Below are 57,549 nucleotides of genomic sequence, written 5' to 3'. Positions count from 1 at the left end.
CCAGCGAAAAGCACGGGTCAACGCCGTTGACCGGTGCTTTTCGCTGGTGACAACGGGAGACCTCGGGGACGCGGCGGGCCGTCAGAGGCCGGCGGTGCTCCGCACCAGGTCGAGGTCGTAGGTGCCGGCGTCGGTGCCCAAGCCCCGGGCCACCTGGGCGGCGGTGGCGCACCCGAGGCGGGCGGCGTCGACGGGGCCGAGGCCCAGGCCGATCCCGCGCAGGAAACCGGCGGAGAACGCGTCGCCACAGCCGGTCGTGTCGACCAGCTCCTCGGCCGGGATCGGCAGGGCCGGCACCGCCACGCAGCCGTCGGGATCGGCGGGGTCGGCGCTGGTGACGACCAACGCACCTCGCGCGCCGGCCGTGACGGCCACGCAGCCCGCACCCGCGGCCACCAGCGCCCGGGCGCCGGCGGCGAGGTCGTCCTCGCCGGTGAACCCGCGCACCTGCTCGTCGTTGGGCAGCAGGTAGTCGCAGTGGGGCAAGGCGTCGGCGATCCAGGCGAGCAGGTCGGGGTCGCCGGGGGCCAGCACGTCGATCGAGGTCACGGCGCCGGCCGCGCGAGCCGCGGCGAGCAGCTCACCGGCCGCCGGACCGCCGAGGAACTCGGGGCCGCCGAGGTGCACGGCGTCGAACCCGGTCCAGTCGACGTCGGCCACGTGGTCGAGGGTGAAGGCGCCGTTGGCCCCCACGCAGTGCCAGGCCGGCCGGTCGCCATTGGGGCGCACCGGCAGCACCGAGGCCGAGGTGGGCTGCTCGGGCAGCCGCACGATCCCGGCGACGTCGACGCCCTCGCGGACCAGCAGCGCGAGCAGGGTGTCGCCGGCGGCGTCGGTGCCGACCGCGCCCAGGCTGCGGACCTGCGCCCCGAGCCGGGCCGCGATCATCGCGGTGCCACCCGCCGTGCCGGCGGGCGAGAGCCGGATGGTGTCCACCAGGGCGCCGTCGGAGCCCTCGGGGATGCCGGTGACGCCGATGACGTGGGTGTCGAGCACGTGGACCCCCACGGCGGCCAGGCGCCAGGGCGTGGGAGCGGGAACGGTCATGAGGTGCTCTTCTCTCCGTAGCGGCGCGCGAGGGCGGCCAGGACGACGTCGGTCTGCTCGGCCTCGCTCAGCACCCGGGGGGTGCCGAGGACGCTGGCGCGGTGGTGCAGGGCGGCGAGCCACTCCAGCAGCACGGCGTGCTCGGTGGCGGCGGCGCGGTCGGGCCCGACCGCGACCGAGCCGTGGTTGGCCAGCAGCGCGGCCTGCCGGCCGGTGAGCGCCTCAGCCACCCCCTCGGCCAGCGCGGGGCTGCCGAACGTGGCGTAGGGCGCCACCCGCACGGCCCCGCCCAGCAGCAGCTGCTGGTAGTGGATCACCGGCAGCTCGGGCAGCACGCAGGCCACCGCGGTGCTGTAGGGCGCGTGGGTGTGCACGACCGCGCCCACCTCGGGTCGGGCGGCGTAGACGAGCCGGTGCAGCTCGAGCTCGGAGCTGGCCCGCACCCCCTCCCCGCCCGCGAGCGGCACGGCGACGACGTCGTCGGGCGTGGTCTCGGCGAGCACGGCACCGCTGACGGTGATCCAACAGCGTTCGCCGTCGCGCACGCTGACGTTGCCGGCGGTGCCGACGAGCAGCCCCTGCGCAGCGAGTCGGCGCGCGGCGTCGGCGACCGCCGCGGCGGGGTCCGACGCCCCGACCGGGGTCATCGGGCGAACCGCTCGAGGTAGGAGGTGAGCATCAGCCGGCCCTGGGCGATGATCGCGGGGTCGCCGGCGAGGTCGTGCTCGTAGGCGAGCTGGAACATCCGGTCGCCGATCTCGACCGCCAGCACCGCCGCCTGCTCGGGCAGGTCGGGGCCGGTGAGCCCCTCGGCGACCGCCAGCGCCCGCAGCGTGGCGGCGACCTCGCGGTTGTGGGCGCGACCCGAGGCGTGCACGGCCAGGTTGGTGCGCCCGCGCAGGTAGATCTCGACGAACGCGGGCCGGCGGCGGTACACGGCGGTGAAGGCGTCGAGCACGGCGTCGACCAGGCTCGCGATCGTGAGGCGGCCGGCCTCGGTGACGGCGCCGACGTCGTGGGCCACCTGCTCGTCCATCTCGGCGGTGTGGCGCTCGACGAGGGCCAGCAGCAGGTCCTCCTTGTCGGCGAAGTACTGGTAGAGCGTGGCGACCGGCACCCCGGCGCGCTGCGCGATCTCGCGGGTGGTGAGGGCCTCCACCCCGTGGTCGAGGACCGCCGACTCGGCGGCGTCGAGCAGGGCCTCGACCTTGCGCCGGCTGCGCGCCTGCACGGGGGCGCGGCGCGGAGCCCGCTCGGGGGTCCGGTCGACGGGGCGCTCGGCGGGGCGCTCGGGGCTGGGATCCGCGGGGGCCGCGACCCGTGACGTGCTCACGCCGGGAGTGTAGGGTACGAAACCGAAACTGACACAGATTCAGATTAAGCCCCTCAGGTCCCCCGTCACGCCGTCGTGACACCGACCGCCCCGCACCTCCCGGAGGCCTCCGTGACTGCTCCCCTGATCCCGGCCGTCGACCTGCCACGCCGTCACCTGCTCGCGGCGGGTGCCGCGGGACTCGGCGCGGCCACCCTCGCCCTCGGCACCACCTGCCCCGCGTCCGCCAGCCCCCAGCCGGACCCGCTCCCCGACGGGCCGCAGGGCCTGCAGGGGCGGCTGCCGCGCGAGGTCGACGTCGTCGTGGTGGGTGCGGGGATCGCCGGCCTGGTCGCCGCGCGCGAGGTGGCGCGGTCGGGCCGCTCGGTGCTGGTCGTCGAGGCGCGCGACCGGGTGGGCGGGCGGGTGCTCAACCACGAGCTGCGCACCGGCGGGGTCACCATCGAGGCCGGGGGCGCGTTCATCGGCCCCACCCAGGACCACATCGCCCGGCTCGCGCGCGAGATGGGGGTGCCGACGTTCAAGGAGTACAACTCCGGGCGCAGCGTCTACCTCTCCCAGACCCTGGGCCGGCTGGAGTTCACCGGCACCGTGCCGCCGGACCCCACGATCCTCGCCGACGCCGGCCTGCTGCTGCAGCTCATCGACACCTACGCCGCCGAGATCGCCGTCGACGCCCCCTGGTCGCACCCCCGGGCCCGGGAGTGGGACGCCATGACGCTGGCCGACTTCATCGCCGCCAACTCCCTGCTCAACCCCCGCGGCGTCGCCAACCTCATCGAGTGCTGGACCCAGCCCGGCTTCGGGGCCGACCCGCGCGAGCTGAACTTCCTCTTCGTGCTCTGGTACGTCGCGGCCTCCGGCAACGAGCGCACCACCGGGACCTTCGCCCGCAACTCCGACACCGCCGGCGGCGCGCAGGAGCGGCGGTTCATCGGCGGCTCGCAGCTGGTGCCGATCCGGCTCGCGCGCCGCCTGGGCGACGTCGTCGCCCTCGACGCCGCGGTGCGCCGCATCGAGCAGCGCGACGACCGGGTGGTCGTGCACACCGCGCGCGGCGTGGTCCGGGCGCGGCGGGCGATCGTGGCCGCCCCGCCGCCGATGGTCCTGGACCTCGCCTGGTTCCCACGGCTGCCGTCGTCGCGGCGTCGCCTGCTGGCCAACGTCGAGATGGGCCGGCTGATGAAGTGCGACGCCGTCTACGACACCCCGTTCTGGCGCCGCGACGGCCTCAACGGCTTCGGCATCAGCGACAGCGGCGCCACCCGCGCGGTCTTCGACAACTCCCCCGCCGACGGCTCGATCGGCGTGCTGCTGGCCTTCGTGGGCGGCGACACCTGGCGCCGCTACGGCACCGCGCCCCGCGCCGTGCGCAAGCGGGCGGTGCTGGAGGGCTTCGCGCAGATGTTCGGCCCGCAGGCGCTGCGCCCGGTGGAGTACACCGAGCACGACTGGACCAAGGAGCGCTGGAGCGGCGGCGGGCCGACGGCGTTCCACAGCCCCGGCACGTTCACCACCCTCGGCCCCGCGATCCGGCGTCCGTTCGGCCGCGTGCACTGGGCCGGCACCGAGACCTCCACGTTCTGGAGCGGCTACATGGACGGCGCGGTGCGCTCCGGCGAGCGGGCCGCCCTCGAGGTGCGCGAGGCGCTGCGATGAGGATGCTGTTGGCCGGCGTCGTGGCGGCCGCACTCGGGGTCGGGGTGTCCGGACCGGCGCCCACCGCCGTCGACATCGCCCGCCAGACCGGCAGCACCCGCGTCGTGGCGGCGGTGCCGTCGCCGGGTCACCCGGCCTACGTGCACGCCCACACCAACGGCCGGATCTACGTCGGCACCTACAAGTCCGGCGACGGCCAGGCCTCGCGGGTGATCGAGTACTCCGGGCGCGGCACCCTGCTGCGGTCCTGGACCGTGCCGGGCCAGCGACTGGCCGCCGACCCGGGCGTGCAGGCGGCCAACCAGACCGCGGACGGCGACCTCGTGCTGCTCGAGACCTCGCGTCGCGCCGTCATGACCCTGGACCTGCGCACCGGCCGGTTCCGCACCGTGGCCACCCTGCCCCCGGGCGCGGTGCCGAACTACGCCACCTGGACGCCGTTCGGGCTGCTGGTCAGCGACTACGCCCAAGGCGTGCTGTGGCGGGTCGGCCGGGGCGGGGCCGTGAGCGCCTGGTACCGCTCCCCCGCCCTGGAGGGCGTGGCCGGCTTCGGCACCACCGGGCTGGTCTACCGCGCCCGCGAGCGCGATCTGCTGATCACCCAGCAGACCGTGTCCGACGGCTCCGACCTGCCCACCAACGGCGCGCTCTACCGCCTCACGCTGGACGGCGACCGGCCGGGCCGGCTCCGCACGCTGTGGCGCTCGGCCCCCACGGACCTGCCCGACGGGTTCGGGGTGGGACGCTCGGGCCGGATCTACATCGCCAACGCCGGCCTCACCAACCAGATCGTCGTGCTGTCCCCCACCGGGCAGGAGTTGCGGCGGCTGCCCGAGCTCCCCGGCACCGGCGAGAACGGCTCCCCGATCCCGTTCGACACCCCGTGCAGCGCGACCTTCCGCGGCACCGAGATCCTGGTGGCCAACCAGTCGGCGATCCTGGGCGACGCCTCCCACATGGCCGTCCTGGCCGTCGAGGTCGGCGAGCGCGGCCGCACCCCCTACCTGCCTCGCACCGCCCGCTTCCGCTGAGGTCGTCGTCCCTACCGTCTACGCTGAGAATCGGGGGCGGGAACAGCCGGAACGGTTGGTACGACGCGACACCCCCGGGCGCCGGGGCCGGGCTCAGCCGGCGAGGGGGTCGGTGGCGTGGGCGGCGCGGGCCGTGGCGAGGAACTCCGACGCCGCCGCGGCCGGGTCGGCGGCGGCTGCGATCTCGCCGTAGGTGCGGATCGCCCCGAAGGGGGCGTTCCAGAACGCGCCGGAGCGCTGCTCCCAGGGCCCGGCGTAGACGTAGGGCTCCTCGCTGAACTCGTCGCCCGGGGAGAAGCCGAGGTTCAACCCGCCGTGCGGGGTCTGCACGGTGGTGGCGAGGTCGGCGTGCTCGGGCCAGAGCACGGTCTCCTCCCGGGTGTCGGGGGCGGTCACCGGCAGCGCCGCCAGCACCTCGGCGCCCAGCAGGTACCAGGCCAGGAGGGCGGCGGCCGCGTCGTCGTCGACGTCGGGAAGGGCCGTCACCGTGGCACCGTCGGCGGTCTCGCGCACCAGCGAGGCGCCGTGCAGGCGCAGCCGCTGTTCGCCGTCGGGTCCGGGGAACCAGCGGGTGTGGACGCCGTCGACGTCGGCACCGAGGCGGATCGTGCCGAGCGCGGCCGACTGCTCGGCCTCCAGCACCTCCCGCATCACGCGGTGCCAGGCGGTGCGGGTGGGCGTGACGACGGCGAGGGGCGGCAGCGCGGGGAGACCCATGCCGGCCACGCTACGCCCCGATCGGGTTGAATCACCAGGGTGAGCGCGCTGGCGGGGCTGGTGGAGAAGGGCCTGATGAGTCCGGACTGGGCGCAGGCCCTGGCGCCGGTGGACGACACCGTGGCGGCCCTCGGCCGGTTCCTGCGGGCCGAGATCGCCGCCGGGCGCGGGTATCTGCCGGCGGGCGACGCGGTCTTCCGGGCCTTCCGTGCCCCGCTCGCGCAGGTGCGGGTGCTCGTGGTCGGCCAGGACCCCTACCCCACCCCAGGACATCCGATCGGGCTCAGCTTCGCCGTCGAGCGCGACGTGTGGCCGCTGCCGCGCAGCCTGGTGAACATCTACACCGAGCTGCGCGCCGACCTCGACGTCGTGCCGCCCCGGCACGGCGACCTCTCGGCGTGGGCCGACCAGGGCGTGATGCTGCTCAACCGGGTGCTGACCGTGCGCCCCGGCACCCCGGCGTCGCACCAGAAGCAGGGCTGGGAGGAGGTCACCGAGTGCGCCATCGCGGCGCTCGCCGCGCGCGCCGGGGCCGGGCAGCCCGTGGCGGCGATCCTGTGGGGCCGCCCGGCGCAGCAGCTGCAGCCGCTGCTCGGCCCGATCCCCGCTGTCACCTCCCCCCACCCCTCGCCGCTCTCGGCCTCGCGCGGCTTCTTCGGCTCCCGGCCCTTCAGCCGGGTGAACGCCCTGCTCGCCGAGCAGGGCGCCGCGCCGGTGGACTGGGCCGCCCTCGCCCGCGACACCGACGTCCCACCCGGCCGCTGACGCACCCGCCGGCCTTCGGCATCGGCTCCGGCCCGTGGGCGCCGGCCCGTTGAAGGAACGTCAGGTACCTGACGAATTGCACCTCGGGCGGCCGCGGCTTGTCGGGCGGCCGCGGCCGGGGTGTCAGCGCACGCGCAGCTTGCGCATCAGCTTGAGCGAGCTGAGCATCTGCTTGACGTAGTCGTCGTAGGACTGGCCCTCGCGGGCGCCCATGACCTGCTTCTTGAGCACCGCCATGTTCTTCACGTCGGTGTACTTCGACAGGCCCTGGTCGCCGTGACGGGCGCCGACGCCGGACTGCTTGACCCCGCCCGAGGGCGTGCCCTTGGAGGCGTAGGCGGTGGCGAGGGCGTCGTTGATGTTGACGTTGCCGGAGTGGATCCGGTGCGCCACCCGCTCGGCCTGCTCCAGGTCGGTGCCCCACACCGAGGCGTTGAGGCCGTACTCGGTGTCGTTGGCCAGGGCGACGGCCTCGTCGATGGTGGCGTAGCGGTGCAGCGCGACCACGGGACCGAAGGTCTCCAGCGAGCCGGCGAGCATGTCGTTCGTGACGCCCTCCAGGATCGTGGGCTCGAAGAACGCCGGGCCGATGTCGGGCCGCTTGTTGCCGCCGGTGAGCACCGTCGCCCCCTTCGCGACGGCGTCCTCGACGTGGCTGGCGACGCGGTCGCGGTGGTCCACCGAGACCAGCGAGCCGAGGTCGGGACCGAAGTCGTAGGACGCCCCGATCTGCAAGGACTCGGCGGCGGCGACGAAGCGGCGCTTGAAGTCGTCGTAGATCGAGTCGTGGATGTACATGCGCTCGATGTGCATGCAGATCTGGCCGGTGTTGGCGAAGGCCGCCCAGACGGCACCCTTGACGGTCTCGTCGAGGTCGGCGTCGGGCAGCACGATCATCGGGTTCTTGCCGCCGAGCTCGAGGCAGCAGCTGATCAGGTTGCGGCCGGCGCGCTCGCCGATCACGCGGCCCGTCGCGGTGGAGCCGGTGAACATGATGTAGTCGGCGTTGTCGATCAGCGTCGGCCCGACGTCGGGGCCCTCGCCGCACACCACCTGGAACAGCCCCTTCGGCAGTCCGGCCCGCTCGAGCATCTCGATGCCCCACAGCGGGCTCAGCGCCGTCTTGTTGTCGGGCTTGACCACCACCGCGTTGCCCGCGATGAGGGCGGGGATGGCATCGGAGATGCCGGTGGCGAAGGGGAAGTTCCAGGGCGCGATGATCCCGACGACGCCCTTGGGCACGCGGATCTCGGTGCTGGTGGACAGGAACGGCACCGGGCCGCCGCGCTTGACGGGCGCGAGCACCTGCTTGGCCCGCTTGAGGTAGTAGCTCATCACCATCGGCGGATCGCAGGTCTCCTCGATCGCCATCCGCCGGTTCTTGCCGCTCTCGGCCTGGATCAGGTCGGCGGTGAGATGGGCGTTGTCCACGAACATCGTGTGGGCGCGCTTGAACACCTCCAGGCGCTCGGCCACCGACCGGGCCGCCCACGCGACCTGGGCCTCCCGCGCTGCGGCGAAGGCGGCCTCGATGTCGGCCGGCGTCGACTGCGGCAGCTCGACCAGGGTCTCCCCGGTGTAGACCTCGGTGAGCGACCAGGTGGCGCCGCCCGAGCCGGGCACCCGCGCCACGAGGCGCTGGAGGAAGTCGGAGGTCAGGGTGGCGGGTCGCACCGGGGCGGCCGGCGCGAGCGGGGTGGGGTCGGTGGCGGTCATCGGCTCAGGCCTTTCCGAGCACGAGCGCGGCACCGCGCTCGCCGATCATGTACGACGGGGCGTTGGTGTTGCCGCCGGTGATCGACGGCATGATCGAGGCGTCGCAGACGCGCAGGCCCTCGACGCCGCGCACCTTCAGCTCCGGGGTCACGACCGCGAGCTCGTCCACGCCCATCCGGCACGTGCCGACGCCGTGGTACACCGACGTCGCCCGGTTCTGGATCGTGTGGCGCAGCTCCTCGCCGGTGACGGCCGGACCGGGGTGCGCCTCCTTCTTGACCGAGCCGTTGAAGGCGGAGCTGGCGAAGATGTCGCGCACCAGCCCGGTGCCCTCCACCAGCAGGTCGAGGTCGGCCGAGTCGGCCAGGTACTGGGGGTCGATGAGCGGGGCGGCGGTCGGGTCGGCCGAGGCCAGGCGCAGCGTGCCGCGGCTCTTGGGGTAGATCAGGGTGGTGAGCACGGTGAGCGAGGGCACCTTGTCCACCTCGTGCATCACCGGCTCGTCCTGGTTGCCGGCGGGGTAGGCCCACGGCAGCAGGTGCAGCTGGAGGTCGGGCACGCCGTGCTGGGCCTGCGAGGTCTGCAGGAAGGCGAGCACCTCGAACACCGAGTTGGCCAGGAACGTCGAGCCGGGCCGCACGATCTCCTTCGCGATCCCGCGGCCGAAGAAGGGCGCGGTGCCCTTCAGCTTCGAGGCCGTGGTGTGGAAGGTCAGGGCGTGGAAGAGGTGGTCGTGCAGGTTGTCGCCCACCGGGAGGTCGGCCACCACCTCGATGCCGTGGTCCTTGAGGTGCTGGGCGTGCCCGATGCCGGAGAGCATGAGCAGCTGGGCCGAGCCCACGAAACCGGCGGAGAGGATGACCTCCTTGCCGGCCCGCACGACGCGGGTGCCGCCCTTCTTGTCGCGCACCTCCACCCCCACCGCACGGCCGTGCTCGATGACGACGCGGGTGGCGAGCACCTCGGTCTGCACCTCGAGGGTGGCGGGGGCCAGGTGGTGCACGTAGCCGCGGGTGGAGGAGTAGCGCAGGCCCTCGGCGGCGTTCTGCTGCATCCGGCCCACGCCCTCCTGGGAGGCGCCGTTGTAGTCCTCGAGCTTCGGGCATCCGGTGACGTCGGCGACGGCGTCGAGGAACTGCAGCGAGCCCTCCTGCGGCGTCTTGTTGATCGTGACGCGGATCGGGCCGCCGACGCCGCGGTAGGCGTCCTCGCCGCCCTCGTAGTCCTCGAGGCGCTTGTAGGAGGCGTTGACGCTGTCGGCGTCCCAGCCGGTGTTGCCCTCGGCGGCCCAGGAGTCGAAGTTGGCGCGGTTGCCGCGCACGTAGACCATGCCGTTGATGGAGCTGGAGCCGCCCATCACCTTGCCGCGCGGCACGGGCATCTTGCGGTCGAGGATGTGCTTCTGCGGCACCGAGTAGTAGCCCCAGTCGACGGTGCGCTTGATCTGCGGCACCGCGTGCATCGGCCCGATCATGCCGGGCTTCTTCACCAGGAACTGCTCGTCGCTCTTGCCGGCCTCGAGCACGATCACGCTCGCCCCGCTCTGTGCGAGCCGGCCGGCGATCACACCGCCGGAGCTGCCGGAGCCCACCACTACGTAGTCGGCCTCGTTGGAGTGCGCCTTCTTCGCCATGACCACCTTCGTTCCTCGGCTGTGGCCTCGCCCACAGTCCCCCGGAACTGTAACGCGTTCTACTTTTCCCGTGAACCCTTCGCTCAGGAGAGAATGGGTTTCGTGAAGATCCTGTCGATCCAGTCCTCGGTCGCCTACGGCCACGTCGGCAACTCCGCCGCCGTCTTCCCGCTGCAGCGCCTGGGCCACGAGGTCTGGCCGGTCCTCACCGTGCACTTCTCCAACCACACCGGCTACGGCGCCTGGCGCGGCCCGCTGCTCGCGGCCTCCGATGTCGCCGAGGTCATCACCGGCATCGCCGAGCGCGGCGTGCTGGGCGAGGCCGACGCCGTGCTCTCGGGCTACCAGGGCGACCCGGCGGTGGGCGCGGTCATCCTCGACGCCGTCGCGCAGGTGAAGGCGGCCAACCCCGCGGCCGTCTACTGCTGCGACCCGGTGATCGGCGACGTCGGCCGCGGGGTGTTCGTGCGCCCCGGCATCCCGGAGTACCTGCGCGAGGAGGTCGTGCCGCGCGCCGACATCGTGACCCCCAACCACTTCGAGCTCGACTTCCTCACCGACCGCACCACCACGACCCTGCCCGAGGTGCTCGACGCCGCCGCCGCGCTGCAGGCGCGGGGGCCGCAGCACGTGCTGGTCACCTCGGTGCGCCACGACGCCTCCGCGCCCGACACCCTCGACGTCGTCGCGGTCGGCCCCGACGAGGCCTGGGCGATCACGACCCCGCTGCTGCCGATCACCCCCAACGGCTGCGGCGACGTGACGGCCGCGCTGTTCCTGGCCCACCTGCGCACCAGCGGCAGCGTGCGCACCGCCCTGGAGCTCACCGGCTCGGCGGTCTTCGCGGTGCTGGAGCGCACTCTGGCCGCCGGAACCCGCGAGATCCAGCTGGTCGCCGCCCAGGACGACCTCGCCTCCAGCACGCCCCGGTTCAGCGCCCGACGGCTCTGATCGCGGGCGTCGATCCGGGATAGCCTGCGGCGCACCCGGCCCGCATCCGGTGGGTCGACTCCCCCGGAGGCGCACCATGCCCCAGTCGCCCCAGTCGCCCCAGTCGAGCCAGTCGCCCGAGTCGCCCTGCTGCCGCCACCACCACCGCCCGTCCCGCCCCTCGCGCCTGCGGGGCGCGCTCGCCGTCGTCGGCGCCGCGGTCGCGCTCGTGGCCGGCGTGGACGCGGTGTCCTACGCCGCCACCGGGAAGCCGTTGCTGCTCGGGCGCGCCAACAAGGCCCCCGCCACGACGACGCTCACGGCTCCGGGTACGCCGCTCTCGCTGAAGGGGGCGGCGGCCAGGCCGCCACTGAAGGTGAACTCCTCGACCAAGGTGCGCAGGCTCAACGCCGACCTGCTCGACGGCCTGGACGCCGCCGCGCTGCGGACCACGGCCCGGGTGTTCACGCGCAGCCTCACCGACGTCACCGCCACGACGACCACGGTCCCGATCGCACCTGGCAGCTACCTGGTGTCGTACTCCCACTACTTCCCGGTCACGACGCTGGGCACGACGCGCGGCCGGTGCTTCCTCGTCGCCGACACCCCCTCCGGCACCCGCTACCTCGCCGAGCAGATCGGCACGGACCCCCAGGGCGGTCCGATCGGGGTGAGCGGCTCGGCGCTGGTGACCCTCGAGCCGGAGGGGGAGCTCGATCTGCGGTGCAGCACGCCGCTGTCCTACAGCACGACGGCGTCCCAGCCTCAGCAGGTCGTGGCCGTGCCGGTGGACTCGGTGAGCACGACCGTCCTGCCCTGACGCCGTCCCCTGCCCCACCGGCCGGCGTTCAGGGCGCGGGCCAGCCGCTGGTGAGGTAGGCCTCGATCGCACGGTGCCGGAACCGGTAGGGGCTCCCACGCTCGATGATGCCCCGCACCGTGTCGAGGCGCTGGGCGAAGGGCCCGATCTGCGATGCGCTCCTCAGCCCCATGGCAGTCGCGATCCCGACCGCGGTCCGACCCTCGGGCGGCAGCCCCGCCATGGTCTCGAGGACCTGGCGTTCACGGGGAGGCAGGCGATCGAGGATCCGCTCGACATGGGCCAGGGCCTCGGCGCGCACCGCCCGCCATCCGTCCTCCACCTCGGCCCGGGTGATGACATCGCCCGATCCGGCGTACCAGGCCCGCTCCCCCGCCAGCTGGAACAGGAAGGGCTCCCCACAGCACAGCCGCACCACCGCCTCCGCAGCCTCCGGCTCCATGCGGACGCGGACGGTACTCCCTGCCGCATCAGGGATCTCCCAGCCCGGGGTGACGAACTGATGCAGGGCGAGGCGCAGGTCGGCCGCCTCGATCGGCGCGAGGGTCGAGGTCGCGAATCGACGCGCGAACGTGGCTCCTTTCGACGCCGCGGTCATCTCGGCGAACTCGGGGAGGCCCGTCAGGTACACCGCGATCGGGAGCACCCGCTGCAACCTCACCCCGCCCGGGGCCACCACCTCGACCTCGTGGGCGAGCGCGTCACCCAGGCAGATCAGCACCTGGGACAGCTCGGCAGCGTCGGTGATGTTCTGGACCTCGTCGAGATGGATCAGCACGCACACGTCCGCCTCGAGCGCCCGTTCCCCGATGGCCACGAGCAGCTCGGTGAGCACCGCGTAGGGCTCGGGTGCCTCACGCGGGTCCATGGTCACCGAGACACCGGCCGCGGAGATCGCCCGCACTCGCGCCACCACGTCGCCGATCCGGTGCTCCCGCGCCGTCGCGAGTCCCGCCTGGTCGGCGAGGCCCACGAGCGCTCCCGCCAGTCGCCGCAGCGGATCACCGCCGATCGGCAGGCGCAGCTGCGGGGTCACCCAGTCCCCCTGCGCCCGAGCGTGCGCCGCGATACGACGCACGAGTGTCGACTTGCCCAGGCCCGCCTCACCCAGGATCGTGCGGCCGCGCTCGGGGAGCCCCGCGAGCCGACGCGGGCGGACGACGTCCTGCCAGTCCCTCACCTGGGAGAGACGACCGGCCCACACCCGAGGCACCGTGTCGGCTCCCGGCATGAAGGGGTTGTCGACCGCCGATCGCATGGCGTTAACATTAACGCTGACGCCAATCTGCCGATAACGTTATCAACAGAGCCGGTGACAGGAGTCGAACCCGCGACATCCTCTTTACAAGAGAGGCGCTCTACCAACTGAGCTACACCGGCGAACCGGGCCCAGCCTAGTGGAGCCGCCCGCTCAGCTCATGCCGCCGTCGAAGGCGAGCACCGCCCCGGTGATCATCCGGGCCTGCGGGGAGGCGAGGTAGACCACGGCGGAGCCGATCTCGGCGGGGGCGATGGCCGCGCCGGGCAGCATCATCATCAGCCGGTCGGCCACGCGGGGGTCGAGGTCGTCGGGGAAGATCGTGGCCACGTGGGACACGATCGGGGTGTCGACGGTGCCGGGGCAGATGGCGTTGACCCGCACCCCGGTGGGGCTCAGCTCGAGCGCCAGCGCCTTGGTCAGCTGGGTGAGCCCGCCCTTGGCCGCGGCGTAGGCGGTGGCGTACGGCTGCGGCTTGTTGCCGGCCACCGACGACACGTTCACGACGTTGCCGCGACTGGCCTTCAGGTAGGGCAGGGCCGCCTGGATGAGCATGAAGGGACCCTTGAGGTCGATGGCGTGCACGCGGTCCCACTCGGCGTCGGTGATCTGCTCGAAGTGCCCGAACTGGACCACCCCGGCGATGTTGGCGAGCACGTCGATGCGGTCGTGCGCGGCCGCGCAGGTGGCGATGGCGGCGTCCACGCTGGCGCGGTCGGCGACGTCGCAGTGCACGTAGGTGACGCCCGCGGGCACGGTGTCGGCGATGTCGAGACCGAAGACCACGTCCCCGAGGTCGCGGAACATCTCGGCGGTGGCGTAGCCGATGCCGGAGGCGGCACCGGTGAGGACGACGACGCGGGGAGCTTCACTCATGGCGCGGAACCTACCACCTGAAACGAGAACGTGTTCTAGTTCTGCGCGGTCTCGACGCCGCGACCGGTGGGCGACAGACTGACCCGTCGTGACGACGTCGTCCCCGCCGCCCCGCCCGGTGCCGCGTCCCGGCCTGCGCGTGCTGGCCGGACGCCCCTCCCCGGCCCTGCTGACCCTGCCCTGGGCCGTCCCGCTGGCCGACTGGCAGGACCACGTCGTGCCGCTCCCGCGGGGGCTCTCGCGCCATGTCGTGCGCATCGTGCGCCTGGACGGCGCCACCTACGCCGTGAAGGAGACCCAGGAGCCGATCGCCTTCCGCGAGTACCACCTGCTGCGCGACCTGCAGCGCCTCGACCTGCCCACCGTCGTGCCGGTGGGGGTCGTGAGCGGCCGCGTCGACGACGCCGGCGCCCCGCTGCCGGCGGTGCTCGTGACCCGCCACCTGGCGTTCTCGCTGCCCTACCGCCACCTGGTCGCCCAGGGGATGGCGGCCGACTCCGTGCCGGCGCTGGTGGACGCGATCGTGGTGCTGCTCGTGCGGCTGCACCTGGCCGGCTTCTACTGGGGCGACGTGTCGCTGTCCAACGTGCTGTTCCGCCGCGACGCCGGCGGCTTCGCGGCCTACCTCGTCGACGCCGAGACCGGCGAGCTGCGCGACTCGGTGTCCGACGCCCTGCGCGCCCACGAGCTGAGCGTGGCGGCGGAGAACATCTACGCCGAGCTGCTCGACGTCGCCGCCTCGGTGCCGCACCAGGAGGCCCCCGACCCCGACGTCGTCGTCACGATGCTCGGCGAGCGCTACGACGCCCTGTGGACCGAGCTCACCGGGGCCCAGACGGTCGACACCGACGAGCTGTGGCGCATCGAGCAGCGCATCGAGCGCCTCAACGACCTCGGCTTCGACGTCGAGGAGCTGGACCTGGTGACCGACCTCGACGGCGACCACCTCGAGATCCGTCCGCGGGTGGTCGAGGCCGGACACCACCGCCGGGAGCTGCGCGGGCTCACCGGCCTGGACGTGCAGGACGCCCAGGCGCGGCGGCTGCTCAACGACATCGCCGCCTTCACCACGGCCCTGGACCTGGGCCGCGAGGACCGCCACGTGGTGGCCAGCCGCTGGTTGGACCAGGTGTGGGAGCCCTTGCAGGCGCTGGTGCCGCCCGAGGCGCGCGGCAAACTGGAGCCCGCCGAGGTGTTCCACGAGGTGCTGGTGCACCGCTGGTACCTCTCCGAGCGCGCCGGGCACGAGGTCGACCTGTTCGAGACCGCCCGCGACTACGTCGCCCGCTTCCTGCCCGCGCGCCCCGACGAGGCGATCACCGCCCTCGGCGGCCTCCCGGACGACGACGACCCCCCGGGCTGAGCCCGGGAGGTCGTGGTCGGTGCGTCCGGTGCGCGCGGCGCGCACGGGGGGTGTCAGTACGTCGGGCGGCAGACCCGGCACGGCACCAGGTCGCCCCCGGACCGCGCGCCCAGCGGCTGCAGGTCCTCGCGGTGCGCGATCAGGGCGCAGTCGCGACGGTGCACGGTGCTGCCCTCGCCGGCGGTGACCGGCAGCGCCCCGGTGTCGACGGCGTCGGCCGGGCCGGCGGCACGGGAGGTGACGTCGGCCAGCACCAGCAGGGTGTCGGCCAGCCGCTGGGAGGCGGCGTTGTTGTCGGCCGCGATCTTGGCCAGCCACGCGCCGAAGTACAGGAACCCGCCGAGGAAGGTCAGCCCGAGGCCCAGGAACCCGCCGGAGAGCTGGTAGGCCTCGCGCTCGTAGTCGTAGACCGAGTTCGCGACGCCGTAGTAGCCCAGCAGGATCACCACGATGCCCAGCGGCATCAGGATCGCCCCGGCCCAGAACAGGATGACCTGGAGCAGGGTGGTGTTGACGCCGCGCACGGGTGCGACGCCGTTGCCGGGACCGGCCGGCGCACCGGCGCGGGGCAGCGGGGCGCCGGAGCCCATCCGTGCGCCGGAGGCGCGCTCGGGGGTGGCAGTGGTCATGTCAGTTCACCTTTCGCAGGTCGGGAAGGCCCGAGGCGAGGCCGTGGGAGCAGGCGGCGCCGGCACCCAGCGCGGCCGCGCCGAGACGACGCAGGTAGACACCGAGCAGCACCGCGCCCGCGATGCCGCCGAGCAGCATCATCCCGGGCAGCGAGTACAGCTCGGGCAGACCGGCCGCGACCGGGGCGATCTGGTCGGTCGTGGGCGGCACCGCACCGGGGGCGTCGGTGGGCGGCAGGTCGGAGGGCGGCGGGGTGGTGGACGGCGGGACCGCGCCGGTGTCGGTGCCGCCGTTGTCCTCGGTGGTCTCCTCGGTCGGCTCGTCGGTGGGCTCCGGCGTCGGGATCGGCGGCACGGGGACGGCCTTGGAGGTCGTGACCTGGGTGGTCGAGGAGCCCAGGGTCAGCACCAGGCGCGGGGAGAGGTTCACCAGCGCCCCGAGCAGGCTCTTGAGCTGGCCGGTCTCGGCCGGGAGGGCGTTGACGACCTGGTTGAGCACGTCGGTGAGCGGCTGCAGCTGGCTCTTGAGCACCGTGAGGTCGAGGTCGATGATCAGCCCGGGCACCGTGGCGGAGGCCTCGGCGGCGTCGTCGGCGAACTCGCCCTTCGGCACGCTGATCGTGATGCCGAGCTGCTTCAGCGCCGCACCGGCGTCGTCGGGCAGGCCGGGGATGGCCCCGGACTGGCCGGCCGCCTCGTAGCCGTTCGGCCCGAAGTTGAACTTCTGGCCCGCGACAGTGAGTTGGCCGTACACCGCGGTGCCGGTGGCCTCGGCCTTGTCGCCGGTGCTCGTGACCGTGGCGACCGTGCGCACGCCGTCGAGGGTCACCAGACCGCCGAGCAGCGAGACGTCGCCGAGGCTGGTGCGCGAGCGGGCGGTGGCGGTGTCGCCGTCGGAGGTGGAGTCGCTGACGGTGCTGAAGCCGGACACGTCGATGAGCGCCGAGAGCGGGGCCGGCACCAGCGGGGCGGCCGCGCGCACGTCGCCCGTGCCGCCGCCGAGCAGACCGGAACCGAGGCCGTCGATGACGTCGCCGACGACACCGAGCAGGCCGCCCTGACCCCCCTGGCCCGAGGTCGGCAGGCCCGGGAGCCCCGGCAGCCCGGGGAGGCCGCCGGAGCCGCCCTCATCCGAACCGTCGCCGTCACCGGCGCCGGCGGGGTTGTCGGCGATGTCGCCGTCCAGGGAGTACCCGGACTTCGCACGGGCGTCGTCGTCGGCAGCGGAGGCGCGCTGGACCATGGAGGGGAACTGCTCGTCGACGTCCTCCTCCGGCCCGGCCGGGAAGTTGGCGTTGACCTGCACGGGGTAGCCGTTCTCGGCCAGCGGCCCGGCGATCTCGGGCGGGAAGCCCAGGCCCTCGATGATCGTCTTGAACCCCTGGCCGACCGGGTCGCCCGGCCACAGCGCGGAGGCGGTGGACTTGGAGGTGTCGTTCTCGCTGTAGGAGAAGGCGTAGCCCAGCGAGAGCTCCAGCTGCGGCGTCGCCGGCAGCGGGATCGTGGGCTCGTAGACCTCGATCTTCACCGGCGTGCCCTTGGCCTGGGCGGTGTAGCCGACGAAGCCCGACGGGGGTGCGTCGTCGTCCGCGGCCGCGGCGGTGCCCCACGGGAGCATCGCGGCGATGACGGTCGTGGCCACCGCGGCCAGGCCCAGCCGGCCCAGGTGCTGGCGGCGGGTGCGCGGGGCGCGGGGGGCGTGCTCGCAGGCGGCGGGGCGCCCCGCGCGCGGCATCACCCGCGGCGGCCGCGGGGTGGGCTGGGGGGCGTGCGGCGCGCTCATGCGGCTCCTCCGAGGATGACGTCGTCCATGGTCGCCAGGACTTCGGCGGGCTCACCGGTGGCGACGACCCGGCCTCCCGACATGACGGCGGCGTAGTCGGAGACCCGCAGCGCGGTGCGTGCGAACTGCTCGATGCACAGGATCGAGACACCCGACTCCGCGATCTGCTGCACGGTGTCGTAGAGCTCCTCCACGATCAGGGGCGCCAGGCCCATCGACAGCTCGTCGAGGATCAGCAGGGCGGGGTCGGAGGCCAGGGCCCGCGACATGGCGAGCATCTGCTGCTCCCCGCCCGACATCGTGCCGGCCAGCTGACGACGTCGCTCAGCCAGGCGGGGGAAGTAGGCGTAGGCGGTCTCGAGCACGGCCTGCGCGGGCACGCCGGCGTAGGACATGAGCGTCAGGTTCTCCTCCACCGTGAGGTTCGGGAAGACCGAGCGGCCTTCGGGCACGGTGGTGAGGCCGACCCGGGCGAGCTCCTCGGTGCTGGCGCCGCGCACGTGCACGCCCCCGAGGTGGATCTCCCCCGAGGTCGCCTTCTTCTGGCCGCTGATGACCTTGACCAGCGTGGACTTCCCGGCCCCGTTGGGGCCGAGCAGGGCCATCACCGCGCCCTTGGGCACCGTCAGGTCCACCCCGCGCAGCACCTCGATCCGACCGTAGGCCGCGTGGAGGTCGCAGACCTCCAGGATCGGCACGCTCATGAGGGCTTCCCTTCTCCCACGCCGCCGGAGACGACCGGCATCACCGCAGTGTCCTCGCCGGAGACGCCGTGCGCCCCGGAAACGCCCGGATCGGCCACCCGACGACCGACGTACCCGGCCTCACCGGCGTCCCCGGCGGACTCGACGGTGGGGGCCGGCTCGGCGGAGTAGCCGAGGTAGGCCTGCTGCACCCGCGGGTCGCGGCGGATCTCGGCGGGGTCGCCGACGGCGATGACCTCGCCGAAGTCGAGCACCCGGATGGTGTCGCACACGCTCATCACGAGGTCCATGTCGTGCTCGACCATGAGGATGCCGCGGCCCTCGGCGGCGAGGTCCTTGAGCAGGTCGCCGAACGCGTCGGTCTCGGTCTCGTCCAGGCCCGAGGAGGGCTCGTCGAGGAGCAGCAGCTTCGGGGCACCGGCCAGGCAGCGGGCCAGCTCGAGGAGCCGCGCGGTGCCGGTCGGGATCGAGTCGGCCCGCTCCGCGGCGTAGGAGAGGATGCCGACCCGGTCGAGCAGGGCGTCGATGTCGGCCGCGCCCGGTCGGAACACGCCCTTCACGCCGCGGTGGATGTCGAGCGCGACCCGCACGTTGTCGCGCACCGTGAGCGAGCCGAACGCCTCGAGCCGCTGGAAGGTGCGCCCCATGCCGCGCTTGGCGCGCTTGTTCACCGGCGCCCGCGTGACGTTGCGGCCGTCGAACAGGACCCGGCCCTGGGTCGGCCGCTGGAGCCCCGAGATGACGTTGAAGCACGTCGTCTTGCCGGCGCCGTTGGGTCCGATGAGGCCCGTGATGGTGCCCGCCTCGGCGGTGAACGTGGCGTGGTTGACCGCCGTCACGCCGCCGAACTGCACGACGACGTCCTCGACCTCAAGGAGTGACATGGGCGCCGGCCGCCTTCCGCAGGTCGGTGGGGGCGTCGGCGGGCACCCCGCCGAGGCCGCCGATCATGGTGTCGACCAGGTCGTCGGCCTGCTCGTCGGCCAGCCCGTCGGCCCCGTCGGCACCCTCGTCCCAGGCCGCGGCCCGGCCGGGCCCGAGGTCGGGCAGGTTGGCCCGCACCTGACCCAGGACGCGCCGCTCGAGGAACCGCCCCAGCTTGAAGGCCTGGTTGGCCAGACCGTTGGGGTCGCGGGCCGCGAGCACCGCACCCACACCGACGATGATGAACATGATGCCGCCCAGCGGCACCCCGAAGGCCTCCTTGGCCTGCAGCACCGGCAGCAGCATCAGCCCGAGGCCGCCCAGCGCAGCGCCGGTCACCGAGGTCATGCCGGCCACGACGGCGAGCAGCAGGAGCAGCAGGCCCTGGAAGTAACTGAAGTCGGAAGCGCCGATCGTCTGGCGGAGCCCGGCGAACAGCGCACCGGCGAGGCCGGCGACACCGGCCGAGGCGGCGAACAGCCCGACGCGGAACCACCGCAGGTCCAGTCCCAGGGTGCCGCAGGCGGCGGGGCTGTCGCGCATGGCGATGAGCAGCCGGCCGATCGCGCCGCGCCGCATCATCAGCACCGCGGCCCCGACGAGCACGAAGAAGACCACCATCAGCATCACGTAGCTGCGGGTGGAGGCGATGTCGACGCCCGCGATCGAGAGCCGCCGGGCCTCCAGCGCGCCACCGAAGCCGAAGGCCCGCTCGTCCTGGAACACGACCTTGTCCATGATGACGCCGAACGCGAGCGTCGAGAGCGCCAGGTAGAGGCCGGTCAGGCGCAGCACCGGCAGTGCCACGAGCGCGCCGACGGCGGCCGCGATCAGCGCCGAGACCGCCAGCCCCAGCAACGAGGGGTCGTCGAGCTTGGCGTAGGCCAGCGCGCCGATGCCGGCGAAGCTGAGCTGGGACAGCGACACGTGCCCGCCGTAACCGGTGAGCAGCACCAGCGAGAGCATCACGATCGCGAAGGTGGCGGCGGTGCCGGCGAGCAGCAGGTTCGGCTCGCTGAGCGTGCCGGTGAGCACGAAGACGGCGACGACGAGGACGATCCCGGACACCGCGATCCGCGAGGGCGTCGGCACCGGGGCGGCGACGATGCCCTTGACCTGACCGATGCGCAGCGGTGCCTGCGGCAGCAGCACGAGCGCAGCGAAGAGGAACAGCGGCGGCACGATGGGCCGCAGGTCGGAGAAGGCGCTCTCGGGCGGGATGTACCCCAGTGCGTAGGCGTCGGCGAGTCCGAGCGCCATCGCACCCGCGAACGTGAGCGGCAGGCTCTTGAGCCGTCCCACGAGAGCGGCGGCGAAGGCGTTGATGACCAGCAGCGTCAGCTGGTAGTAGTCCAGGCCGACCACGGAGACCAGCAGGATGCCGGCGAGCGCGGCCAGCGAGGTGCCCACGGCCCAGGCGAGGGCGGCGACGGTCTCGGGCTTGCCGCCGAAGAGCTGGAGCAGCTCGGGGTTGTCGACGCTGGCGCGCATGGCCGTGCCGATGCGGGTGCGGTTGAGCAGGACGTACAGGCCGCCGGCGACGGCGACCGAGGCGAGCACCGTCGTGATCTGGTGGCCGGTCACGATCGTGTCGCCCACGGTGAGCGAGACCCCGGTGAAGAACGGCTGCACCGAGCGGGGTTCGGAGGGCCAGATGGCGGTGGCGGTGCCGATCAGTCCCACGAACATCGCCACCGTGACGACCAGCGAGACCGACACCGGCGCGTCGCCGAGGTTGCGGCACACGACCCGCTGGACGAAGACGCCGATCAGGGGCGCCACGACGAACAGCACCAGGATCAGGGACAGCCACACCGGCAGGCCCTGCCGCACGGAGAAGTCCCAGAACAGGAAGGACATCACCATGCCCATGGCCCCGTGGGCGATGTTGAACACCCGGGTGGTGGTGTAGGTCAGCACCAGCCCGCTGGCCGCGATCGCGTAGGCCGCGCCGGTGAACAGGCCCGGCAGCGTGTAGGCGATGAACTTGTCCACGGCTGCCTACCTCACCGAGCTGACGCCGGTGCAGGAGTACTTCGTGCCGTCGATCGGCACCCACTTGCCGCCCTGCAGCTGCACGAAGCGCCAGCACTCGCCGGTCTGCTTGCTGCCCACCGGCTGGGGGGAGTGCAGGTCGTTGGCGGTCCAGTCCTTGACCTTGCGCAGCTCGGCGATCAGCGTCTCGCGGCTCAACTTGCCGCCGAGCTTGTTGGCGAGGTCGACGAACAGGCGGCCGGCCGACCAGGCGAAGACGCCGAAGAACAGCGGGTCGGCGCCGGGCTTGGCCTGCTGCAGCCAGGAGGTGTAGAGCCCGGTCTCGGCGTTCTTGTTCGCCTCCTCGAAGGGCACGAAGTTCATGTAGACGACCGTGCCCTCCACGGCGCTGCCGCCGGTGGCCACGAAGTCGGGGTTGTAGTCCGTGGGGTCGCGGATGTAGAGCTTCGGGGTGAAGTTCTGCTGCTGCATCGCCTGACGCATCTTCACCGAGTACTGGTAGCTGGTGGTGAAGAAGACCGTCTGCACGCCCCGGTCCTTCATCGCCTGCACGTAGGGGGCGTAGTTGAACTCGCTGACGTCGATGCCCTGGACGTAGGTGAACTTCAGTCCGCGCTTCTCCATGGCCGCCTTCTGGGCCAGCGCGTTCTGCGCGGCCGCACCGGCGTTGGTGTAGAGGTAAGCGACGTTGGCGGCGGCGTCGGAGCCGTACTTGCGCTTGATGAAGTCGGGCACCGCGTTCTCGAAGGTGTTGGTGTTGTTGGCCACCGTGGAGAAGCAGGTCGTGCAGGCGTTGCGCTCGAAGGTCACCGCACCGGCCCGGATGTCGGGCAGTCCGCAGTCCTGCGCGGTCTTGGCGCCGCCGAGGTCGAAGGCCGACTGCGAGCCGATCATCGCGAAGACCTCGTTGCAGGCCGCGGCGTAGTTGCGCTGGTCGGCGCTGGCGTCGGTGGCGGAGTCGTAGGTCTTCAGGCTCAGCTTGCGGCCGCAGATGCCGTCGGGCACCGAGGCGTTGAAGTAGGCCACGAACGCCTTGATGCCGTCCTGGGCGGTCTCGAACAGACCCGGCACCGGGCCGGAGATGTCGGAGGAGTTGCCGATGGTGATGGTGTCGTCGGTGATGCCGGGGCCGTTCTTGAACCCGTCGCACGAGCCGGCCTCGTCGGGGTCGACCGGCGGCGCGGTGGGCCCGCCGTCGTCGCCACCGGTGTCGGTGCCGGTCGTCTCACCCGGGTCCGCCGGAGCACCCGGATCCGTCGGCGCGCCCGGGTCCGCCGGCGTGCCGGGGTCGACCGGCGCGGCCGGGTCGGTGCCACCGTCGGTGACCGGACCGGTGGTCACCGGGTTGCCCGAGGAGTCGACCGCGGTGACCTGCGTGCTTCCGTTCGCGGCCCGCACGGCCTCCGGGTCGAGCCGGGAGCCGCAGGCGGCGAGCGCCAGGGCCAGGGTGGCCACAGCGATCACGCTGGCGGTGCGACGGGGTCGGATCTGGGATGCCACGGTGCCTCCGGAGGACGACGGCGCAAAACTAGAACACGTACTAGTTCTTAACGAGTCACGACTCTAAAGGTGACGCCGGTCACCGGCAAGCGGGCGAAGTCAACGCCGTTGACCGCCGTTTCGACCCCTCCGGGGGTGGACATCACGACAAGAGATGTCTTAGTGACGACAAGAGCCGTCTTGGGGTTCCAGGTGGTCTGGACCACCCGACGTTCCGGGGTCACCGTTGGCCGTTGTCACCAGCGGAATGCACCGGTGTCGTCTCGAAAACGGTGCATTCCGCTGGTGACGACGGACGACGGCGCCCCCAGGATCAGGTGCGGGCCTGCGAGACGGCGTAGAGGAACACCGACGCCGCCACTCCGGCGTTGAGCGACTCCAGGTGGTTGGCCATGGGGATCGAGACCAGGTGGTCGCAGGCCTCCCCCACCAGGCGCGAGAGACCGTCGCCCTCCGAGCCCACCACGACCACCAGCGGACCCGTCACGAGGTCGCGGTCCTCCACCAGCTGCGGGAGGGTGAGGTCGCCCTCGGCGGCCAGACCCACGACCATGCAGCCGGCGTCCTGGTAGGCCCGGATGGCCCGGGTCAGATTGACGGTCTGGGCGACGGGCAGGCGGGCGGCCGCACCCGCGCTGGTCTTCCAGGCCGAGGCCGTGATGCCGGCCGCGCGCCGCTCGGGGATCACGACGCCGTGGGCGCCGAAGCCCGCGGCGCTGCGCACCACCGCCCCCAGGTTGCGGGGGTCGGTGATGGAGTCGAGCACCACGATGAGCGGCTTCTCGCGCTGCTCGTGGGCGGCGTCGACGAGGTCGTCGGGGTGGGCGTACTCGTAGGGGGGGATGCGGGCCGCGAGGCCCTGGTGCACCGCCCCGGAGGTGAGCCGGTCCAACTCGCCGCGGGTGACCTCCATCAGGCTCACGCCGCGCTCGCTGGCCAGGCGGAACGCCTCGCGGAGCCGGCCGTCGCGCTCGGCGCCCTCGGCGACGTAGAGCCCGGTGATCGGGATGTGGGCGCGCAGGGCCTCCACGACGCTGTTGCGCCCGGCCACCCACTCGGCCTCGGTGCCCTTGGGACGCCGTCGCGGGGCGCGGCGCGCGGCCGCGTCGGCCTTCTGGGCGGCCTTGTACGCCTTGTGGTTGGGCCGCTCGTGCGCCTTGGGCGTGGGGCCCTTGCCCTCGAGGCCGCGGCGCACGCGCCCGCCCGACCCGGCGGCGGGCTTCTTGTTGGTCTTGCGCACCGAACCTCGGCGCTGGGAGTTACCGGGCATCAGACGAGGCTCCACTTCGGTCCGTCGGGGGTGTCCTCGACCTCGATGCCGGCCGCCTTGAGGCGATCGCGGACGGCGTCGGCGCGGGCGAAGTCGCGGTCGGCGCGGGCCTGGGCCCGCTCCTGCAGCAGGGCGCCGGCGAGCGCCTCGACCGCCGCCCTCGCGCGGTCGTCGACCGCGCCGGCGTCGGGGAAGTCGCCGGGGGTCAGCCCCAGCACGTCGAGCGAGGCCGCCACACGGGCGGCCAGATCCGTGGCCGCGGCGAGCGAGGTCGGGTCGCCGGCGGCGAGGAGCCGGTTGCCCTCGCGCACGGCGTCGTAGAGGGCGGCGACGGCGGCGGGCGTGCCGAGGTCGTCGTCGAGGGCCTCGGCGAGGCCGTCGACGTAGGCGCCGTCGGCCGCGGGGCGGCCCGCGCGGTCGAGGAAGCCCTCGATGCGGCGGAACCCGGCCGCCGCCTCGTCGAGGGCCTCGAAGGAGAACTCGACGTGGCTGCGGTAGTGGGCCGCCACGAGGTAGAAGCGCAGCTCGACGCCGCGCACGCGCTGCAGCACCTCGGGCACCAGCAGCGAGTTGCCGAGGGACTTGCTCATCTTCTCCCCGGCGGTGGTGATCCAGGCGTTGTGCAGCCAGTAGGAGGCGAAGTCCTGGCCGGCCGCGCGCGACTGCGCCTGCTCGTTCTCGTGGTGGGGGAAGCGCAGGTCGTAGCCGCCGCCGTGGATGTCGAAGGCGGTGCCGAGGTACTTGCCGGCCATCGCCGAGCACTCGATGTGCCAGCCGGGACGTCCGCGGCCGTACGGGCTGGGCCAGGAGGCGGTGGCGGGCTCGCGGTCGGGCTTGTGACCCTTCCACAGCGCGAAGTCGCGCGGGTCGCGCTTGCCGCGCGGGTCGGCGTCCTCGGCCGGCTCCATGTCGGCCACCCGCTGCCGGGTGAGCGCGCCGTAGTCGGCGAAGGAGTTCACGTCGAAGTAGACGTCGCCCGAGCCGTCGGCCGCCGGGTAGGCGTGCCCGCGCCCGATGAGGGTCTCGATGAGCTCGAGGATCTCGGGCACGTGGGCGGTGGCGGCGGGCTCGTAGGTGGGCGGCAGGACGTTGATCCCGGCCAGCGCGCGGTGCAGCTCGCGCTGCATCGCCGAGGCCAGCTCGAACCACGGCCGGCCCTGGTCGGCGGCCTTGGCGAGGATCTTGTCGTCGATGTCGGTGACGTTGCGGATGAACGTCACGGCGTAGCCGCGCGCGGTGAGCCAGCGGCGCAGGACGTCGAAGTTCACCGCCGAGCGGACGTGGCCCACGTGGGGCTCGCTCTGCACGGTGAGGCCGCACACGTACACGCCCACCCGGCCCTCGACCAGGGGCACGAAGTCCCGGGTCTCCCGGGTCGCGGTGTCGTACAGGCGCAGGCTCACCCCTGCAGGGTAGTGACGCGCGCGGGGTTCGCCCCAACCGACGACGGTGTGACGCCGCGCGGGTCGCCGCGGGACGGACCCCGCGCTGCTGCGACTTCTGGGGCGCGTGGGACGCAGGTGACGTACCGTGAGGCGGTGACCTTCCCCCACGGTCGGCCGACCCGACGTGCGCTGCTGCTCGGCGGCGCGAGCCTCGGCGCCGGCGCCGGCCTGCTCGCCGGCGCCGCCCCGGGCGGGGCCGCCGCCCCCGCCCGTCGCATCGCGCTGGCGCGCTTCGACGACCCCGCCGACTGGGCCCGCGGCACGGCCGCCGGCACCGGCGTCGTACGCGGCCGGCTCGCCCTCACCGCGCCCGCCGCCGCCCGCACGGTGGGCGGCGTGCGCTACGAGCTCGGCTCCTGGGAGTCGCCCTGGGTCTCCCCCGGCTTCGGGCTCACCCAGCTCATCCCGTCGTGGAACGCCCGCACCCCCGGCGGCTCGTTCCTCGAGGTCCGCGTGCGCGGCCGCGACGCGACCGGCCGCACCTCCTCGTGGGACCTCATGGCGCGCTGGGCCGCCGGTGACGCCGTGCACCGGCGCCGCAGCTACGCCGGCCAGGACGACGACTTGGGCCGCGTCGACGTCGACACCTGGTCGGCGTCGTCGCCCGTGAGCGCCTACCAGCTGCGGATCACCCTCGCCCGCCGCGCCGGCGGCACCGACGCCCCGACGGTCACCTCGCTGCACGCCGTGGCGAGCGCCCTGCCCGCCGGCACCCCGCCCACCTCCGCGCCCGGCGTCGCCGCGGCCGCGGGCGGGGTCGTGCTCGACGTGCCGCGGTACAGCCAGATGGTGCACGAGGGCGACTACCCGCAGTGGGACGGCGGCGGGGAGGCCTGGTGCTCCCCGACGTCGGTCTCGATGGTGCTGGGCCACCTCGGGCGGCTGCCCTCCCGCGCGGCCTACGCGTGGGTGAGGCCCGGCCACGTCGACCCCTGGGTGGACCACGCCGCCCGGATGACCTACGACCACGACTACGACGGCTGCGGCAACTGGGCCTTCTCCACCGCCTACGGCGCCAACCTCGCCGGCCGCGGGTTCGTGACCCGGCTGCGCTCGCTGCGCGACGCCGAACGCTTCCTGGCCGCCGGCATCCCGTTGGTCGCCTCGATCGCCTTCGGCCCCGGTGGGCTCGACGGCTCCCCGCTCACCTCCACCCGCGGCCACCTGCTCGTGATCGCCGGGTTCACCGCGACCGGCGACGTCGTCGTCAACGACCCCGCCTCGCGCACCCGCGCCGGCGTGCGCCGCACCTACGACCGCGCCCAGTTCGAGAACGTCTGGCTGCCCACCTCCGGCGGCCTGGTCTACGTCCTCCACCGCGCCGACCAGCCCCTCCCCACCGGCGCCCGCGGCGCCTGGTAGGCCTGCGGCCGGGTCCGACGGTTTCCTCGGTTGGCCGAGCAAACTGTCGCTTCAGGCCCCTGGAGAGCCCGACAACCGACGGTTTGCTCGGCTGACCGAGCAAACCGTCGCTTGCACCAGCACCCCTCAGACGCCGTAGCCGCCGTCGACGTCGAGCTTCTGGCCGGTGATGAAGCCGGCGCGGGGGGAGGCGAGGAAGGCCACGGCCTCGGCGACGTCGTGGGCGCGGCCGAAGCGCCGCAGGGGGATGTTGCGGCGGGTGACGGCGAGGGCGTCATCGTCGAGCTCGCCGGAGGCGATCAGGCGCGCGGCCATGCCGTCGGTGAGCATGCCGGGCCCGACGGCGTTGACGCGCACCCCGAACCGGCCCTCCTCGGCGGCGAGCCCGCGCACCATCGCCTCGACGGCGGCCTTCGGGGCGCTGGAGAGGCCGTCGCGCACCGGGAAGCGGGTGGTGGCGGCGGTGGTGACGGCGATCAGCGCACCGCCGCAGGCGCGCAGGTGGGGCAGCGCGGCATGGGCGACGGCGAAGAACGCCGCGGCGTCGGCGGCCAGCTGGGCGGCCATGGCGGCGGGGTCGACCCGGGACAGGTGGGTCATCGGGACGTGCGGACCGGCGGCGTGGACGACGGTGTGCAGCCCCCCGCCCTCGGCGGCGATGCGGTCGAGCACCGCGGCGGCGTCGGGGGACGCCGGGTCCAGCCGGTAGGAGCCCTCGGCCCCGGAGCCCCCGTCACCGTCGGCCAGGGTGCGGCCGGTGATCGCGACCCGGGCACCGCGCGCGGCCAGCAGCGCGGCGCACGCGGACCCGATGCCGCCGCGCCCGCCCACGACGAGCGCCCGGCCGGGCAGGTCGGCGAAGTCGGCGGGCTCCCCCGACGCGACGCTCACCCGACCCGGAAGCCGATCTGGTGCCAGCCGGTGGAGCCGTCGGGCAGGACGCCGGCGACCGCGCCCGTCTGCACCTCGCCGGCGAGGTCGATGGCGCGCACCTTCACGGCGTGCTCACCGGCGGGCAGCTCGAGCAGCACCTTCCACTGCACCCAGGAGTCGATGGTCGGCGACTCGGCGAGCTCGGCGGGCTGCCAGGCACCGCCGTCGACGGCGATCTCGACGCCCCGGATGCCGGTGTGCTGGTGCCAGGCGTGCCCCGCGACCACGACCGTTCCGGCCGGCAGGTCGGCGCCGTTGGCCGGCACCTCGATGCGCGAGGCCATCTTCACCGGACCGAGCTCGCTCCAGCCGCGGTCGGTCCAGTAGGCGGAGAAGTCGGAGAACCGGGTGACCTCGAAGTCGACGACCCACTTGGTGGCCGAGACGTAGCCGTACAGGCCGGGCACGAGGGTGCGCACGGGGTAGCCGTGCTCGCGGGTCAACGGCTCGCCGTTCATCGCGACCGCGAGCATCGCACCGCGCTCGGGATCGGTGAGGGCGGCCAGCGGCGTGCCGCAGTTCCACCCGTCGGAGGAGGTCTGCAGCACCGCGTCGGCCTCGGGGCTGACCCCGGCCTCGGCGAGCAGCGGCGCAAGCAGCACCCCGCTCCACCAGGCGTTGCCGATCAGGTCGCCGCCCACCTCGTTGGACACGCAGTTCAGCGTCACCCACTGCTCGGTGAGCTCACGCTCGAGCAGGTCGGCGTAGGTGATGGTCAGCTCCTTCTCGACCATGCCGTGGATGCGCAGGCTCCACTCCTCGGCGAGGATCACCGGCCGCGAGAAGGAGGTGTCGATGAGGTAGAAGTCGTCGACCCGCGTCATCCACGGCTGCGCGCCGACGACGTCGAAGCGGGCGCCCTCGGGCACCACCGGGGTGGTGGCGCTCAGGCGCAGCAGCCGCCGCTCCTGGTTCAGCCGCGGCACCCGCCCGCCCACGGCGAACCGGCCGATCACCCCCGACAGCCCCGCGAGGCCGGCCACCACGCCGACGGCCATCAGGAACCCGCGCCGGGAGGTGTCGTAGGCCGGGTCCAGCGGGTCGGTGGCGGCGATCTCGTCGAAGCGCTCCAGCCGCGTGGCGACCGCCCCGAAGGCCAGGCCCCAGGTGACGAAGCCGACGACGACCGGCAGCAGGTCGGTGGTCTTGGTGCCGTTCTCACCGAGCACGGAGGCGCCGCCGATCACGGCGAGGGCGGCGAAGCCGAGCACGGCGAACCCGCTGTGGCGGCGGCCGAGCCGGCCGATCGCCCCGAAGACGGCGAACAGGATCGCCAGGGTGGCGACGGTCGTGATCGGCTTGCTGGCCTTGCCGAGGTTCTCGCGCGCCCAGTTGGCGACGTCGCCGGGGGCGAGGTCGCGCACGCGGTCGAGCACCGCGACGACGGGCTGCGGCTCGAGGTCGAAGAGCCGCACGGTGAGGTAGCTCGTGGCGAGGCCGGCCAGGCCCACGACGATGCCTGCCAGGGCCCAGGTCGCACGGCCACCCGCGGCGGGCGTCGCGGCGGAGCTCTTCTCCAGGCTCACCTGATCGGTCATGCCGCCATTCTCTCCCACCCCGCCATCCCCGCCAGGGCGGTGCCATTACGGCATGATGACGGCCGTGGCCGCCTCCTTGCCCCGCACCGGCATCGGGACCGACGTGCACCGCTTCGTCCCCGGGGTGCCGCTGCACCTGGCCGGACTGGCGTGGCCGGAGGAGCCGATGGGCCTGGAGGGACACTCCGACGCCGACGTCGCCGCCCACGCGCTGTGCGACGCGCTCTTCTCCGCCGCCGGCCTGGGCGACCTCGGCTCGCACTTCGGCACCGCCGAGCCGCAGTGGGCGGGCGCCAGCGGCGTCACGCTGCTCACCGAGACCGCCCGGCGGGTGCGGGAGGCCGGGTTCGTGATCGGGAGCGCCGCGGTGCAGGTGATCGCCAACCGGCCCAAGCTCGGACCGCGGCGCGCCGAGGCCCAGGAGGTGCTCTCGGCCGCGATCGGGGCTCCGGTGGCGGTCTCAGCCACCACCACCGACGGCCTGGGGCTCACCGGCCGGGGCGAGGGAGCCGCGGCGATCGCGACCGCGCTCGTCGTCGCGTCCGCACCGGACTGAGCGCCCGGGCCGTCCTGACTCTCCGTGGGCCGGGCCCGTCAGGCCGCGGTGGCCTTGCGGTGACCCACCAGGACCACGCCCTCCTCGACCCGCACCTCGTAGGCCGGCACCGAGACGTGGGTGTCGTCCAGGCACACGCCGCTGCGCAGGTCGAAGGCGTGCCGATGGGTCGGGGAGGCCACGAACGGCACGCCGCCGCGGGTGCCGACGATGCCGCGCGCGATCATCGAGGCCTTGGCGAACGGGTCGTGGTTGCCGAGGGCGTAGACCTCGCCGTCGGCGGTGCGGAACAGGGCCACGGCCTGCCCGTGCACCAGCGCCACCGCACCCCGGCCCACCTGCAGGTCCGCGATGCGACACACCTCGTGCCACTCCTCGCGGGTGGCGGGGGAACGGGGCGGCGCCATAGCCCTCGACGTTAGGCCGGTCCGGCCACAGCCGCGTTTCGCCGTGTGACAGGCGTGTAAATCAACGCGGCCGGAGGGACCCCGGGCGCACCTGGGAGGATGCGGGCATGTCGCTGGCCGTCGTCGTCCTCGCCGCCGGCAGCGGCACCCGCGTGGGCGCCGACCGCAACAAGGTCCTCCTCCCGCTGCGCGGACGCCCCGTGCTGGCGTGGTCGGTGCGCGCCGCGGCCGCCGTGCCGGGGCTGGCCCGGCTCGTCGTCGTGGTGCGCCCCGGGGAGCGCCACGACGTCGCCGCGGCGCTGGCGCCTCATCTGCCCTCCGGCGGCCCCGAGGTGCACCTGGTCGAGGGCGGCGCCACCCGCCACGCCTCGGAGGCCGCCGCACTGCGGGTGCTCGCCGAGGACGTCGCGGCCGGACGCCTCGACGTGGTGGCCGTGCACGACGGCGCCCGCCCGCTCGCCGCGCCCGCGCTGTTCACCGCGGTGGCCGAGGCGGCCCGCCGCCATGGCGGTGCCGTGCCCGGGGTGCCGACGGCCGGCCTGCTGGGCCCGGACGGCCCCACCGCCGGACTCGCGGTGCAGACCCCGCAGGCCTTCCGCGCCCCCGACCTCCTCGCCGCCTTCGAGGCGGCGGCCGCCGCCGGCGTCGAGGGCACCGACACCGCCGCGACGCTCGAGCGGTTCGCGCCCCACGTCGCGCTGCACGCCGTGGCCGGCTCGGCCCGCAACCTCAAGGTGACCTTCCCCGAGGACCTCGCCCTGGCCGAGCGGCTCCTGCCGCCCGCCGACGGTGCCGTCGGCTGAACCGAGGCGGGGGTCAGCGGCCGGCGAGCGCCTCCAGCACGGCGAGGTCGTCGCGGTCCTGCACGCGACGGCCCTGCGGTGGCACCTCCACCTGACGGACGTCGAGACCCTCGGCACGCAGTCGGTGGGCGAGCACGCCCGGGTCGTCGAGGCCGAGCGTGACCAGCGCCGACTCGGCGGGGGCGTCCTCGCACCCCTGCTCGGCGCACCACGCGGCCACGCGCCCGACGGCGGCCGGGGTCAGCACGAGCGGCGCGGCGACGGCGCGCAGCGCCTCGCGGTCGAGGGTGGCTCCGAGCAGCACGGCCTCGGGTGCACCGTCGCCGGCGCGCGCCACCTCGACCTGCTTGATCGTGTCGGTGACCGGTCGCACCCCGAGCACGACGACGTCCTCGTCGACCGCGGGGCGCAGGCAGGCGGCGATCGACGCGGGCGGCAGCAGCGGACACCGGCTGTCGTGCAGCACCACCGGGTCACCGGCGTCGGCCAGGCCCGCCCAGCCGACGGTGGCGTCCACGAGCGCGACCTCCGCGGCCCCGAGCGCCCACGCGGCGGCGGCGGCCAGGGCCTCGCCGTGCACGAGCGCGAACGGCAGCGCTCCGCGCTCCTCGGTCTGCACCAGGCCCCAGGCGAACGGGGGCTCGTCGACGTCGTCCATCACCGACCACCGTAGGCGCCCCGCGCCCGAACGCGACCAGGGGGCCGGTCCCGGGTGGGACCGACCCCCTGGTCGGTGGAGGTGAGCTGGAGGGCTGGCCTCAGGAGGCGAGCACCTCGTCGAGCAGGATCTCGGCCTTGTCCTCGTTGGTGTGCTCGGCGAGCGCGAGCTCGGACACCAGGATCTGACGGGCCTTGGCGAGCATGCGCTTCTCCCCGGCCGACAGGCCGCGGTCGCGCTCACGGCGCCACAGGTCGCGCACGACCTCGGCCACCTTCATGACGTCGCCGCTGTGCAGCTTCTCCAGGTTGGCCTTGTAGCGGCGCGACCAGTTGGTGGGCTCCTCGACGTGCTCGGCGCGCAGGACGTCGAACACGCGGTCGAGGCCCTCCTTGTCCACGACATCGCGGACGCCGACCAGATCGAGGTTGCACGCCGGGACGCGCACCACGAGATCCTGCTGAGCGACGATCCTCAGAACGAGGTACTGCCGATCCTCCCCCTTGATCTTCCGCATCTCGATGTCCTCGATGACTGCGGCCCCGTGATTGGGGTAGACGACCGTTTCGCCGACGGTGAAAGTCATATGTGATGAACCCCTTCCTAGGCCCCCATCCTAGCACGACTTAGCCGATCCTCAGAAGACGTTTCCGCAGGTCAGCCGGGGTTTAGCGGGCTTGACAGGTGGGCAATGTTGTGGTGGAGCCATGTGTCCCATGCCACAACGCCACGCCGCGGGCGGTTCTGGACGATACTTCCGGCATGGCCATCCAGCAGCGCTGGCGCCGCCGGGGAGGGCGTGCCGGGCAGGGGGCGACGACGTCGCCGACCCCGGTGACGACATCCGCTCCGTCCGCGCCCACCGCGCCCACCCGGACCGACGCAGCCCCGCCCACGGCAGGTCCGTCCACCTCCACCGCACCCGGTACGTCTGCTGGCAAAGGCGCGGAGGCGACCGGGGCGGGGACCACGGCCACCGCCACCACGGCGACCGCCACCACCACGCCCCCGACCGTGCCCGACCCGGTGGGCCTGCGCGGCCGGCTGGCCGCCAGCACCCCGGTGCTGCTCGTGCAGGCCGCCCACCCCCGCCAGGCGGTGGTCACCGCCGTCGCGATGGCGCTGGCGGCCGCGGCGCTGGACCGGCCCCCGCGCGAGGTCGGCACCGTCGCGCTGACGGTGCTGGTGGGCCAGCTGCTGCTCGGCTGGCACAACGACCTGGTCGACGCCGAGCGCGACGCCCGGCACGAGGCCCGCGGCAAGCCGGTGGCCGACGGACGCCTCGAGCGCGGCCAGGTCTGGTACGCCATGGCGCTGGCGGTGCTGCTGCTGGTGCCGCTCGCGGTGTCGACCGGGCTGCGGGCCGCGGCCTGTTACGGCGCGGCGCTGCTCGTCGGGTTCGCCGCCCACCTCGTGCTGCGCCGGGGCCGGTTCTCCTGGCTGCCGTGGGCGCTGCAGTTCGCCTGCTACCCCGCCTACCTCACCTACGGCGGCTGGGGCGGACAGGCCGTCGGCGATCCGCCCGCGTGGTGGTTCACCGGACTCGCCGCGCTGCTCGGGATCGGCGCCCACGTGCTGCGGGCGCTATGGGGCCTGGTGCCCGACGACCTCGACGGCTGGACCTACCTCCCGCTCGCACTGGGGCGCCGGCTGGGCACGAGCCGGCTGCTCGGCGTGACGGTCGCCTACCTCGCCGTCGTGCTCGGCGCCGTCTTGATCCTGGGGTCCTCCGTCGGCCCCCGGCTCTGAGGCCATTACGCTGGGGGCGCGGAAGCGCGTGCCCGGGGACCTCCGGGAGCGCCTCCACCCGTCTGACCACCTCACCCGCGAAGGCCTGACGATGTCCCACCTGCGCCGCTCGACCGCGCTCGCCACCGGCACCCTGCTGCTGGCCGCCCCGCTGCTCACCGCCTGTGGCGGCTTCGGCGACCGACTCGACGCCACGCGCGGCTTCCAGCCCGCGACCGGCAAGGTGAACACGCTGAGCAACGGCACCAACGACCGCACCGGCGTCGTCGACATCCTCGGCGCCGTCGTCATCGCGGGCGAGCCCGACCGCGGTCTGTTCACCGCCACCCTCGTCAACGGCAACTCGGACGAGTCCGAGTTCCTGGAGTCCCTGGCCGGCGGCGGCAGCGGCGACCTCACCTTCCCCGCGATCCCGCAGCCCGAGGAGATCGCCCGGCGCGGCGTGCTGAGCCTCTACCGCACCGGCGGCGTGCCGGTGACCGGCGACTTCAACATCGGCGACTTCGTCACCGTCACCCTCGGCTTCAGCGGCGACCAGGTCACCTCCTTCGAGGTTCCGGTCGTGCCGCCGTGCTTCGCCTACAGCCCCGAGAAGCTCGGCGTCGAGCTGCCCGCCCCGGCCGAGGGCGCGACCCCCTACGACTGCGACATCGACAACCTCGAGGGCCCGGCGCACGGCGGCGAAGAAGGCGAGTGAGCGTCGTGACGCACACCCTGATCCTGCTCCGCCACGGGCAGAGCGAGTGGAACGCCAAGAACCTGTTCACCGGCTGGGTCGACGTCGACCTCACCGACGCCGGTCGGGCCGAGGCCATCAGCGGCGGCGTGCAACTCAAGGACGCCGGGCTGCTGCCCGACGTCGTGCACACCTCGCTGCAGCGCCGGGCGATCACCACCGCCGCGCTGGCCCTCGACGCCGCCGACCGCCACTGGATCCCGGTGCGCCGCTCCTGGCGCCTCAACGAGCGCCACTACGGCGCCCTGCAGGGCAAGGACAAGAAGCAGGTCAAGGACGAGTTCGGCGAGGACCAGTTCATGCTCTGGCGCCGCTCGTTCGACACCCCGCCGCCGCCGCTGGCCGACGACGACCCGCACTCCCAGGTGGGCCTGCCGCAGTACGCCGACCTCGGCGCCGAGCTGCCCCGCACCGAGTGCCTCAAGGACGTCATCGCGCGGATGCTGCCCTACTGGAAGAGCGACATCGTCACCGACCTGCGGGCCGGACGCACCGTGCTGGTCGCCGCCCACGGCAACAGCCTGCGGGGCCTGGTGAAGCACCTCGACGGCATCAGCGACGACGACATCGCCGCGCTCAACATCCCCACCGGCATGCCGCTGGTCTACGAGCTCGACGACGACCTGCGCCCGGTGCAGCCGGGTGGTCGCTACCTCGACCCGGAGGCGGCCGCCGCCGCCGCGGCCGCAGTGGCGAGCCAGGGTCACTGACCCCAGCCCCTCCCGCACCCTCCTCGACAGGCGCCCACCCCCCGGGGTCGGCGCCTGTCGTCGTCCGCGGGGTGGGTCGCCGGGCCGACCGGGTCAGCCGGGCCGGCCGGGTCAGCCGCGCCAGGTGAGGTCGGCGGCGAGGTCGGCGTGCTGCACCACCCAGGTGTGCATCGCGATCGCGGCGGCGGCCGAGGCGTTGATCGAGCGCGTCGAGCCGAACTGCGCGATCGAGAAGGTGGCGTCGCATGCCGCGCGGGCCTCCGGCGAGAGGCCGGGCCCCTCCTGCCCGAAGAGCAGGCACACGCGCCGCGGCAGCCGGGCGGTCTCCAGGGCCAGCGAGCCGGGCAGGTTGTCCACCCCCCACAACACGACCTCCTGCGCCGCGAGGTGGGCGAGGAGGTCCTCGACCGTGGGGTGGTGGTGCACGTGCTGGTAGCGGTCGGTGACCATCGCCCCGCGCCGGTTCCAGCGCCGGTGGCCCACGATGTGCACCTGGGCGGCGAGGAAGGCGTTGGCCGAGCGCACGATCGTGCCGATGTTGAAGTCGTGCTGCCAGTTCTCGATGGCCACGTGGAAGTCGTGACGCCGCAGGTCGAGGTCGGCGCGGATGGCCTCCAGGCTCCAGTAGCGGTAGCGGTCCACGACGTTGCGACGATCGCCGTGCGCCAGCAGCTCGGCGTCGTACACCTCGCTCCCGGGCCCCGTGGGCCAGGGGCCCTCCCAGGGGCCGACGCCGACCTCCTCGGGCCCGTGCGGCATGGGGTCGTAGGGCGCGCGCCGCTCCTGCTCAGGCTCCGTCACGACCGATCAGCCTAGGGCGTGTCTCCTGACTCGGATGCGCGGCGCCGACGCCGCCCGAGCGGCACCCCGACATCGTTGCCGATCCTTCGACGACGCCCAGTCTGCGCTCGGACCGGCGCCTTGCCGGACCACCACCCGAACGACGCCGGCATCCACGCCGAGTCAGGAGACACGCCCGAGGGCCGCACCGCCCCGTTCGGACCGGGCGGTAGGTTGGCCCCGTGCCCGTGCTCGATGTCACCTCGATCGCGCCGCTGCTGTTCGGGATCAAGTGGCTCGACCCCGCCTACCTCCAAGCCGAGTACGGCAGCGCCTTCATCTGGTTGGCGCTGGCGATCGTGTTCGTGGAGTGCGGACTGCTGTTCCCGTTCCTGCCCGGCGACACCCTGCTGTTCGCGCTCGGGCTGTTCATCGCCGGCGGCAACACCACGGGATACACGGTGTTCGGCCTCTCGAACGAGCCGCTCGAGCTGGTCCTGGCGATGACGCTGCTGATCGTCGCCGCGTTCGCGGGCAACGTCGCCGGCTACGCCATCGGCGGCAAACTCGGACCGCCGCTGTTCCAGCGCGACGGGCGGATCCTCAAGCGCAAGTACCTCGACCAGACCAGCGCGTTCTTCGAGGTGCACGGCAACAAGGCCCTGGTGCTGGGCCGGTTCGTGCCGTTCGTGCGCACCTACGTCACGGTCGTGGCCGGGGTCACCGGCATGGAGAAGCGCCGGTTCTACCTCTGGAGCGCGGTGGGTGCCGTGGCGTGGATCATCTCGATCACCCTGCTCGGGTACTTCCTGGGCGAGGCCGTGCCCGCGCTCGGCGAGAACATCGACTACGTCACGATCGCCATCCTGGCCTTCACCGTCGTGCCGTTGCTGTGGGAGACCCTCAAGCACCGCCGCCAGGTGCGGCGCGACGCGCGTCAGGCCTGACGCACCGCGTCGAGATCGGCCTTGGTGAGCACCGCGCGCACCTCGAGCCCGACGTCGGCCAGCGGGTTCTCCCCCGCCGGGCTGCGGTCGATCGCGCAGCACACGACCTCCACGATCGCGCCCCCGGCGCGGAGCGCGCCGACGGCGTCGCGCACGGCACCGCCGGTGGTGATGACGTCCTCGATGAGCGTGACGCGCTTGCCGGCGAAGTCCGGGCCCTCGGCCAGCTTGCAGGTGCCGTAGGACTTCGCCGCCTTGCGCACGAACAGCCCGGGCGTGCCGGTGATCGAGCTGATCACCGTGGCGATGGGGATACCGCCCATCTCCAGGCCCCCCAGCAGCTCGGTGTCCTGGGGCAGCAGCTGGACCATCTCGCGGGCCACCCGGCCCAGCAGCAGCGGGTCGGCCTCGAAGAGGTACTTGTCGAAGTACTCGTGGCTCACCTGCCCCGAGCGGAGCGTGAACTCGCCGGTCAGGCGGCAGCAGGCGTCGATGTCGGCAGCGAGGGAGTCGTCCGTCGTGGTCACGATGGCAGGCTAATGCCATGGTCGCCTCACGCTTCGCCGGGATCCCTCCCACGATCTTCGCCGAGATGTCGGGACTGGCCGTGCGCACGGGCTCCCTCAACCTCGGCCAGGGCTTCCCGGACGAGGACGGTCCGGCCGCGGTGCTCGAGGCGGCACGGCAGGCCCTGCTCGACGGCGCGAACCAGTACGCGCCGGGCCTCGGCGTCCCCGCGCTGCGGGCCGCGGTGGCCGCCCACCAGCACCGCCACTACGGCCTGGACCCGGATCCCGACCGCGAGGTCGTGATCACCACCGGCGCCACCGAGGGCGTCGCCGCGGCCCTGCTGGGGCTGGTCGAGCCCGGCGACGAGGTGGTGGTCCTCGAGCCGTACTACGACTCCTACCTCGCCATGATCCAGGTGGCCGGCGGGGTGCGGGTGCCGGTCACCCTGCGCTGGCCCGACTTCCGCCTCGACGTCGACGCGCTGCGCGCCGCGGTCACGCCCCGCACCCGGTTGATCCTGCTCAACAGCCCGCACAACCCCACGGGCGCGGTGCTCGACGCCGACGAGCTCGCCGCCGTGGCGGCCGTCGCGATCGAGCACGACCTGGTGGTGGTCACCGACGAGGTCTACGAGCACCTGGTCTTCGACGCACCGCACGTGCCGCTGGCGACCCTGCCGGGGATGGCCGAGCGCACCCTGACGCTGTCGAGCCTGGGCAAGTCCTACTCCCTCACCGGCTGGAAGATCGGCTGGGCCACGGGGCCCGCCCGCCTCGTGGAGGCCGTCGTGGCGGCCAAGCAGTGGCTCACCTTCACCTCCGGCGCGCCGCTGCAGCCGGCCGCGGCCGTGGCGCTCACCGACGTCGCCGGGTTCCCCCGGCAGCTCGCCGACTCCCTGCGCATCCGCCGGGACCTGCTGTGCGACGGCCTCACCGCGCTGGGCCTGCCGACCCGACGCCCCGAGGGCACCTACTTCGCCCTCAGCGACGTGCGCCACCTCGGGTGGGACGACGGCCTGGCGTTCTGCCGGGCGCTGCCCGAGCGGGCCGGGGTCGTGGCGATCCCCGCCCAGGTGTTCCACGACGACACCGAGGCCGGGCGCCACCTGGTGCGCTGGGCGTTCTGCAAGCGCACCGAGGTGCTGGAGGAGGCGCTCGGTCGCCTCGCCGGCGCCGATCTCGCGCGCTGAGGCCGGGCACCCGCCCGCACGGCGACGGGGCGCCGTCCCCACCCGTGACGGGTGGGCACGACGCCCCGTGGCGTGACTGGCCGCGTCAGCGCACGACGCGGTAGGTGCGTCGCACCGGGTCGGAGACGTTCCCGACCTCGTCGACCGCCCGGACCGAGAAGGTCCGGGTGCCGCGCGCACCGGAGGCGGTGAACGGCGACCGGCAGGTGCGCCAGTCACCGGCGCCGACCTTGCACTCGAAGCGGGCGAGGTCGTCGGCGCCGCTGGCGAACCGGAAGACCGGCGCCTTGGTGACCTTCGCGCCGTTCACCGGACCGGCGGTGATGCGCACCGTCGGCGCGGTCGTGTCGAGCACGAAGGTGCGCGCGACCGGCGTCAGCGGCGTCCCGGAGGCGTCGGTGCCGCCGACCGCGAAGGTGTGCCGGCCGTCCTTGAGCCCGGCCGGGACCCGGTAGGGCGAGGTGCAGGGCACCACGGCCTTGGCGTCGACCCGGCACACGAACGACGCGCCCGCGGCGGTCGTGGTGAACCGGTAGGTCGGCGTCGCCGCCACCACCGCACCGTCGGCGGGACCGCCGGTGATCGTCACCTCCGCGCGGGGCCGCGCGAGGGTGAAGGTCCGGCTGGTCGCCGTCGAGGTGGTCCCGAGCTGGTCGACCGCCCGCACCGCGAAGGTGTGGGCGCCCTCCTCGAGGTCGCCCGGCGCCGTGAACGGGCTCGTGCAGGTGGCGAAGGTGCCGCCGTCGGCGGGGTCGAGCGCACACTCGAACCGGGCGACGTCGGTCTCGCTGCTGCTGAACCCGTAGGTCGGCGCCGCCTCCACCGTGGCGCCGTCGGCCGGCCCGCTGGTGATCGCGGGGGCGGCCGCGGCCCGGTCGAGCACGAAGGTGCGCGTGACCGCCGCCGAGGTGCGCCCGGCGGTGTCGACCACCCGGACCCGCACGGTGTGCTCGCCGTCGGCGAGCGGACCGGTGACCGCGAACGGGCTGGTGCAGGTCGCGAAGTCACCCGCGTCCACGGCGCACTCGAACCGGGTGACGTCGGCCTCGGTGGTGGTGAAGCCGTACGTCGGGAGGGTCGCGACGCGGGCGCCGTCGACCGGACCGCTGGTGATCGCCACCGTGCCCACCGTCTTGGTGAGGGTGAAGGCGCGGGTGACGACCGCGGAGGTGTTCCCGCCGGTGTCGACCGCGCGCACCGCGAAGGTGTGCGCGCCGTCGGCGGTGGCCGCCGGCACCGTGAACGGGCTGGTGCAGGTGGCGTAGCCGGCCTCCCCGGCCGGGTCGAGGGCGCACTCGAACCGCGCGACGTCGGCGTCCGGGCTCACGAAGGTGTAGCTCGGGGCCGAGGTCACGGCGGCACCGTCGGCGGGACCGCCGGTGACGGACACCGTCGGCGCGGTGGTGTCGGCGACCGGGCCCACGACCGTGCCCGAGGGCGCGGCCACGAGGCTGATCCGGACACCGGTGCCGAGACCGCTGAGGTCGGCGGGGGCGGTGAAGGAGATCGCCGCCGCGCCGTCGGTCACCGGGAAGGTGCCGACCGAGCGCTGGCCGGTGGACCCGACCAGACGGACCTGCACCTCGGTGTTGCGGGGCGAGCCCAGCGAGGTGAGGTCGAGACCGGAGGCCGTGAAGGACACCGTGTCGCCGCCCGCGACGGTGGCGGGCATGCCGGTCGTGACGACCTGCTGGCGGGCGAAGTCGGGCGCGAGCCCGGCGTTGTCCTGCAGGTAACCGATCCAGACGTCGCGGTCGACCAGACCGGTGTCGCGCACCGTGCCCTGGGTGAAGGCGGTGAAGTTGTCACCGCCGGTGGCCAGGAACGAGAACGTCGAGACCCGGTAGGTGGCGGTCGGGTCCAACGGCTGGTCGTCGACGTACACCGAGGTGATGCGCGAGCCGACCGGAGCGGTCGGGTCCTGGGTGACCCGGACGTTGTCGGAGAGCCCCAGCGCGAGGTAGGGACGCTGGGCCCCGGCGGGCTGCCACTGCTGCTCCAGGACCGCCTTCAGCTGCGCCCCGGTGAGGGTGACGATGTTGATGTTGTTGACGAACGGCAGCACCGCGTTGGCCTCGCCGTAGGTGATGACGCCGTCGGTGTTGGCCGGGTTGTAGCCGGGCTGTCCCTCGGTGCCGACCGAGCCCGCGAAGCGCAACTCGTTGCGCAGACCGCCCGGGTTGACGACGCCGAGGTCCGGGGCGCCGAGGTCGGCCGGGACGCCGTCGCGCAGCGCGTTGGCCACGAGGTCGCCCAGGGTGGACTCCTTGGAGCGGTCGTCGCGCGTGCCGCCGGTGTAGCCGCCGGCGGCGTAGCTGCCGCCGGCGAAGGCGGTGGTGATGTCGGCGGTCACCGAGCCGACGGGCTGGTTGCCCACCGTCGCGGCGTTGGTCAGCGCGGCGTCGACGACGGCCTTGGCGGCGGCCACGCGCGGGTAGGTCTGCGCGAGCGCCACCGGGTCGGCGGTCGTGCGCGGGACGTTGCGCTCGGTGTAGGACGTCACCTGGCCGGTGACGGGGTCGATGACCAGGTCGATCAGGCCCACGTTGTCGCCGTACTGGCCGGTCTGGATGATCGGCCGGGTGCGGCCCGGCTCACCGGGGACCGGCTGGTCCCAGGCGTAGGCCTGGTGGGTGTGACCGTTGATGACGGCCGCGATGGCGGGGTCGAGGTCGGCCATGCGGGCGAAGGCGTTGCCGCGGGCGATCTCGGCCGCGTAGCTCGAGCCGACCCCCTGGGTCGCACCCTCGTGCAGGGAGGCGATCAGGACGTCGGCCTCGCCGTTGGCCTGGTCGCCGTCGGTGAGCTGGGCCGCGACCCGGTTGACCGCGGCGACGGGGTCACCGAACTCGATGTCGGTGATCCCGCCGGGGCTGACCAGGGTGGCGGTCTCCTGCGTGACCGCCCCGATGATCGCGACCGTGAGGCCGCCACGCTGCTCCAGGGCGTACTCCGGCAGCACCGGGGTGGTCGTGCCCTTGGCGTAGACGTTGGCGCCGAGGATGGGGTACTCGGCGTTGCGGTTGCCCGCGGGGCCGATCACGCGGTCGCGCAGGTCGGGCCAGCCGCGGTCGAACTCGTGGTTGCCGGTGGCGGTGGCGTCGAGGTCGAGGGCGTTGAAGTAGTCGATCGTGGGCTGGTCGTCGGCCACCGCGGAGGCGAACTCCGAGGCGCCGATGAGGTCGCCGTTGCCCACGAACAGGGTGTGGTCCTCGCCGGCCTCGGCCCGCAGCTGCTCGATGGTGCCGGCCCAGCGCACCGCGTTGGCGTTGATGCGGCCGTGGAAGTCGTTGACCGTCAGCACGCGCAGGTTGACCGGCGCGGGGGCGGCGGCGCTGATCCCGACGACCTCCGGGTCGTGGTCGGAGGAGCGGTACGGACCGGCCTGGTAGAAGTCGGTCGCGTTGTAGTTGAAGCGGCTGTACTCGAAGGCGACCGACTCACCGGAGTTGATGTTCCAGATGTCGGCACCGGTGACGGTGGCCAGCGCCGCCGGGTTGGCGAGCACGTGGTCGAGCGAGCCGGACAGCCCCGAGAAGGAGTAGGTGGACTCCCCCGGGTCGACGGTGGACTCCACCGCCGCGAAGCCGGCGTCGTAGAGGACCTGCATCGGGTCCTCGCGCGTGTAGGAGTTGAAGTCGCCCGCGAGGAAGATCTTCTCGACCCCGCGCTGGGCGGCCGTCTCGTTGGCGAAGCTCACCAGCGCGGTGGCCTGACGTACCCGGTCGCCGTTGTAGAAGCCCTGGCCGTCGCCGGTGTCGGCGTTGTCGCCGGTGCCGCCGCTGCCCGTGGACTTGAAGTGGTTGGCGACCACGAGGAAGCCGCTGCTGTCGGCGGTGCCGACCCGCTTGAAGGCCTGGGCCAGCGGCTCGCGGGCGTTGCTGAACGCCGCGGCACCGACGAGCACGCGGGAGGCGCCGACGAGGGCGACCTTGGCGGGCTTGTAGATGAAGGCGGTGCGGATGACGTCCTGCTCGGCCAGGGCCGGCAGGTCGGCCGCAGCGGGGCTCGGGGCGAACGCCCACGTGCCGGCACCGGCCGCCGCGTTGAGGGCGCCGACGAGCGTGCGCACGGCGTCGTCGCGGTCGGTCTCACCGATCAGCTTGACGCTGTTCTCGATCTCCTCCAGCGACACGATGTCGGCGCCGAGGGCGTTGATGGCGGCCACGATCTTGGCCTGCTGACGGCCCAGGGAGACGGCCGTGGCCGCGCCGCGCGGACCGTCGGGGGTGCAGGTGTTGGCGCCGATCCGGGTGCCGGCCCGGTCGGTGAAGTAGGTGCAGCTGCCGCCGGCGGCCTCGAAGGCCTCGGCGGTGGTGTTGAAGTAGTTCAGCACGTTGAACGTGGCGAGCTTGAGGTCGCCACCGACGTCCCCGGGGGCCGGGGTGCGGGTGTTCGCGAAGGTCGCCGGGGCCGCCGCCGAGGCCACGTACTGCGCGGTGGGCTGGAACTTCCAGGTGGAGTTGCGGAACTCCAGGATCACCGGAGCGGTGAGCGTCGCGCGCGCGCCGACGCGGACCGGCACCGGGGCGCCGTCGGTGCCGGTGAGGTAGGGCACCGGGATGTCGCGGTTGGTGCCGTTGAGGAAATTGATGCTCGCACCGTCGTCGAGCACGACGCCGCGCGCGGTGTTGTCGGCGGCCACCGCGGCCGCCGCCGGGGTGCCGGGACGCGCGACGTCGGTGGGCTGGATCAGCGGCGTGGTGCCGGTGGCGAGGCCGACCTCGGCGAACTGGTTGGTGCTGAAGGAGTTGGTGACCGTGAAGGTGTCGGTGGGGGCGAGCAGCTCGCCCTCGTGGGACTCGCGGCCCGCCTCGGTGGTCGGGTAGGCCATCGCGGCCGGGGTCACGGCGCCGGTGACCCCGGACGGCGTGACGATGCCGGCGGCGGAGGCCGGGGTGATCTGGGTGGACCCGGAGAACTCCGAGACCGTGCCCGTGACGTCGACGACGGTGCCGATCGCCGGGATCGCGCTGGCCAGACCGGCCCCGGTGAACACGAACACGGCGTCGGAGGCGCCCGGGGTCGCGTCGGTGGCGCCACCGGTACCGGCGGTCTGCACGTAGAAGCCGTTGTACCCGCCGGTGGGGTAGGCCGCGGTCACGACGCCGCGCACGGTGACGCTCTGACCCGCGAGCGGGGAGCTGGCGGCGTCGGTGCCCTGGACCTCGGCGATCGCGACCGGGGCTCCGGGCTCGGGGGTGCCGCCCCCGCCGCCGGAGGAGCCGGAGGCCTGGGGGGTCGGGGTGCCAGCGGTGAAGTCGGCGCTGTTGCTGTCGGTGTCGGCGCCGGTGGCGCTGCGGCTCGCCGAGGTGCTGATGGTCAGCGCCGTGCCGGTACGGGCGGTCTCGAAGGTCGTGGCCGTCGTGCCGTAGCCGACCATGTCGATCACCGCGGAGGAGCCGGCGAGGTCGCCGGTGGCGGTGACGCCGGTCGTGGTGGGCAGCAGCAGGACCTGGCCGTTGGTGCCCGACAGCGACAGCTGCGTGGAGGTGATCAGGTCGGGGGTCGGGATGTTGCCGAGCCCGCTGGTGCTGGTGGAGGTCTGCACGAGGAAGGTGCTCTTGGCCGGCACCGAACCGCTCAGCGCCGCGACGGTGACACCGCCGCTGGAGTAGGTGGCCGAGCGGTACTGCAGCCCGAGCCCGGTGAGGGGGATGGCGCTGTTCGTGGGGTTGTACAGCTCCACGTAGTCCTGGTTGTAGGTCGCCCCGCTGGAGGCGCCACCGCCGTAGACCTCGCTGATGACCAGGCCGGTGCCGGCCGGGTTGGCGGCGACGGGCGACGGGACGGCCAGCGGTGCCAGCGCGACGAGCGCGCCGGCCACGAGCGGGACACAGGACCGCAGCAGGGCGCCGTGGCGCCGCCGCGAAGGGATGGACCCGGAGACGGGTTCGGACACGATGGGGACTCCTCGAGACGCGGACGACGACCACACGCCGAGATCGTGCGGTGGGACGCGGTGAGCCAACGTGCGTCGGGCGACGTGGAGGTGAACGCCGCCCGACCGGCTGCACCGGGACCACTGAATTCCCGACGTGCTCTGCGCCACTCCCCCGCAGGATCGACCGCCAAACCCGTCCGGGTCTCGCAGTTTCTGCAGCCGTGTGCCCGGTGGCACCGGACGGCCTGCGGTCCGGACGCGGACAGGCGGGGACGGCGACGTCGACCTGTCGACGTCGTCGTCCCCGCCCGGGGGGTCGTGCTCGCGCTCAGCGCACGACGCGGTACCGGCGCTCCACGGGGGCCGAGACGTTGCCGACGGCGTCGACCGCGCGCACCGCGAACCGGTGGCCGCCGCGCCCGCCGGCGCCCGTGACCGGACCGCGGCACGTCCGCCAGGCGGCGGCGTCGATGCGGCACTCGAACCGGGCGACGTCGGCCGCCGGGGTGGCGGTGAACCGGAACACGGGGGCCCGACGCACGGTGGCACCGGCGGCCGGTCCGGCCGTGATGCGCACGACCGGGGGCCGCGAGTCGAGCACGAAGCTCCGGGTGGTCTCGACCGAGACGTTGCCGGTGGTGTCGACGGCGCGGACCCGCAGCGTGTGACGCCCCTGCGCGAGGTCCCCACCCGCCGCGGCTTCGGGGACCACGGGGCTGACGCAGGCGGTGAACGCGCCCGCGTCCACGGCGCACTCGAAGCGCGCGACGTCGTCCTCGGTGCTGGTCACGGCGTACTGCGGCACCCGCCGCACGGTCGCGCCGTCGGCGGGGCCGGTGAGGACCGGTGCCGCGACCCCACGGTCGAGCACGATGCTGCGGGCGGTGGGCTCCCCGAGGTTGCCGGCGGTGTCGACGACCCGGACGCGCAGGGTGTGCGGCCCGTCGGCGAGCCCGGCGGGCAGGCTCACCGGACTCGTGCACACCGCGTAGGCGCCGTCGTCGATGCGGCACTCGAAGCGGGCGGGCGCGACCTCGTCGGTGGCGAGGGTGTAGGTCGGCACGGTGGCGACCCGCGCCCCCTCGGCCGGTCCGCCGGACAGGGAGACGCTGCCGACGGGCTTGGCCAGGGTGAAGGCGCGCACCAGCGGGGTGGCGACGTTGCCCGTGGCGTCGACGCCGCGCAGGGCCAGCGTGTGAGGCCCGTTCGGGGTGGTGGCCGGCACGGTGAACGGGCTCGTGCAGGGCGCGAAGGCGCCCTGGTCGAGACGGCACTCGATGCGGTCGAGGTCAGCGTCGGCGCTGGCGAAGCCGAACGTGGGCGCGGCAGCCACCGTGGCGCCCTCGGCCGGACCGCTCGTGATGGTCACCGTGGGTGCGGTGGTGTCCGGCAGCGGGGTGCAGGCCACGGTGCCCTCGCGCAGGGCGTACCCGCCGGTGCTGGAGTCGTCGGCCCACAGCACGGGCTTGACGCCGCCGACGCACTCGGCCTGCCCGGCCAGGGCGAACCCCTCGTTGTTGATGTTGGGCATGCCGGCGGGCCGCTCGAGGTAGTCGACGCTCGTGAAGGCGCCGTCGGTGATCGTGAACCGACCGATCCGGCCGTTGCAGGTGTCGTCGCAGGCCACCCAGAGCTGCTCACGCTCGGGGTCCCAGGTGAGCTCCATGACCGAGACGAAGCCGCTGGCGAAGGACGCGATGCGCGTGGGGGCGCTGCCGTCGGCGGGCAGCACGTAGGCGATGACCTGTCCGGTCTGCTCCACCCCGACCAGGAACACGCCGCCGCCGTGGGCGGGGTATCGGGTCGGGTCGTAGGCGGCGCCGGTGGTGACGTCGCGCAGCCCGCGGGCCGTGACCCAGGCGTCGGGGAGGTAGGTGATGGCCTCCAGACCGAGGTTGGCGCCCAAGCCCGGGAGGTCGCCGGTCAGGTTCCACTCGACCTGGGCGGTGAGCGGACCGGTGCCGCTGGGGTCGTACCGCAGGACGGCGGGCCGGCTGACGGTGTTGGCCGCGTTGTTGCGCTCGCTGGCGACGTAGATGGCACCGCCCACCGCGACCACGCCCTCGGCGTCGACGTCGCCGGTGCCGTCGGTGTAGGTGAGGGCCCGGCCGGTCTCCCACCCGGTCGTCGGCGCCCAGGTGGTGCCGGTGCGGGCGAGGCGGAACAGCGCGCCGGGGCCGTTGCGCACCGCCCACAGGGTGCCGGGGGCGGTGGTGCCGGTCGGCACGTACGACAGCCCGCTGAGGTTGGAGGCGAAGGTGTTCTGCGGGTCGACGGTGCTCACGGCGGTGCCGCCGGGCCAGGCGACGGTGGTCAGCTGGCCGGGGCACAGGTTGGCGGCGCCCTTGGTGGACTGGCTCGTGGTGGCGAAGGCACCGGTGGGGTCCGGGCAGCGGCCGTAGGTGGTGGTCGCGTGGGCGGTCCAGGAGTAGGAGTCGGCCAGCACGCCGGCGGCGTCGAAGAGGCGGGCGGAGTCGGCGCTGCCGAGGCCGGCGGTGAAGGTGCTGCCCTGGTCGAGCACCAGGAACGCCCCGGGGGCCAGGGTGGTGCCGGCCGGGAGCGTGTAGGAGCCGGCGTCGCCGCTGTCCTTGACCGTCCAGCCGCTGATGTCCTGGCTGGTGGAGGCGGTGTTCACCAGCTCGATCCAGTCACCCGGGGTGCCGCCGTCGGACTCGACCTCGTTCAGGCGAACCAGCCCGGTGCAGTCGTTGGCCGCGCCCCGGGTCGAGGCGCCGGTGGCGCGGAAATCGCCGGTGCCGTTGGGGCAGCGGCCCCAGCTGGTGGCGGCGTGGGCGGTCCAGGCATAGGTGTCGACGACGGTCGTGCCGTCGGGCAGCCACAGCGTGACCGAGTCGTTGGCCCCGAGCCCGAACCCGAAGGCCGCCTCGGCGAGCACGAGGTAGCCGCCAGGGGCGATCACCGTGCCCGCCGGCAGGGCGTACTGGGTGTGGGTCGGGTCGTTGTCGCGGAACCGGTAGCCCGAGAGGTCCACCGGCGTGGTGCCGGTGTTGATGAGCTCCGCGAAGTCGCCGACCGGATCGGCGTTGGACTCGACCTCGTTGAAGCGCACCCCGGCCGGCACCACCACCGGGCAGGTGTTGGCCGCGCCCTTGGACGACGTCATCTCGACGAAGGCACCGGTGGCGTCGGGGCAGCGGCCGTAGCTGCCGCTGGCGTGGGCGGTCCAGGAGTAGGAGTCGATCAGGGTGGCGCCGTCGGCGGCGAAGAGCCGGGCGCTGTCGGCGGCACCCAGTCCGAAACCGCCCGCGACGTCGACGTCGATCGCGACGTAGCCCCCGGCCGGGATGGTGGTGCCGGCCGCGATCGCGAAGGTGCGGGTGTCGTCACTGTCCTTCAGCCGCAGCCCGGAGAGGTCCAGCGCCGTGTCGGTGGGGTTGACCAGCTCGATCCAGTCCACCGGGGTGCCCCCGTTGGACTCGACCTCGTTGATGCGCAGGTCGGTGAGGGAGCCGGCCGCCTGGGCGGCGGGGGTGAGGGCCGTCAGCGGGGTCAGCGCGACCACGGCGCCGAGCAGGCCACCGACGAGCAGGGCCGGACCCCGGCGTCGCGAGGCGGAGGGGGAGCGGGACACGGGGTCTCCTCGGGCAGCAGGGGATCGCGGCACGCCGAGTCACGCCGCCGGGCCCGCCCACCCCAGCGACCACAGGCGACCGCGACGTGAACGGGCGGCGTCGCCTTGTCACGATCTTGCTGAACTCGCGCCCTCCGGTCCCGACTGCCCCAGAGCCCCGGCGAAAGGACCGCCGGCCCGACAGGAGGGATGTCGGGCCGGCGGCGAAGGTCGTCACCGGTGGGGACCGCGACGACCTCTCCATGGTGGGACACCGAGGGGCGTCCCCGCAGCCGAAATCGGACGATCGTGAGGTAAAAAGTGTGGGCGCTCCCTACCTTCGGGTGAGCCGCCTCACGAGGGCGGGGTCAGGTGGGACGGAGGAGGCGGCTGGGACGCCTGGGGCGGGGGTCCGATCCGCGTCGAGCTCGCCCGGCACCAGGCGACGACCTCGGCGCGTCCCAGGGTCATGCCCGCGGCGACGCAGAGCCCGGTGACCAGGACGGGTGCGACGGCGAGGACGCCGGTCAGGCTGACGGCCGCCGCGGTGTAGGCCGAGATCAGCAGGGACAGCCGCGCCCACTCCCGCCCGCGCAGCACCGCCACCGCGAGCGGGATCACCGCCAGGGCCCACAGCGCGAGGCCGATCATCACGGCCACCACGACCCCGAGGAGGAACTCCGGCGACGCGCCGGCGCGGTCCTCCGGGGTCGGGAACCGGTCCTCGATCTCCGCGAGCAGGGCGGTGCGCTCCTGCAGGATCCCGAACGCACCGGCGGCGAGCATGATCAGCGCGGTGCCCGCCCCCAGGAACGTGAACACCGCGGCGGTGAGCACCGCCGGGGGACGCACGCCGGGATCGGCCGGGGCCGTCGGCGCGGGCCACGGGTCACTCGGGGCACTCGGGGCAGGCGGGGCGGTCGGCACCTCGGCACGGCTCTGCGGGGCCGGGGGCGCCCAGTCGGCGGGCGGCGCGACCGGCGCCGCCGCACGCGCGGCCCGGGACGGCGGTCGGCCGGGGCGCGGGGCCGGGACCCGACCGGCGAACCAGTCGCGGGAGGGCTGGGTCCACAGCAGCACGGTGGCGCCCGCCACCACGGCCTCCGCGAACCCGGAGGTGGTGGTGAACGAGGCGGCGACGAACAGCACCGGGGCCAGGACGCTCAGCACCACCCGCGCCTGCCGCGACCCCTTGAACAGCTGCTGACCCAGCACGGCCGCGGCGGCGGCCACCCCGGCGGTGACGAAGCAGAGCACCCGCACGATGCGCTGGGCCTGGTCGACGGAGAGCCCGAGGCCCTCGACCGGCGGCCGGTCGAGGGTGCGCGCCAGCGCCTCCTGGGTCTCGATGGAGCCGAGCTGGGAGACGGCCTCGAAGGTGAGCAGCACCGAGAGGACCGAGCCGCCGCAGATCATCGCCGCGAGCAGCGTGACCTGCGGGGGACGGGGGACGGCGGGGGCGGGGCTCACGGGGTCATGCTCCCAGACGGCCGGTGACGCCCGGTGCGCCCGCTCCGCCCCCGGTCAGCCCCCGGAGCTCAGCAGCAGCCCACCCTCGGGACCGACGTCGACCGCCACGGCCCCGCCGTCGGCGACACCGCCGGCGAGCAGCAGCTTGGCGAGCGGGTCGCCGATCGCGGTCTGCACCAGGCGGCGCAGCGGCCGCGCGCCGTACAGCGGGTCGTAGCCGATGTCGGCCAGCCAGGTGCGGGCGGCGTCGGTGACCTCCAGGCTGATGCGGCGCGGCAGCAGCCGTCGCTCGAGCGCCGCCAGCTGCAGGTCGACGATGCGGGTGAGCGCGTCCTTGCCCAGCGCCTCGAAGGTGACGATCTCGTCGAGCCGGTTGAGGAACTCGGGCTTGAAAGAGGTGCGCACCAGCGCCATCACCGATTCGCGCTGCTTCTCGGGGTCCAGCGTGGGGTCGACCAGGAAGGCCGAGCCGAGGTTGGAGGTGAGCACCACGATGGTGTTGCGGAAGTCGACCGTGCGGCCCTGGCCGTCGGTGAGACGGCCGTCGTCGAGCACCTGCAGCAGGATGTCGAAGACCTCCGGGTGGGCCTTCTCGACCTCGTCGAGCAGCACCACCGAGTAGGGCCGGCGCCGCACCGCCTCGGTGAGCTGCCCGCCCTGGTCGTAGCCGACGTAGCCCGGAGGAGCCCCGACCAGGCGCGCCACCGAGTGCTTCTCGGCGTACTCGCTCATGTCGATGCGCACGATCGCGCGCTCGTCGTCGAAGAGGAACTCGGCCAGCGCCTTGGCGAGCTCGGTCTTGCCGACACCCGTGGGGCCGAGGAACAGGAAGGAGCCGGTGGGGCGGTCGGGGTCGGCGATGCCCGCCCGCGCGCGCCGCACCGCGTCGGAGACCGCGACGACGGCGGCGCGCTGACCGATCAACCGCGCCCCGATGACCTCCTCCATCCGCAGCAGCTTGGCCGACTCGCCCTCGAGCATCCGGCCGGTCGGGATGCCCGTCCAGGCCTCCACGACCTCGGCGATCTGCTGGGCGCCGACCTCCTCCCCCACCAGCGGCGGCAGGTCCTCGCCGCTCGCCGCGGCCTGACCCTTGGTCGCGTCGAGGCCGGCGACCGCGGCCAGCTGCTGCTCCAGCGCCGGGATCCGGCCGTAGAGGATCTCGCTCGCGGCCTCGAAGTCGCCCTCGCGCTGGAGCCGCTCGCTCTCGATGCGCAGCTGGTCGAGCTGGCGGCGCAGCTCGCCCTCGCCCTCCAGAGTGCTCTTCTCCCGCTCCCAGCGGGCCTCCAGCGCGCGCAGCTCCTCCTCGTGGTCGGCCAGGTCCACGCGCAGCGCCGCGAGCCGCTCGACCGAGGCGTCGTCGCTCTCCTTGGCCAGCGCGAACTCCTCCATGCGCAGCCGGTCGACCCGCCGCCGGAGCCGGTCGATCTCCTCGGGGCTGGACTCGATCTCCATCCGCAGCCGCGATGCGGCCTCGTCGACCAGGTCGATCGCCTTGTCGGGCAGCTGCCGGCCGGGGATGTAGCGGTCGGACAGCGTGGCCGCGGCCACCAGGGCCGCGTCGGTGATGCGGACGCCGTGGTGGGCCTCGTACTTCTCCTGGATGCCGCGCAGGATCTGGATGGTGTCCTCGACGCTCGGCTCGCCCACCAGCACCTGCTGGAAGCGGCGCTCCAGCGCGGGGTCCTTCTCGATCCGCTCGCGGAACTCGTCCAGGGTGGTGGCACCGATCATGTGCAGCTCACCGCGCGCCAGCATCGGCTTGAGCATGTTGCCGGCGTCCATCGCGGAGTCGCCGCCCGCGCCCGCGCCGACGACCGTGTGCAGTTCGTCGATGAAGGTGATGATCTGCCCCGCGGCCTCGCGGATCTCCTCGAGCACCGCCTTGAGCCGCTCCTCGAACTCGCCGCGGTACTTCGCCCCGGCGAGCATGGCGGCGAGGTCGAGGCTGAGCAGCCGACGGCCCTTGAGGCTGTCGGGCACGTCGCCGTCGACGATCCGCTGCGCCAGGCCCTCGACGACCGCGGTCTTGCCGACGCCGGGCTCGCCGATGAGCACCGGGTTGTTCTTGGTGCGGCGGCTGAGCACCTGGATGACGCGACGGATCTCGTTGTCACGCCCGATCACCGGGTCCAGCGCCCCCTCGGCGGCGCGGGCGGTGAGGTCGACGCTGTACTTCTCCAGCGCCTCGAAGCTGGCCTCGGCGTCCTGACTGGTGACGCGTCGCTGGCCGCGCAGGGCCACCACGCCCTCGCGCAGCTTCTCCCCGCTCAGGCCGGCCTCGGAAAGCACGCGCTGGGCCGGGGAGTCGACGGCGCTGATGCCGAGCAGGAGGTGCTCGGTGGTGACGAAGTCGTCGCCCATCACCCCCGCCACCTCCAGCGCCTTGGCCGCCACCCGGGTGAGGGCACCCGACGACGTCGGCTGGGCGACGGTGGCACCGCTGGCGGTGGGCAGGGCGGCCACGGTCCGCTCGGCCGCGGCGGAGAGCTGGGCGAGGTCGACCGAGGCGTGCGCCAACAGCGCGCGCACGGGGCCGTCGGTGTCGCGCAGCAGCGCCACCAGCAGGTGGCTCGGCTCGGTCTTGGAGTGACCGGCGGCGGTGGCGGCGACCTGCGCGCTCTCGAGCGCGGTGCGGGCGCGGGTGGTGAACTTGTCGGCACCGAACGTGGACACGGGGGCTCCTCACACGGACCGGATCCAGATGGATTCCAGGTGGATCAGGGAAGTTGAGTCGGATCGACTCAAGAACAACTATAGGCCGCCGTCCCCACCGGCGCACCCCGTGCGGCGTCGAGCCGGGTCGAGCCGAGTCGGGGGGTGCGCCGAGCCTGCCTGACCGTCCGGTCCGACCTGCATGGCCCGATCGGGTGGTTCGGCCCACGGAGACCTCCGGGGACCCGGCGCGCGCCCCTAGCGTGGTCCCACCACCGCGACGCAGGAGGGGCGACGTGAGGATCCTGGAGACCACCGCACCATCGGCTGCGCCGTCCCCGCGCGGGACGGCCGCCCTCGACGCCGTGTCGACCGGCGCCACCGGCCCCTCGACCGCGACCTGCCTGGTGATCGTGGTGCTCGTGCTCGCCAGCGTGCTGGCCGCCGCGGCCGCGCCCGGCCTGCTGCAGATGTGGGCCGCCGGCCACCTGCGGCACGAGCCGGTGCCCGCACCCCCCGCGCTGCCCGCGCGGGCGGCCGCACCGGACCTCGTGCAGCAGCTGGTGACCGTCGCGACGGCCCTGGACCTCGGCGACGTCGCCCGCGCCCGCCGCGACCTCGCCGCCACCCTCGACGTGCTCCTGGAGGAGCCGTCCGCACGGGCGTCCTGATGACCGCCCCGACCAGCGAGCCCGACCAGGCCCGGCGCACGACCCGCGCGCACCGCGTCGTGCTGATCGACGACGCCCACGACCTGCGCGACCTGCTGCGCCACACCCTGCACCGGCACGGGATGCGCGTGGTCGCCGAGGCGCCCGACGGCGTCCGCGGCCTCGCCGCCGTGCAGGCCCACCGGCCCGAGGCGGTGCTCGTGGAGGTCGCGGTGCCCTGCCTGGGCGGCCTCGACCTGCTGCGGCGACTGCGCACCGCTGTGCCGGAGGCCACCGTCGTGGTGCTCTCGGCCGCGGGCAGCCAGGCCGACGCCGAGCGCGCCCGCGCCATGGGCGCCGACCTCGTGCTCACCAAGGGCGTCCCGCTCGACGAGGTCGCCGCCCGGCTCGACGGTGCGATCGGTCGCCGTCGCCGCGCCGGCCTCCCCCCGCTCTCGCTGGTCGCGGCACCCCTCGACGCCGCGCCGGCCCCACCGGGGGCCCCCTCGGCCCCCCTGACGGACGCCGCGCCCGCGCGGCGCCCGTCGCCACCCCCGGCGCCGGGTCCGGACCTGCTCCCGGACCCGGCACTGGCGGCCCGGGCCGACTCCGCGGTGACGGCCCTGGACCTCGCGCCGTTCGGCGTCGTGGAGGTCACCGACGAGTCCGTGCTGCGCTGGGTGCGCGCCAACCCCGTCGCGACCCGCCTGCTCGGCCAGCACCCGACCGGGACCCCCCTCGCCGTGGCCTCGCCCGACCTCGCCGCCCTCGTGCGTCGGCACCGCACCGACGGCGACACCGCGCTCGACGTCGACCTGCCCGGTGGTCACGTGCGCGCCACCGTGCGCCGGACCGAGTGGTCGCTGCTGGTCTACCTCGAGCCGCGCGAGGAGGAGGCCACCCTGCTGCGTCGCGCCATCGCCACCACCGCCCACGAGGTGCGGGGGCCCGTGGCGGTGCTGCGGACCACCGCCGAGACCCTCGACCTGTTCGGGGAGGACCTGGACGCCGAGTCCCGGGCCCGCCTGCTGGGCGCGGTCGGGCGCCAGGCGCGCATCCTGGACCGCATCAGCGCCGACCTGCTCACCGCCGCCCAGCTGCAGCGCGGCCCGCTGCGCCTCGACGTCGTCCCGGTGGCGCTGGGTGAGGCGCTGCACGAGGTCGTGGCCGAGCGCTGGGACGTGCCGGTGCGGCTCGACGACGACCGGCCGGTGCTCGTCGACCCCGTGCGGTTGGAGCAGATGGTGACCAACCTGCTCAACAACGCCTCCAAGTACGGCGGCGGCCCCACCCTCGTGCACGTGCGGCCCGCGGGTGCCGAGGGTGCCGACTCCCCCGTGGCGATCGAGGTCGTCGACCGCGGCGACGGGGTGCCGCCGACGTTCGCGCCCCACCTGTTCGAGGAGTTCGCCCGCGCGCCGGGCAGCATGGGCGCCGGCACCGGTCTGGGCCTCTACGTCGTGCGCGAGCTTGCCCGCGCCCACGGCGGCGACGTCACCTACCGGCCGCACCCCGAGGGCGGCGCGATCTTCCGCCTCACCCTGCCCGCCGCCCCCGGGGCGGCCCTCGACGCGACCGGTCCCACACCGGCGGTGTGACGGTCCTCGCGCGCGGACGGCACCCGTCACACGGCGTTCACCCCGGGCCGACGGGCGGCCACTACGCTGCCGACATGGGTCTGGACTGGGATGCCTACGGTGCCGTGCTGTTCGACCTGGACGGCGTGATCACGCCGACCGCGGAGGTGCACATGCGCGCCTGGGCCGAGCTGTTCACCGCCTACCTCACCGAGGCGGCGCCCGACGCCGAGCCGTACACCGACGCCGACTACTTCGCGCACGTGGACGGCAAGCCGCGCAACGACGGCGTGCGCGACCTGCTGGCCTCCCGGGGCCTCACGCTGCCCGAGGGCGACCCCGGGGACCCCCCGGAGGCCGACACCGTGTGCGGTCTGGGCAACCGCAAGAACGCCGCCTTCGCCCACGTGCTGCGCACCGAGGGCGTCGCGCCCTACCCGGGCTCGCTGCGGCTGATCGAGGCGCTGCGCGACCGGGGCACCCCGATGGCGATCGTCTCCTCCTCCCGCAACGCCCCCGACGTGCTCGAGACGGCGGGCGTGGCCGACTTCTTCCCCGTGGTGGTCCACGGCGGCGTCGCCGCCGAGCGCGGCCTGCCCGGCAAGCCGGCTCCCGACACCTACGAGGCCGCCGCCGCCGACCTGGACCTGCCCACCACCGCCTGCATCGTGGTCGAGGACGCCACCAGCGGGGTCGCCGCGGGCGCGGCGGGCGACTTCGCGCTCGTCGTCGGCGTCGACCGCGGTGCCGGTGCGCAGCCGCTGCGCGACGCCGGCGCCGACGTCGTCGTCACCGACCTGGAGGAGCTGCTGTGAACGCCCCCGCACCCGACCCCGCCGTCGCGGCCGACCGGCACGGGGCCAGCCACGTGGCCCCCGAGGCCACCGACCCGCTGGACCGCAGCCGCTTCCCGCTCGACGAGTGGCGCCTGGTGGAGACCCGCTTCAGCGCCGACGACCTCGGCACCACCGAGTCGGTCTTCAGCGTCGGCAACGGCTACCTCGGCCTACGCGGCAACTACGAGGAGAGCCGCGACTTCGCCGCCAACGGCACCTTCATCAACGGCTTCCACGAGACCTGGCCGATCCGCCACGCCGAGGAGGCCTTCGGGTTCGCCAAGGTCGGCCAGACCATCGTCAACGCCCCCGACGCCAAGGTCGTGCGGCTCTACGTCGACGACGAGCCCCTCGAGCTCTCCACCGCCGACCTCGTGGAGTACGAGCGCAGTCTCGACTTCCGTACCGGGGTGCTGCACCGCCACGTCGTGTGGCGCACCCCCTCGGGCAAGCGGGTGCAGGTGGACAGCACCCGGATGGTCTCCTTCGCCAACCGCCACCTCGCGGTGATGACCTACGAGGTCACGCTGCTGGACGCCGCCGCACCGCTGATCATCTCCAGCCAGGTGCTCAACCGGCAGGACGCCGACCGGGGCGCGGCCGTCGAGCTCGCCAAGGCCGACTTCGACCCCCGCAAGGCCGAGGGCTTCGGGCACCGGGTGCTGCTGCCCGAGAACGACCACGAGCCGCTGCCCGAGGGCCGCCTGGCGCTGCGCTACAAGTGCGCGGAGTCGGGGATGACCGTGGCCCTCGCGGTGGAGCACCACCTCGACTGCCACTCCCACGTGCACGTCGACACCGAGACCGACGACGACATGGTGAAGTCGATCTACCGGCTCACCGGTCAGCCCGGCGAGACGATCCGGCTCACCAAGACCGTGGCGTACCACACCGCCCGCGTCGTGCCGACCCGCGAGCTGCTCGACCGCTGCCTGCGCACCCTCGACCGCGCCGCCGAGCAGGGGCACGACCTGCTGCTCGCCGAGCAGCGCGCGTGGCTCACCGAGTTCTGGCAGCGCTCCGACGTCGTCGTCGAGGGGCAGCCGGCGCTGCAGCAGGCGGTGCGCTGGAACCTGTTCTCGCTGGCTCAGGCCGCGGCGCGCGCCGACGGCGCCGGCATCCCGGCCAAAGGGGTGACCGGCTCGGGGTACGGCGGTCACTACTTCTGGGACACCGAGATCTACGTGATGCCGTTCCTCACCTACACCTCGCCCTGGATGGCCCGCAACGCGCTGCGCTTCCGCTACTCCCTGCTCGACGCCGCCCGCCGCCGCGCCCGCCAGCTGGCGCAGAAGGGGGCGCTGTTCGCGTGGCGCACGATCAACGGCGAGGAGGCCTCGGCCTACTACGCGGCCGGGACCGCGCAGTACCACATCGACGCCGACATCTCCTACGCCCTGAGCCAGTACGTGGGGGCCACCGGCGACTACGAGTTCCTCGACGAGCAGGCGGTCGACATCTTCGTCGAGACCGCGCGGCTGTGGGCCGACCTCGGCTTCATGCGCGAGGACGAGGACGGCGGCACCTTCCACATCCACGGCGTCACCGGTCCCGACGAGTACACGACCGTCGTGAACGACAACCTGTACACGAACGTGATGGCGCGCTTCAACCTGCGCCGGGCCGCGGAGGCCGTGGAGTTCCTGCGCGACCGGCGTCCCACCGCCTACGACGCGATGGTCGCGCGGGTGGGCCTGCGCGAGGGCGAGGTCGAGGAGTGGCGCCGCTGCGCGCGGGCGATGGCCATCCCCTTCGACGACCACCTCGGGGTGCACCCGCAGGACTCCCACTTCCTGGAGCGGGAGATGTGGGACCTCGCGCACACCCCCGAGGACAACCGGCCGCTGCTGCTGCACTACCACCCGCTGGTGATCTACCGGTTCCAGGTGCTCAAGCAGGCCGACGTCGTGCTCGCGCTGTTCCTGCAGGGGGAGGACTTCACCCCCGAGCAGAAGAAGGCCGACTTCGAGTACTACGACCCGATCACCACCGGCGACTCCACGCTCTCGGCGGTCGTGCAGTCGATCGTCGCGGCCGAGGTCGGCTACCAGGACCTCGCGCTGCGCTACTTCCACGCCGCACTGTTCGTCGACCTCGCCGACCGCCACGCCAACACCTCCGACGGCGTGCACGTCGCCTCCCCCGGCGGCGTGTGGTCGGCGCTGGCCGCCGGGTTCGGCGGCTTCCGCGACCTCGGCCAGGGCCGCTGGTGCCTCGACCCCCGCCTGCCGGCCGCCTGGCCCTCGCTCAGCTACCGCCTCACCCTGCGCGGCACCCGGCTGCGGGTGTGCGTGCGCCCCGCCGAGCTGGAGCTGACGATCGAGGACGGCCCCGGCCCGCTGACCCTGGAGGTGCGCGGCGTGCCGGTGACGGTCACCCGCGACGCACCCGTCGTCGTGCCGCTGGCCGACCAGGGGCCCCGGCTCGCCGGCGGCCCCCGCCACCCCGCCGGCACCCGCCGCGGCGACGGCACCGTGATGACCGCGATCGTCCCCTCCGGCGACTGACCCTCGGGGCGGCCCGGGGGTGTGGGGTGGCGGGCAGTTTGCTCGGCTGGCCGAGGAAACAGTCCGACACGCCGTGCGCGCCCCGGCGTGTCGGGCAGTCTGCTCGGCTGACCGAGCAAACTG

45 protein-coding genes and 1 tRNA gene are annotated in these 57,549 nt (G+C 73.8%); 18 read left to right on the top strand and 28 right to left on the bottom strand.

Annotation, left to right across the window (positions count from 1 at the left end; translation table 11 throughout):
- Positions 1-81: 81 nt before the first annotated feature.
- The 3 genes from ACERUJ_RS13375 to ACERUJ_RS13365 are packed head-to-tail and all read right to left on the bottom strand — an operon-like array spanning position 82 to position 2,380.
- Complete coding sequence (locus tag ACERUJ_RS13375) at positions 82-1,047, bottom strand: carbohydrate kinase family protein (RefSeq protein WP_370249100.1); 966 nt, start codon at positions 1,045-1,047, stop codon at positions 82-84.
- Complete coding sequence (locus ACERUJ_RS13370; RefSeq protein WP_370249099.1) at positions 1,044-1,694, bottom strand: class II aldolase/adducin family protein; 651 nt, start codon at positions 1,692-1,694, stop codon at positions 1,044-1,046. The genes ACERUJ_RS13375 and ACERUJ_RS13370 overlap by 4 nt, the downstream gene beginning before the upstream one ends.
- Positions 1,691-2,380 (bottom strand): TetR/AcrR family transcriptional regulator, encoded by a 690-nt coding sequence (locus tag ACERUJ_RS13365; RefSeq protein WP_370249098.1) that lies wholly within the window; start codon positions 2,378-2,380, stop codon positions 1,691-1,693. The genes ACERUJ_RS13370 and ACERUJ_RS13365 overlap by 4 nt, the downstream gene beginning before the upstream one ends.
- A 111-nt stretch (positions 2,381-2,491) precedes the next feature.
- Here ACERUJ_RS13365 and ACERUJ_RS13360 point away from each other — a divergent pair, with 111 nt between their 5' ends.
- Both ACERUJ_RS13360 and ACERUJ_RS13355 read left to right on the top strand, forming a co-directional pair.
- Positions 2,492-4,039 carry a flavin monoamine oxidase family protein gene (locus ACERUJ_RS13360; protein ID WP_370249096.1) on the top strand — a complete coding sequence of 516 codons (1,548 nt, stop codon included), beginning with the start codon at positions 2,492-2,494 and terminating at the stop codon, positions 4,037-4,039.
- Positions 4,036-5,070, top strand: a complete 1,035-nt coding sequence (locus ACERUJ_RS13355; protein WP_370249095.1) for an SMP-30/gluconolactonase/LRE family protein — start codon at positions 4,036-4,038, stop codon at positions 5,068-5,070. Before ACERUJ_RS13360 ends, ACERUJ_RS13355 begins: the two co-directional genes overlap by 4 nt.
- Positions 5,071-5,163: 93 nt before the next feature.
- Here the strand turns inward: ACERUJ_RS13355 and ACERUJ_RS13350 are convergent, their stop codons facing one another.
- Positions 5,164-5,787, bottom strand: a complete 624-nt coding sequence (locus tag ACERUJ_RS13350) for a hypothetical protein (protein ID WP_370249093.1) — start codon at positions 5,785-5,787, stop codon at positions 5,164-5,166.
- A 75-nt stretch (positions 5,788-5,862) separates the two neighbouring features.
- On the opposite strand from ACERUJ_RS13350, the gene ACERUJ_RS13345 reads away from it, so the two are divergent.
- Complete coding sequence (locus tag ACERUJ_RS13345) at positions 5,863-6,552, top strand: uracil-DNA glycosylase (protein ID WP_370249177.1); 690 nt, start codon at positions 5,863-5,865, stop codon at positions 6,550-6,552.
- A gap of 123 nt (positions 6,553-6,675) precedes the next feature.
- On the opposite strand, the gene ACERUJ_RS13340 is transcribed toward ACERUJ_RS13345, so the two are convergent.
- Both ACERUJ_RS13340 and ACERUJ_RS13335 read right to left on the bottom strand, forming a co-directional pair.
- Positions 6,676-8,268, bottom strand: coding sequence for a succinic semialdehyde dehydrogenase (locus ACERUJ_RS13340; RefSeq protein WP_370249091.1), 1,593 nt, complete (start codon positions 8,266-8,268; stop codon positions 6,676-6,678).
- A gap of 4 nt (positions 8,269-8,272) precedes the next feature.
- Positions 8,273-9,901 carry a GMC family oxidoreductase gene (locus ACERUJ_RS13335; RefSeq protein WP_370249090.1) on the bottom strand — a complete coding sequence of 543 codons (1,629 nt, stop codon included), beginning with the start codon at positions 9,899-9,901 and terminating at the stop codon, positions 8,273-8,275.
- 93 nt (positions 9,902-9,994) lie between these two features.
- Here ACERUJ_RS13335 and pdxY point away from each other — a divergent pair, with 93 nt between their 5' ends.
- Positions 9,995-10,852 (top strand): pyridoxal kinase PdxY, encoded by an 858-nt coding sequence (gene pdxY / locus ACERUJ_RS13330; RefSeq protein ID WP_370249088.1) that lies wholly within the window; start codon positions 9,995-9,997, stop codon positions 10,850-10,852.
- 76 nt (positions 10,853-10,928) lie between these two features.
- Entirely contained in the window at positions 10,929-11,651 is a 723-nt protein-coding gene (locus ACERUJ_RS13325; RefSeq protein ID WP_370249087.1) for a hypothetical protein, read from the top strand.
- 28 nt (positions 11,652-11,679) lie between these two features.
- On the opposite strand, the gene ACERUJ_RS13320 is transcribed toward ACERUJ_RS13325, so the two are convergent.
- The 3 genes from ACERUJ_RS13320 to ACERUJ_RS13310 all read right to left on the bottom strand — a co-directional run bounded on the left by ACERUJ_RS13320 (position 11,680) and on the right by ACERUJ_RS13310 (position 13,785).
- Complete coding sequence (locus ACERUJ_RS13320; protein ID WP_370249086.1) at positions 11,680-12,909, bottom strand: ATP-binding protein; 1,230 nt, start codon at positions 12,907-12,909, stop codon at positions 11,680-11,682.
- Positions 12,910-12,958: 49 nt separating this feature from the next.
- Positions 12,959-13,031, bottom strand: a tRNA-Thr gene (locus ACERUJ_RS13315).
- A gap of 31 nt (positions 13,032-13,062) precedes the next feature.
- On the bottom strand, positions 13,063-13,785 hold the full coding sequence (locus ACERUJ_RS13310; protein WP_370249085.1) for an SDR family NAD(P)-dependent oxidoreductase: 723 nt from the start codon (positions 13,783-13,785) through the stop codon (positions 13,063-13,065).
- 88 nt (positions 13,786-13,873) lie between these two features.
- Between ACERUJ_RS13310 and ACERUJ_RS13305 the strand changes: the two genes are divergently transcribed.
- On the top strand, positions 13,874-15,148 hold the full coding sequence (locus tag ACERUJ_RS13305) for a DUF4032 domain-containing protein (RefSeq protein ID WP_370249084.1): 1,275 nt from the start codon (positions 13,874-13,876) through the stop codon (positions 15,146-15,148).
- 53 nt (positions 15,149-15,201) lie between these two features.
- On the opposite strand, the gene ACERUJ_RS13300 is transcribed toward ACERUJ_RS13305, so the two are convergent.
- The 8 genes from ACERUJ_RS13300 to cysS form a co-directional block, all read right to left on the bottom strand.
- A complete protein-coding gene (locus ACERUJ_RS13300; RefSeq protein ID WP_370249083.1) occupies positions 15,202-15,777 on the bottom strand; it encodes a hypothetical protein in 576 nt (191 codons plus the stop codon).
- 1 nt (position 15,778) lies between these two features.
- Positions 15,779-17,560, bottom strand: coding sequence for a choice-of-anchor P family protein (locus ACERUJ_RS13295; RefSeq protein ID WP_370249082.1), 1,782 nt, complete (start codon positions 17,558-17,560; stop codon positions 15,779-15,781).
- Positions 17,557-18,264 carry an ABC transporter ATP-binding protein gene (locus ACERUJ_RS13290; RefSeq protein WP_370249080.1) on the bottom strand — a complete coding sequence of 236 codons (708 nt, stop codon included), beginning with the start codon at positions 18,262-18,264 and terminating at the stop codon, positions 17,557-17,559. Before ACERUJ_RS13290 ends, ACERUJ_RS13295 begins: the two co-directional genes overlap by 4 nt.
- Positions 18,261-19,148, bottom strand: coding sequence for an ABC transporter ATP-binding protein (locus ACERUJ_RS13285; RefSeq protein ID WP_370249079.1), 888 nt, complete (start codon positions 19,146-19,148; stop codon positions 18,261-18,263). Before ACERUJ_RS13285 ends, ACERUJ_RS13290 begins: the two co-directional genes overlap by 4 nt.
- Positions 19,135-21,183, bottom strand: a complete 2,049-nt coding sequence (locus ACERUJ_RS13280; RefSeq protein ID WP_370249078.1) for an ABC transporter permease — start codon at positions 21,181-21,183, stop codon at positions 19,135-19,137. Before ACERUJ_RS13280 ends, ACERUJ_RS13285 begins: the two co-directional genes overlap by 14 nt.
- A gap of 6 nt (positions 21,184-21,189) precedes the next feature.
- Positions 21,190-22,638 (bottom strand): ABC transporter substrate-binding protein, encoded by a 1,449-nt coding sequence (locus ACERUJ_RS13275; RefSeq protein WP_370249077.1) that lies wholly within the window; start codon positions 22,636-22,638, stop codon positions 21,190-21,192.
- A gap of 358 nt (positions 22,639-22,996) precedes the next feature.
- Positions 22,997-23,953 (bottom strand): 23S rRNA (guanosine(2251)-2'-O)-methyltransferase RlmB, encoded by a 957-nt coding sequence (rlmB, locus tag ACERUJ_RS13270; protein WP_370249076.1) that lies wholly within the window; start codon positions 23,951-23,953, stop codon positions 22,997-22,999.
- Positions 23,953-25,356, bottom strand: coding sequence for a cysteine--tRNA ligase (gene cysS / locus ACERUJ_RS13265; RefSeq protein ID WP_370249074.1), 1,404 nt, complete (start codon positions 25,354-25,356; stop codon positions 23,953-23,955). Before cysS ends, rlmB begins: the two co-directional genes overlap by 1 nt.
- A 135-nt stretch (positions 25,357-25,491) precedes the next feature.
- On the opposite strand from cysS, the gene ACERUJ_RS13260 reads away from it, so the two are divergent.
- On the top strand, positions 25,492-26,760 hold the full coding sequence (locus ACERUJ_RS13260) for a C39 family peptidase (protein WP_370249073.1): 1,269 nt from the start codon (positions 25,492-25,494) through the stop codon (positions 26,758-26,760).
- 126 nt (positions 26,761-26,886) lie between these two features.
- Here the strand turns inward: ACERUJ_RS13260 and ACERUJ_RS13255 are convergent, their stop codons facing one another.
- The gene (locus tag ACERUJ_RS13255; protein ID WP_370249072.1) at positions 26,887-27,651 is read right to left on the bottom strand and encodes an SDR family NAD(P)-dependent oxidoreductase; all 765 of its coding nucleotides are present in this window, start codon (positions 27,649-27,651) and stop codon (positions 26,887-26,889) included.
- Positions 27,648-29,231, bottom strand: coding sequence for a molybdopterin-dependent oxidoreductase (locus tag ACERUJ_RS13250; protein WP_370249071.1), 1,584 nt, complete (start codon positions 29,229-29,231; stop codon positions 27,648-27,650). Before ACERUJ_RS13250 ends, ACERUJ_RS13255 begins: the two co-directional genes overlap by 4 nt.
- A gap of 55 nt (positions 29,232-29,286) precedes the next feature.
- Here ACERUJ_RS13250 and ispF point away from each other — a divergent pair, with 55 nt between their 5' ends.
- On the top strand, positions 29,287-29,787 hold the full coding sequence (gene ispF / locus ACERUJ_RS13245) for a 2-C-methyl-D-erythritol 2,4-cyclodiphosphate synthase (protein ID WP_370249176.1): 501 nt from the start codon (positions 29,287-29,289) through the stop codon (positions 29,785-29,787).
- Positions 29,788-29,825: 38 nt separating this feature from the next.
- On the opposite strand, the gene nirD is transcribed toward ispF, so the two are convergent.
- Positions 29,826-30,194, bottom strand: a complete 369-nt coding sequence (gene nirD, locus ACERUJ_RS13240) for a nitrite reductase small subunit NirD (RefSeq protein ID WP_370249069.1) — start codon at positions 30,192-30,194, stop codon at positions 29,826-29,828.
- Between the two features lie 107 nt (positions 30,195-30,301).
- Between nirD and ACERUJ_RS13235 the strand changes: the two genes are divergently transcribed.
- Positions 30,302-30,997 (top strand): 2-C-methyl-D-erythritol 4-phosphate cytidylyltransferase, encoded by a 696-nt coding sequence (locus tag ACERUJ_RS13235; protein WP_370249068.1) that lies wholly within the window; start codon positions 30,302-30,304, stop codon positions 30,995-30,997.
- Positions 30,998-31,010: 13 nt separating this feature from the next.
- Here ACERUJ_RS13235 and ACERUJ_RS13230 read toward each other — a convergent pair whose 3' ends face one another.
- Together ACERUJ_RS13230 and ACERUJ_RS13225 are read right to left on the bottom strand one after the other, a co-directional pair.
- The gene (locus tag ACERUJ_RS13230) at positions 31,011-31,655 is read right to left on the bottom strand and encodes a hypothetical protein (protein WP_370249067.1); all 645 of its coding nucleotides are present in this window, start codon (positions 31,653-31,655) and stop codon (positions 31,011-31,013) included.
- A 100-nt stretch (positions 31,656-31,755) separates the two neighbouring features.
- Positions 31,756-32,241, bottom strand: a complete 486-nt coding sequence (locus ACERUJ_RS13225; RefSeq protein ID WP_370249066.1) for a CarD family transcriptional regulator — start codon at positions 32,239-32,241, stop codon at positions 31,756-31,758.
- A 428-nt stretch (positions 32,242-32,669) separates the two neighbouring features.
- Between ACERUJ_RS13225 and ACERUJ_RS13220 the strand changes: the two genes are divergently transcribed.
- From ACERUJ_RS13220 to ACERUJ_RS13210, 3 genes are all read left to right on the top strand, one after another.
- Positions 32,670-33,404: a UbiA family prenyltransferase gene (locus tag ACERUJ_RS13220; protein ID WP_370249064.1), complete on the top strand. Its 735-nt coding sequence runs from the start codon at positions 32,670-32,672 to the stop codon at positions 33,402-33,404.
- A 91-nt stretch (positions 33,405-33,495) separates the two neighbouring features.
- The gene (locus ACERUJ_RS13215) at positions 33,496-34,101 is read left to right on the top strand and encodes a hypothetical protein (RefSeq protein ID WP_370249063.1); all 606 of its coding nucleotides are present in this window, start codon (positions 33,496-33,498) and stop codon (positions 34,099-34,101) included.
- Between the two features lie 5 nt (positions 34,102-34,106).
- Positions 34,107-34,850: a phosphoglyceromutase gene (locus tag ACERUJ_RS13210; protein WP_370249062.1), complete on the top strand. Its 744-nt coding sequence runs from the start codon at positions 34,107-34,109 to the stop codon at positions 34,848-34,850.
- A gap of 111 nt (positions 34,851-34,961) precedes the next feature.
- Here ACERUJ_RS13210 and ACERUJ_RS13205 read toward each other — a convergent pair whose 3' ends face one another.
- On the bottom strand, positions 34,962-35,609 hold the full coding sequence (locus tag ACERUJ_RS13205; protein ID WP_370249175.1) for a TrmH family RNA methyltransferase: 648 nt from the start codon (positions 35,607-35,609) through the stop codon (positions 34,962-34,964).
- A 263-nt stretch (positions 35,610-35,872) separates the two neighbouring features.
- Here ACERUJ_RS13205 and ACERUJ_RS13200 point away from each other — a divergent pair, with 263 nt between their 5' ends.
- On the top strand, positions 35,873-36,577 hold the full coding sequence (locus ACERUJ_RS13200; RefSeq protein ID WP_370249060.1) for a DedA family protein: 705 nt from the start codon (positions 35,873-35,875) through the stop codon (positions 36,575-36,577).
- On the opposite strand, the gene pyrE is transcribed toward ACERUJ_RS13200, so the two are convergent.
- Positions 36,568-37,104 (bottom strand): orotate phosphoribosyltransferase, encoded by a 537-nt coding sequence (gene pyrE, locus ACERUJ_RS13195; RefSeq protein WP_370249059.1) that lies wholly within the window; start codon positions 37,102-37,104, stop codon positions 36,568-36,570. The two genes, ACERUJ_RS13200 and pyrE, sit on opposite strands and share 10 nt — an antisense overlap.
- A gap of 17 nt (positions 37,105-37,121) precedes the next feature.
- Here pyrE and ACERUJ_RS13190 point away from each other — a divergent pair, with 17 nt between their 5' ends.
- Entirely contained in the window at positions 37,122-38,276 is a 1,155-nt protein-coding gene (locus ACERUJ_RS13190; protein ID WP_370249058.1) for a pyridoxal phosphate-dependent aminotransferase, read from the top strand.
- An 85-nt stretch (positions 38,277-38,361) separates the two neighbouring features.
- Here ACERUJ_RS13190 and ACERUJ_RS13185 read toward each other — a convergent pair whose 3' ends face one another.
- From ACERUJ_RS13185 to clpB, 4 genes are all read right to left on the bottom strand, one after another.
- Entirely contained in the window at positions 38,362-44,178 is a 5,817-nt protein-coding gene (locus ACERUJ_RS13185; RefSeq protein WP_370249056.1) for an ExeM/NucH family extracellular endonuclease, read from the bottom strand.
- Positions 44,179-44,488: 310 nt separating this feature from the next.
- A complete protein-coding gene (locus tag ACERUJ_RS13180) occupies positions 44,489-47,752 on the bottom strand; it encodes a lamin tail domain-containing protein (RefSeq protein ID WP_370249055.1) in 3,264 nt (1,087 codons plus the stop codon).
- 333 nt (positions 47,753-48,085) lie between these two features.
- On the bottom strand, positions 48,086-49,201 hold the full coding sequence (locus tag ACERUJ_RS13175; protein WP_370249054.1) for a hypothetical protein: 1,116 nt from the start codon (positions 49,199-49,201) through the stop codon (positions 48,086-48,088).
- A gap of 54 nt (positions 49,202-49,255) precedes the next feature.
- Positions 49,256-51,877: an ATP-dependent chaperone ClpB gene (gene clpB / locus ACERUJ_RS13170; protein ID WP_370249053.1), complete on the bottom strand. Its 2,622-nt coding sequence runs from the start codon at positions 51,875-51,877 to the stop codon at positions 49,256-49,258.
- Positions 51,878-52,152: 275 nt separating this feature from the next.
- Here clpB and ACERUJ_RS13165 point away from each other — a divergent pair, with 275 nt between their 5' ends.
- The 4 genes from ACERUJ_RS13165 (at position 52,153) to ACERUJ_RS13150 (ending at position 57,426) form a co-directional block, all read left to right on the top strand.
- Entirely contained in the window at positions 52,153-52,527 is a 375-nt protein-coding gene (locus tag ACERUJ_RS13165; protein WP_370249052.1) for a hypothetical protein, read from the top strand.
- Positions 52,527-54,104 carry an ATP-binding protein gene (locus ACERUJ_RS13160; protein WP_370249051.1) on the top strand — a complete coding sequence of 526 codons (1,578 nt, stop codon included), beginning with the start codon at positions 52,527-52,529 and terminating at the stop codon, positions 54,102-54,104. The genes ACERUJ_RS13165 and ACERUJ_RS13160 overlap by 1 nt, the downstream gene beginning before the upstream one ends.
- Positions 54,105-54,178: 74 nt before the next feature.
- Entirely contained in the window at positions 54,179-54,898 is a 720-nt protein-coding gene (locus tag ACERUJ_RS13155) for an HAD family hydrolase (RefSeq protein WP_370249050.1), read from the top strand.
- Positions 54,899-54,951: 53 nt separating this feature from the next.
- On the top strand, positions 54,952-57,426 hold the full coding sequence (locus tag ACERUJ_RS13150) for a glycoside hydrolase family 65 protein (protein ID WP_370249174.1): 2,475 nt from the start codon (positions 54,952-54,954) through the stop codon (positions 57,424-57,426).
- Positions 57,427-57,549 lie beyond the last annotated feature (123 nt).

It is taken from the genome of Nocardioides sp. (assembly GCF_964228225.1).
GTDB lineage: Bacteria > Actinomycetota > Actinomycetes > Propionibacteriales > Nocardioidaceae > Nocardioides.
Note: the sequence above shows the minus strand (reverse complement) of the source record. Positions and strands in the feature narration are given on the sequence as shown.

Excerpts from the sequence above, each read along its gene's own strand:
- ispF (WP_370249176.1), top strand. The coding sequence starts at position 29,287 with ATGACGGCCGTGGCCGCCTCCTTGCCCCGCACCGGCATCGGGACCGAC.
- ACERUJ_RS13285 (WP_370249079.1), bottom strand. The coding sequence starts at position 19,148 with ATGTCACTCCTTGAGGTCGAGGACGTCGTCGTGCAGTTCGGCGGCGTG.
- ACERUJ_RS13355 (WP_370249095.1), top strand. The coding sequence starts at position 4,036 with ATGAGGATGCTGTTGGCCGGCGTCGTGGCGGCCGCACTCGGGGTCGGG.
- ACERUJ_RS13215 (WP_370249063.1), top strand. The coding sequence starts at position 33,496 with ATGTCCCACCTGCGCCGCTCGACCGCGCTCGCCACCGGCACCCTGCTG.
- ACERUJ_RS13190 (WP_370249058.1), top strand. The coding sequence starts at position 37,122 with ATGGTCGCCTCACGCTTCGCCGGGATCCCTCCCACGATCTTCGCCGAG.
- ACERUJ_RS13340 (WP_370249091.1), bottom strand. The coding sequence starts at position 8,268 with ATGACCGCCACCGACCCCACCCCGCTCGCGCCGGCCGCCCCGGTGCGA.
- nirD (WP_370249069.1), bottom strand. The coding sequence starts at position 30,194 with ATGGCGCCGCCCCGTTCCCCCGCCACCCGCGAGGAGTGGCACGAGGTG.
- ACERUJ_RS13325 (WP_370249087.1), top strand. The coding sequence starts at position 10,929 with ATGCCCCAGTCGCCCCAGTCGCCCCAGTCGAGCCAGTCGCCCGAGTCG.
- ACERUJ_RS13375 (WP_370249100.1), bottom strand. The coding sequence starts at position 1,047 with ATGACCGTTCCCGCTCCCACGCCCTGGCGCCTGGCCGCCGTGGGGGTC.
- rlmB (WP_370249076.1), bottom strand. The coding sequence starts at position 23,953 with ATGCCCGGTAACTCCCAGCGCCGAGGTTCGGTGCGCAAGACCAACAAG.
- ACERUJ_RS13300 (WP_370249083.1), bottom strand. The coding sequence starts at position 15,777 with ATGACCACTGCCACCCCCGAGCGCGCCTCCGGCGCACGGATGGGCTCC.
- ACERUJ_RS13350 (WP_370249093.1), bottom strand. The coding sequence starts at position 5,787 with ATGGGTCTCCCCGCGCTGCCGCCCCTCGCCGTCGTCACGCCCACCCGC.
- ACERUJ_RS13225 (WP_370249066.1), bottom strand. The coding sequence starts at position 32,241 with ATGACTTTCACCGTCGGCGAAACGGTCGTCTACCCCAATCACGGGGCC.
- ACERUJ_RS13230 (WP_370249067.1), bottom strand. The coding sequence starts at position 31,655 with ATGGACGACGTCGACGAGCCCCCGTTCGCCTGGGGCCTGGTGCAGACC.
- ACERUJ_RS13295 (WP_370249082.1), bottom strand. The coding sequence starts at position 17,560 with ATGAGCGCGCCGCACGCCCCCCAGCCCACCCCGCGGCCGCCGCGGGTG.
- ACERUJ_RS13310 (WP_370249085.1), bottom strand. The coding sequence starts at position 13,785 with ATGAGTGAAGCTCCCCGCGTCGTCGTCCTCACCGGTGCCGCCTCCGGC.
- ACERUJ_RS13290 (WP_370249080.1), bottom strand. The coding sequence starts at position 18,264 with ATGAGCGTGCCGATCCTGGAGGTCTGCGACCTCCACGCGGCCTACGGT.
- ACERUJ_RS13235 (WP_370249068.1), top strand. The coding sequence starts at position 30,302 with ATGTCGCTGGCCGTCGTCGTCCTCGCCGCCGGCAGCGGCACCCGCGTG.
- ACERUJ_RS13250 (WP_370249071.1), bottom strand. The coding sequence starts at position 29,231 with ATGACCGATCAGGTGAGCCTGGAGAAGAGCTCCGCCGCGACGCCCGCC.
- ACERUJ_RS13160 (WP_370249051.1), top strand. The coding sequence starts at position 52,527 with ATGACCGCCCCGACCAGCGAGCCCGACCAGGCCCGGCGCACGACCCGC.
- ACERUJ_RS13335 (WP_370249090.1), bottom strand. The coding sequence starts at position 9,901 with ATGGCGAAGAAGGCGCACTCCAACGAGGCCGACTACGTAGTGGTGGGC.
- ACERUJ_RS13205 (WP_370249175.1), bottom strand. The coding sequence starts at position 35,609 with ATGCCGCACGGGCCCGAGGAGGTCGGCGTCGGCCCCTGGGAGGGCCCC.
- ACERUJ_RS13155 (WP_370249050.1), top strand. The coding sequence starts at position 54,179 with ATGGGTCTGGACTGGGATGCCTACGGTGCCGTGCTGTTCGACCTGGAC.
- ACERUJ_RS13320 (WP_370249086.1), bottom strand. The coding sequence starts at position 12,909 with ATGCGATCGGCGGTCGACAACCCCTTCATGCCGGGAGCCGACACGGTG.
- ACERUJ_RS13345 (WP_370249177.1), top strand. The coding sequence starts at position 5,863 with ATGAGTCCGGACTGGGCGCAGGCCCTGGCGCCGGTGGACGACACCGTG.
- pdxY (WP_370249088.1), top strand. The coding sequence starts at position 9,995 with ATGGGTTTCGTGAAGATCCTGTCGATCCAGTCCTCGGTCGCCTACGGC.
- ACERUJ_RS13370 (WP_370249099.1), bottom strand. The coding sequence starts at position 1,694 with ATGACCCCGGTCGGGGCGTCGGACCCCGCCGCGGCGGTCGCCGACGCC.